This window comes from Actinacidiphila alni, assembly GCF_900112845.1.
GTDB lineage: Bacteria > Actinomycetota > Actinomycetes > Streptomycetales > Streptomycetaceae > Actinacidiphila > Actinacidiphila alni.
Map to the genome: position 1 here is coordinate 113,787 of NZ_FONG01000011.1, position 57,671 is coordinate 171,457.

At 72.5% G+C, this 57,671-nt stretch carries 47 protein-coding genes and 1 pseudogene (2 of these 48 cut by a window edge); 15 read left to right on the top strand and 33 right to left on the bottom strand.

Annotation, left to right across the window (positions count from 1 at the left end; genetic code table 11):
- From BM076_RS19680 to BM076_RS19695, 4 genes are all read right to left on the bottom strand, one after another.
- Positions 1-203, bottom strand: partial view of a MarR family winged helix-turn-helix transcriptional regulator gene (locus tag BM076_RS19680; protein WP_093714934.1) — the 5' portion only. The gene continues 271 nt to the left of window position 1, outside the view; 203 of the gene's 474 nt are visible here — the first part of the coding sequence; it begins with the start codon at positions 201-203; its stop codon lies beyond the left edge, outside the window.
- Between the two features lie 96 nt (positions 204-299).
- Positions 300-980, bottom strand: a complete 681-nt coding sequence (locus tag BM076_RS19685; RefSeq protein ID WP_093714935.1) for a response regulator — start codon at positions 978-980, stop codon at positions 300-302.
- 51 nt (positions 981-1,031) lie between these two features.
- Positions 1,032-2,303, bottom strand: coding sequence for a sensor histidine kinase (locus BM076_RS19690; protein WP_143120598.1), 1,272 nt, complete (start codon positions 2,301-2,303; stop codon positions 1,032-1,034).
- A gap of 84 nt (positions 2,304-2,387) precedes the next feature.
- The gene (locus BM076_RS19695; RefSeq protein ID WP_093714937.1) at positions 2,388-2,936 is read right to left on the bottom strand and encodes a DUF1453 family protein; all 549 of its coding nucleotides are present in this window, start codon (positions 2,934-2,936) and stop codon (positions 2,388-2,390) included.
- A gap of 294 nt (positions 2,937-3,230) precedes the next feature.
- On the opposite strand from BM076_RS19695, the gene BM076_RS19700 reads away from it, so the two are divergent.
- A complete protein-coding gene (locus tag BM076_RS19700) occupies positions 3,231-6,824 on the top strand; it encodes an alpha-N-acetylglucosaminidase TIM-barrel domain-containing protein (RefSeq protein ID WP_177246517.1) in 3,594 nt (1,197 codons plus the stop codon).
- Positions 6,825-6,895: 71 nt separating this feature from the next.
- Here BM076_RS19700 and BM076_RS19705 read toward each other — a convergent pair whose 3' ends face one another.
- A complete protein-coding gene (locus BM076_RS19705; protein WP_093714939.1) occupies positions 6,896-8,749 on the bottom strand; it encodes an arabinofuranosidase catalytic domain-containing protein in 1,854 nt (617 codons plus the stop codon).
- Between the two features lie 308 nt (positions 8,750-9,057).
- Between BM076_RS19705 and BM076_RS19710 the strand changes: the two genes are divergently transcribed.
- Both BM076_RS19710 and BM076_RS19715 read left to right on the top strand, forming a co-directional pair.
- Positions 9,058-10,038 (top strand): NAD(P)-dependent alcohol dehydrogenase, encoded by a 981-nt coding sequence (locus BM076_RS19710; protein WP_093714940.1) that lies wholly within the window; start codon positions 9,058-9,060, stop codon positions 10,036-10,038.
- A 230-nt stretch (positions 10,039-10,268) separates the two neighbouring features.
- Positions 10,269-12,287 carry an NPCBM/NEW2 domain-containing protein gene (locus tag BM076_RS19715; protein ID WP_093714941.1) on the top strand — a complete coding sequence of 673 codons (2,019 nt, stop codon included), beginning with the start codon at positions 10,269-10,271 and terminating at the stop codon, positions 12,285-12,287.
- 173 nt (positions 12,288-12,460) lie between these two features.
- Here the strand turns inward: BM076_RS19715 and BM076_RS19720 are convergent, their stop codons facing one another.
- The 17 genes and pseudogenes from BM076_RS19720 to BM076_RS19795 all read right to left on the bottom strand — a co-directional run bounded on the left by BM076_RS19720 (position 12,461) and on the right by BM076_RS19795 (position 30,626).
- Positions 12,461-13,399 (bottom strand): N-acetylglucosamine kinase, encoded by a 939-nt coding sequence (locus tag BM076_RS19720; RefSeq protein ID WP_093714942.1) that lies wholly within the window; start codon positions 13,397-13,399, stop codon positions 12,461-12,463.
- Positions 13,396-14,421: an SIS domain-containing protein gene (locus BM076_RS19725; RefSeq protein ID WP_093714943.1), complete on the bottom strand. Its 1,026-nt coding sequence runs from the start codon at positions 14,419-14,421 to the stop codon at positions 13,396-13,398. The genes BM076_RS19720 and BM076_RS19725 overlap by 4 nt, the downstream gene beginning before the upstream one ends.
- On the bottom strand, positions 14,418-15,551 hold the full coding sequence (locus BM076_RS19730; protein ID WP_245796156.1) for a Gfo/Idh/MocA family protein: 1,134 nt from the start codon (positions 15,549-15,551) through the stop codon (positions 14,418-14,420). The genes BM076_RS19725 and BM076_RS19730 overlap by 4 nt, the downstream gene beginning before the upstream one ends.
- Entirely contained in the window at positions 15,548-16,300 is a 753-nt protein-coding gene (locus BM076_RS19735; RefSeq protein WP_093714945.1) for a sugar phosphate isomerase/epimerase family protein, read from the bottom strand. The genes BM076_RS19730 and BM076_RS19735 overlap by 4 nt, the downstream gene beginning before the upstream one ends.
- Positions 16,297-18,315, bottom strand: a complete 2,019-nt coding sequence (locus BM076_RS19740) for a primary-amine oxidase (protein ID WP_093714946.1) — start codon at positions 18,313-18,315, stop codon at positions 16,297-16,299. The genes BM076_RS19735 and BM076_RS19740 overlap by 4 nt, the downstream gene beginning before the upstream one ends.
- Positions 18,316-18,373: 58 nt before the next feature.
- A complete protein-coding gene (locus tag BM076_RS19745) occupies positions 18,374-19,135 on the bottom strand; it encodes a GntR family transcriptional regulator (RefSeq protein ID WP_093714947.1) in 762 nt (253 codons plus the stop codon).
- Positions 19,132-20,193, bottom strand: a complete 1,062-nt coding sequence (locus BM076_RS19750) for a Gfo/Idh/MocA family protein (RefSeq protein ID WP_218160091.1) — start codon at positions 20,191-20,193, stop codon at positions 19,132-19,134. Before BM076_RS19750 ends, BM076_RS19745 begins: the two co-directional genes overlap by 4 nt.
- A 93-nt stretch (positions 20,194-20,286) precedes the next feature.
- Positions 20,287-21,258 carry an NAD-dependent epimerase/dehydratase family protein gene (locus tag BM076_RS19755; protein ID WP_093714949.1) on the bottom strand — a complete coding sequence of 324 codons (972 nt, stop codon included), beginning with the start codon at positions 21,256-21,258 and terminating at the stop codon, positions 20,287-20,289.
- Positions 21,255-22,076 carry a sugar phosphate isomerase/epimerase family protein gene (locus tag BM076_RS19760; protein ID WP_218160092.1) on the bottom strand — a complete coding sequence of 274 codons (822 nt, stop codon included), beginning with the start codon at positions 22,074-22,076 and terminating at the stop codon, positions 21,255-21,257. The genes BM076_RS19755 and BM076_RS19760 overlap by 4 nt, the downstream gene beginning before the upstream one ends.
- A complete protein-coding gene (locus BM076_RS19765) occupies positions 22,073-22,744 on the bottom strand; it encodes a ThuA domain-containing protein (RefSeq protein ID WP_177246518.1) in 672 nt (223 codons plus the stop codon). The genes BM076_RS19760 and BM076_RS19765 overlap by 4 nt, the downstream gene beginning before the upstream one ends.
- Before the next feature lie 134 nt (positions 22,745-22,878).
- Entirely contained in the window at positions 22,879-24,555 is a 1,677-nt protein-coding gene (locus BM076_RS19770) for an ABC transporter substrate-binding protein (RefSeq protein WP_218160093.1), read from the bottom strand.
- Positions 24,552-25,739: an ABC transporter ATP-binding protein gene (locus BM076_RS19775; RefSeq protein ID WP_093714951.1), complete on the bottom strand. Its 1,188-nt coding sequence runs from the start codon at positions 25,737-25,739 to the stop codon at positions 24,552-24,554. The genes BM076_RS19770 and BM076_RS19775 overlap by 4 nt, the downstream gene beginning before the upstream one ends.
- Complete coding sequence (locus BM076_RS37585) at positions 25,736-26,857, bottom strand: ABC transporter ATP-binding protein (protein WP_322936030.1); 1,122 nt, start codon at positions 26,855-26,857, stop codon at positions 25,736-25,738. The genes BM076_RS19775 and BM076_RS37585 overlap by 4 nt, the downstream gene beginning before the upstream one ends.
- Positions 26,858-27,001: 144 nt before the next feature.
- Positions 27,002-27,856: pseudogene (locus tag BM076_RS37590) on the bottom strand (ABC transporter permease); the annotation flags it as partial.
- Between the two features lie 3 nt (positions 27,857-27,859).
- The gene (locus BM076_RS19785; RefSeq protein ID WP_093714953.1) at positions 27,860-28,834 is read right to left on the bottom strand and encodes an ABC transporter permease; all 975 of its coding nucleotides are present in this window, start codon (positions 28,832-28,834) and stop codon (positions 27,860-27,862) included.
- A 3-nt stretch (positions 28,835-28,837) separates the two neighbouring features.
- Complete coding sequence (locus tag BM076_RS19790; RefSeq protein WP_093714954.1) at positions 28,838-29,518, bottom strand: ThuA domain-containing protein; 681 nt, start codon at positions 29,516-29,518, stop codon at positions 28,838-28,840.
- A gap of 16 nt (positions 29,519-29,534) precedes the next feature.
- The gene (locus tag BM076_RS19795; protein ID WP_093714955.1) at positions 29,535-30,626 is read right to left on the bottom strand and encodes a Gfo/Idh/MocA family protein; all 1,092 of its coding nucleotides are present in this window, start codon (positions 30,624-30,626) and stop codon (positions 29,535-29,537) included.
- 260 nt (positions 30,627-30,886) lie between these two features.
- Here BM076_RS19795 and BM076_RS19800 point away from each other — a divergent pair, with 260 nt between their 5' ends.
- Positions 30,887-31,831 (top strand): zinc-dependent alcohol dehydrogenase, encoded by a 945-nt coding sequence (locus BM076_RS19800; RefSeq protein ID WP_093714956.1) that lies wholly within the window; start codon positions 30,887-30,889, stop codon positions 31,829-31,831.
- A 165-nt stretch (positions 31,832-31,996) separates the two neighbouring features.
- On the opposite strand, the gene BM076_RS19805 is transcribed toward BM076_RS19800, so the two are convergent.
- A complete protein-coding gene (locus BM076_RS19805; protein WP_093714957.1) occupies positions 31,997-32,758 on the bottom strand; it encodes a GntR family transcriptional regulator in 762 nt (253 codons plus the stop codon).
- Between the two features lie 270 nt (positions 32,759-33,028).
- Here BM076_RS19805 and BM076_RS19810 point away from each other — a divergent pair, with 270 nt between their 5' ends.
- The 4 genes from BM076_RS19810 to BM076_RS19825 all read left to right on the top strand — a co-directional run bounded on the left by BM076_RS19810 (position 33,029) and on the right by BM076_RS19825 (position 37,895).
- Positions 33,029-33,712 (top strand): PhzF family phenazine biosynthesis protein, encoded by a 684-nt coding sequence (locus BM076_RS19810; protein ID WP_093714958.1) that lies wholly within the window; start codon positions 33,029-33,031, stop codon positions 33,710-33,712.
- Positions 33,713-33,921: 209 nt separating this feature from the next.
- Complete coding sequence (locus tag BM076_RS19815; protein WP_322936010.1) at positions 33,922-34,986, top strand: YhjD/YihY/BrkB family envelope integrity protein; 1,065 nt, start codon at positions 33,922-33,924, stop codon at positions 34,984-34,986.
- Positions 34,987-35,031: 45 nt separating this feature from the next.
- Positions 35,032-36,855, top strand: coding sequence for a glycoside hydrolase family 15 protein (locus BM076_RS19820; protein WP_093714960.1), 1,824 nt, complete (start codon positions 35,032-35,034; stop codon positions 36,853-36,855).
- Positions 36,856-36,974: 119 nt separating this feature from the next.
- Positions 36,975-37,895 carry a carbohydrate kinase family protein gene (locus BM076_RS19825; RefSeq protein ID WP_407640682.1) on the top strand — a complete coding sequence of 307 codons (921 nt, stop codon included), beginning with the start codon at positions 36,975-36,977 and terminating at the stop codon, positions 37,893-37,895.
- Between the two features lie 166 nt (positions 37,896-38,061).
- Here BM076_RS19825 and BM076_RS19830 read toward each other — a convergent pair whose 3' ends face one another.
- Positions 38,062-38,973 carry a LysR family transcriptional regulator gene (locus BM076_RS19830; RefSeq protein ID WP_093714962.1) on the bottom strand — a complete coding sequence of 304 codons (912 nt, stop codon included), beginning with the start codon at positions 38,971-38,973 and terminating at the stop codon, positions 38,062-38,064.
- A gap of 258 nt (positions 38,974-39,231) precedes the next feature.
- On the opposite strand from BM076_RS19830, the gene BM076_RS19835 reads away from it, so the two are divergent.
- On the top strand, positions 39,232-40,863 hold the full coding sequence (locus BM076_RS19835) for a hypothetical protein (RefSeq protein WP_093714963.1): 1,632 nt from the start codon (positions 39,232-39,234) through the stop codon (positions 40,861-40,863).
- A gap of 141 nt (positions 40,864-41,004) precedes the next feature.
- Positions 41,005-42,075: a LacI family DNA-binding transcriptional regulator gene (locus BM076_RS19840; protein WP_093714964.1), complete on the top strand. Its 1,071-nt coding sequence runs from the start codon at positions 41,005-41,007 to the stop codon at positions 42,073-42,075.
- On the opposite strand, the gene BM076_RS19845 is transcribed toward BM076_RS19840, so the two are convergent.
- From BM076_RS19845 to BM076_RS19860, 4 genes are all read right to left on the bottom strand, one after another.
- Positions 42,072-42,476, bottom strand: coding sequence for a VOC family protein (locus BM076_RS19845; protein ID WP_093714965.1), 405 nt, complete (start codon positions 42,474-42,476; stop codon positions 42,072-42,074). The genes BM076_RS19840 and BM076_RS19845 overlap by 4 nt on opposite strands.
- A 110-nt stretch (positions 42,477-42,586) precedes the next feature.
- Complete coding sequence (locus tag BM076_RS19850) at positions 42,587-43,027, bottom strand: SRPBCC family protein (protein ID WP_093714966.1); 441 nt, start codon at positions 43,025-43,027, stop codon at positions 42,587-42,589.
- A 34-nt stretch (positions 43,028-43,061) separates the two neighbouring features.
- Positions 43,062-44,036 carry an aminoglycoside phosphotransferase family protein gene (locus tag BM076_RS19855; protein ID WP_245796157.1) on the bottom strand — a complete coding sequence of 325 codons (975 nt, stop codon included), beginning with the start codon at positions 44,034-44,036 and terminating at the stop codon, positions 43,062-43,064.
- 295 nt (positions 44,037-44,331) lie between these two features.
- A complete protein-coding gene (locus BM076_RS19860) occupies positions 44,332-45,954 on the bottom strand; it encodes an SDR family NAD(P)-dependent oxidoreductase (RefSeq protein WP_245796158.1) in 1,623 nt (540 codons plus the stop codon).
- A gap of 337 nt (positions 45,955-46,291) precedes the next feature.
- Here BM076_RS19860 and fahA point away from each other — a divergent pair, with 337 nt between their 5' ends.
- From fahA to glpK, 3 genes are all read left to right on the top strand, one after another.
- Positions 46,292-47,533 (top strand): fumarylacetoacetase, encoded by a 1,242-nt coding sequence (gene fahA, locus BM076_RS19865; RefSeq protein ID WP_093714967.1) that lies wholly within the window; start codon positions 46,292-46,294, stop codon positions 47,531-47,533.
- A gap of 182 nt (positions 47,534-47,715) precedes the next feature.
- On the top strand, positions 47,716-48,573 hold the full coding sequence (locus BM076_RS19870; RefSeq protein ID WP_093714968.1) for an MIP/aquaporin family protein: 858 nt from the start codon (positions 47,716-47,718) through the stop codon (positions 48,571-48,573).
- Between the two features lie 76 nt (positions 48,574-48,649).
- Positions 48,650-50,167: a glycerol kinase GlpK gene (glpK, locus tag BM076_RS19875; protein WP_093714969.1), complete on the top strand. Its 1,518-nt coding sequence runs from the start codon at positions 48,650-48,652 to the stop codon at positions 50,165-50,167.
- Positions 50,168-50,231: 64 nt separating this feature from the next.
- On the opposite strand, the gene BM076_RS19880 is transcribed toward glpK, so the two are convergent.
- The 3 genes from BM076_RS19880 to BM076_RS19890 are packed head-to-tail and all read right to left on the bottom strand — an operon-like array spanning position 50,232 to position 53,106.
- Positions 50,232-50,909 carry a hypothetical protein gene (locus BM076_RS19880; protein ID WP_245796159.1) on the bottom strand — a complete coding sequence of 226 codons (678 nt, stop codon included), beginning with the start codon at positions 50,907-50,909 and terminating at the stop codon, positions 50,232-50,234.
- Positions 50,906-52,408, bottom strand: a complete 1,503-nt coding sequence (locus BM076_RS19885; RefSeq protein WP_093714970.1) for an ATP-binding protein — start codon at positions 52,406-52,408, stop codon at positions 50,906-50,908. Before BM076_RS19885 ends, BM076_RS19880 begins: the two co-directional genes overlap by 4 nt.
- Positions 52,405-53,106, bottom strand: a complete 702-nt coding sequence (locus BM076_RS19890; protein WP_093714971.1) for a response regulator transcription factor — start codon at positions 53,104-53,106, stop codon at positions 52,405-52,407. The genes BM076_RS19885 and BM076_RS19890 overlap by 4 nt, the downstream gene beginning before the upstream one ends.
- A gap of 350 nt (positions 53,107-53,456) precedes the next feature.
- Here BM076_RS19890 and BM076_RS19895 point away from each other — a divergent pair, with 350 nt between their 5' ends.
- Positions 53,457-54,206 carry a DUF3152 domain-containing protein gene (locus BM076_RS19895; protein ID WP_245796167.1) on the top strand — a complete coding sequence of 250 codons (750 nt, stop codon included), beginning with the start codon at positions 53,457-53,459 and terminating at the stop codon, positions 54,204-54,206.
- 73 nt (positions 54,207-54,279) lie between these two features.
- Here BM076_RS19895 and BM076_RS19900 read toward each other — a convergent pair whose 3' ends face one another.
- Both BM076_RS19900 and BM076_RS19905 read right to left on the bottom strand, forming a co-directional pair.
- Positions 54,280-55,545: a L,D-transpeptidase gene (locus BM076_RS19900; RefSeq protein WP_322936013.1), complete on the bottom strand. Its 1,266-nt coding sequence runs from the start codon at positions 55,543-55,545 to the stop codon at positions 54,280-54,282.
- A gap of 146 nt (positions 55,546-55,691) precedes the next feature.
- Positions 55,692-55,898 carry a helix-turn-helix domain-containing protein gene (locus BM076_RS19905; RefSeq protein ID WP_143120600.1) on the bottom strand — a complete coding sequence of 69 codons (207 nt, stop codon included), beginning with the start codon at positions 55,896-55,898 and terminating at the stop codon, positions 55,692-55,694.
- 225 nt (positions 55,899-56,123) lie between these two features.
- Between BM076_RS19905 and BM076_RS19910 the strand changes: the two genes are divergently transcribed.
- A protein-coding gene (locus BM076_RS19910; RefSeq protein WP_093714974.1) for a galactose-binding domain-containing protein crosses the window boundary here: on the top strand, positions 56,124-57,671 show its 5' portion. The gene runs 147 nt beyond the window's last position; 1,548 of the gene's 1,695 nt are visible here — the first part of the coding sequence; its start codon is at positions 56,124-56,126; the stop codon falls past the right edge of the window.

Here is a 57,671-nt window from a genome sequence, read left to right on the forward strand (position 1 = left end):
CCCATGGCCTGGGCGGTGATCTGCACGTCCCTGGCCAGCGCCGAGGAGGTGGTGGGGCCCGAACGTTCCAGGCCGGACAGGGCCGTTCGCTCGGGCATCGTCAGTCCGCCGTCGACGGGGATCTGCCGCACCCGCCGGAGCAGGACGCCGATGCTCGCCAGCAGCGCCGAGGCGACGGCCTCGGGGGCCGGGGTTTCACTCATGTACTAAAGCTACCTTATAAAGCAGCCTTAGCAAATGTCGTCGCCGCACCCGGGCACGCGTCGGGCGGGGCCCCGTACAGTCCCGGCCGGACGGTGTCAGGGGGTGTCGGCGAGGCCGTGGCGCCAGGCCCAGGCGATGAGGGCGCCGCGGTCGTCGAGGGCGAGTTTGGCGAGGACGTGGTTGAGGTGGGTCTTGACTGTGGCCTCGCTGACCACCATCTCCTTGGCGACCTGGCGGTTGTTGAGGCCCTGGGCGACCAGACGGACGACGTCGATCTCGCGGCGGGTGAGACCCTCCGCGGCGGGCGGGACGGCCGTGGTGGGGGCCGGGGCTGCCGGGGCCGGGGACGGGTCGGCGATGACCAGCTGGACCAGGCGCTGCTGGACGGCGGGGTCGAGCACCGTACGCCCGGCGGCGACGTCGCGGACGGCGGCGAGCACCGCCTCGCCCGCGGCGTCCTTGGTGAGGTAGCCCGCCGCGCCCGCGCGCAGCGCCGGAAGGACCGCCTCGTCGTCGGCGTACGTGGTGAGGATCAGCACCCGGGTGCCCAGGTCCTCCGCGGTGATCGCGGCGGTCACCCGGGCGCCGTCCAGCTCCGGCATCCGCAGGTCGACCAGCGCGACGTCCGGCCGCAGTTCACCGGCCAGCCGGACCGCCTCCCGCCCGTCACCGGCCTGGCCGACGACCTCCATGTCGTCGGCCGACGACAGCAGCAGGACGACACCGTCGCGCACCACCGCCTGGTCGTCGGCGACCAGTACCCGAATCGTCGTCACCCGTCCGCCTCTCCGCACGCACTCGCCGGACCCGTACCTGACACGGTCCGTTCACGGCTCCATCTTCGCGCCCGCGGCGCCGGGCCCCGTGCCCGCCCCCGGACCGGGCGCGCCCCCGTCCACCGGCACCCGCAGGGTGATCCGCCAGCCGGGCCCGTCGGGAGCGGGACCTGACTTGAGGGTGCCGCCGACCGCGTCGAGCCGCTCCGCCATGCTGCGCAGCCCGCTGCCGGAGCCCTTGACCCCCGAGGGGCTGCCGCCCGACGGCAGCCCGTGGTCGCGCACCGCCACCCGCAACTCCTCTTCCTCCCAGACCAGATGGACGTCGATCGCGCTGCCGGTGGCGTAGCGCGCCGCGTTCGTCATGGCTTCCTGCACCGCCCGGTACACCGCGTGTCCCGTCTCCCGCGCGAGCCGGCCTGGCCTGCCGGTGACGCGGATACGGGCCTCGCCGGGGAAGCCGGCCACCAGCGCCGGGAGGTCGTCGACACCGCGCGGCTGTGCGGCGCGCAGCGCGCCGACCGCGGCGCGCGCCTCCTGGACGCCGTCCCTGGCCAGCTGCGCCGCCCGGTCGAGCGGACCGGTCAGCGATTCGGGGGCGCCCTCGCGCGCGGCGACCGCGCGGATCGCCTGCAACTGGACGGACAGGCCCGCGAGGCTGTGCGCCAGCACGTCGTGCATCTCCCGGGCGATCCGGTTGCGTTCCTCAGTGGCGGCCGCCTCCTGCTGTGCGGCGCGGGACGCCTCCACCTCGGCCAGCAGCGCGACCGCGCGGTCGCGCTCCACCTCCAGCGCGGCGTGCTCGATGGAACGGTCGGCGATGAACCAGGCGCCGACGCCGGCCAGCAGTCCGGCGAGATTGCCGGAGATCGCCAGGATCGTGACGCCGAAGGCGACCGAGACCACGGCGACCGCGGCATTGCCGACCGGGCCGCGCGGCACATGGGCGGGCAGGATGGCGGCGCCTGCCAGGACCGGGATCTCGCCGAGGCCGTTCGGGGCGAGCAGGGTCATGGCGATGCCGCACGCGATGGTGAGCGCCACACCGACCAGGGCCAGCCGGTCGGCCAAAATCCGGCGGGCCAGCAGCATGCCCAGCTCAGCGAGCAGGCCGAGCACACCGACGGCGACCTTGACGGCGGTGCCGTGCGCGGCGATCACCGACAGCACCACGCACACCACCATCGCGGTCACGCCGACCAGCGAGCGCCGGTCGAAGCCGCGCTTCATCAGCGGGCGGCGCGACGCGGCGGGCTCACCGGTCCGCGGCATGTCGCCGGTCTCCTGCACGGGGGCCGCCACCGGCACCTTCCCTGGGGCCATCACGGGGATCTCCTGCCTCGCCGGGCACGGCACGGACCAGCGGCCGGGTCGGCCGCTGGTCCGGGTCGGTGCCGTGGTCACCGGTCACACGTAGATGTCGGGGCGGGCCGCCTGCGCCCGGGCGGGCTGCTCGCCGCGGTGGGCGCGGGTCAGCAGCTGGCCCCGGGCGACGATCGTACCGAGCCTGACCACGACTTCCGCGAACGCCATGAGGATCAGCGCCACCACCCACGCCTGCGCGCTGGTGATGTCGTGCCTGGCGGAGAAGTGGCCGACGTGCGCGGCGCCGGAGGCGTGGCTCGTCCAGACCGCGAAGCCCAGCCGGAAGCCCATGCTGACGACCCACAGGGCCGCCGCCGTCAGGCTCGCCTTGATGTACACGTGGCCCTCGGAGTAGCGCACCCGGGTGAACAGTCCGCCGAACAGTCCGAAGGCCGCGCCCACCCCGGCCCCGAGCCCCGCGAGCAGCAGATCGTTGCCCTGCGTCGGGATCTGGTCCAGATAGTTGTTGGCCGCCCATCCGATGATCGCCAGCGGGAGGACGATCGTCCTGGCGGTGAGCCGCTCCTCGCGCATCTGCCGGAAGACGATGAGGAGGAGTGCGATGTCGATGATCCAGTCGGTGGTCGTCATGCGTTCGACTATCCGCGCGACGGCCCTCAATACCTTCAACCCACGGGTGGAACGCGGGTGGAAACCGCCTCCGGCGGGCCTCCACCCCTGGGGTCACCCATAGGGTCTCCTGCCGGTGTTTGCGCAGGCCAGAGGGGCCGGGAGCGGCGGCCGGCCGTGGGGGCCGGGTGGGGGTGGGGTTCGGCGCGTCCCGAGGGGGTGGCGGGACGGGGGTGGTACCTGTTGACCGACGGTCGGATGGGGAGTTCACTGCGCGAGCTGTTTACCTGCGGTTCCCTCACACGAAGGAGATCCGTGTCCAGACGTCTCATTCCGCTCCCCCGGCCGCGGGTCCCGCGCGGCGCACCGGTGCGGGCCGCCGCACTCGTGACCGTCCTCACGACGCTGCTGTCCCTGGTGACCGGGATCGTGCTCGCCGGACCCGCCGCCGCGGCGGCGCCGGCCGACGCGACCCCGGTGTTCGACCCGTCGGCGGCCCGCGAGGCCGCCGTCCGGCTGCTCGGGCCCGACGCGGCACGGCAGCTCGACCTGGTGGCGGTCGCCGCCGCGGCCGGCGGCCAGGACCGGTACCGGATCGAGGCGGCCGACCGCCGGGTCCGGATCAGCGGCACCACGCCCGGCACGATCCTGGCGGGCCTCGGCCGGTATCTGCGGGTGGTCGCGCACGCCGACATCTCGCTCAACGGCACGCAATTACGGCTGCCCGACCGGCTGCCGCTGCCGGCCGCCCCGATCGAGCGCTCGGCCGATGTCCCGCACCGCTTCGCGCTCGACGACACCGACGAGGGCTATGCGGGCGCCTACCTGACCTGGCCGCAGTGGCAGCGCCGGATCGACGTGCTCGCGCTGAACGGCATCAACGAGATGCTCGTCTACGAGGGCCAGGAGGCCGTCTACGAGCGGACGTTCCGGCAGTTCGGCTACACCGACGACGAGATGCGGTCGTGGATCCCGCAGCCGGGCCACCAGCCGTGGTGGCTGCTGCAGAACATGTGCTGCGAGGGCGCCCCGATGAGCCGGCAGCTGCTCGACAGCCATGTGGCGCTGGGCCGCAGGATGACCGGCTATCTGCGGCAGTTGGGCCTCACCCCGGTGCTGCCGGGCTACTACGGCACCGTCCCGCCGGACTTCGCGGCGAAGAACCCGGGCGCGCACCTGGTCCCCCAGGGCACCTGGAACGGCTTCACCCGGCCGGACTGGCTGGACCCGACGACACCCCTCTTCGACCGGGTCGCGGACGCCTTCTACCGCGAGCAGAGCGCGCTGTTCGGCGACAGCTCGATGTACAAGATGGATCTGCTGCACGAAGGCGGCCGGCCCGGTGACGTGGATGTCGGCGACGCCTCACGGGCCGTGCAGAACGCCCTGGACCGGGCGCACCCGGGTGCGATCTGGGCGATCCTCGGCTGGGAGAGCAATCCGCGCAAGGAGACGCTCCAGGCCGTGGACACCTCCCGGATGCTGGTGCTCGACGGCAATTCCGACACCACCGCGGTGACCGACCGGGACACGGACTACCTCGGCACGCCGTACGCCTTCGGCACGATCTGGAATTTCGGCGGCAACACCAATGTGGGCGCGGCCATGAGCATCTGGAACACCAAGTTCCACGCGTGGCTGGACACCCCGGGCACGGCGCTGCGCGGCATCGCGATGATGCCCGAGGCGATCGACAACAATCCGGTGGCGATCGAGTTCTTCGCCGATCTGGCGTGGGAGCCGGCCGCGGTCGACATGGACGCCTGGATGGCGGCGTACGCCACCGCCCGGTACGGGGCCGCCGATCCGCACGCGACCGCCGCCTGGCAACTGCTGGGCAGGACCGCCTACTCCTGGCCCGGGGACACCGGCACCCGGCACACCAGCAGCCTGTTCTCGATCCAGCCCGGCCTGCTGGTGACCGCGGGCGCCGTCCCGTACGACCCGAAGGACGTCGAGCGCGCCTTCGGCGAACTCCTGGACGTGGCACCGCGGTTGCGCCGCAGCACGGCGTACACCTACGACATCGTCGACCTCGGAAGGCAGGTGCTGTCCAACGACACCCGCACCCTGCTGCCGGAGATCCGCCGGGCGTACGCGGCCGGGGACCTGCCGGGCTTCGACACGCTGAGCAAGCGGTGGATGAGCGAACTGCACCTGCTGGACGACCTGCTGGCCGGTGACGGTACGTCACTGCTGGGCGTCTGGCAGCAGGAGGCCGCCGCGGAGGCGACAACTCCCGCCGAAGCCGCGCGCCTTGAGATCGACGTGCGCTCGCTGGTGAGCATCTGGTCGCAGGACCACCCGATCCAGGACTACGCGGGCCGCGAGTGGAACGGTCTGGTCGGGGACTACTACGGCAGCCGCTGGCGGATGTTCTTCGCCTCGCTGCGCACGGCGCTCACCAGCGGCGGCTCACCGCGGGTCATCGACTGGCGCGCGGTCGCCGCCGACTGGGTGCACGAGAAGGCGCGCTACCGGTCCACCCCCACCGACGACGCCTATCAGCAGGCGCGGAAGGTCGCCGCCCTCACCGCGGGCGGCCTGTCGGTGGCCGCGGACCCGAAGGGCGGGGCGCCCGGCACGACCGTACGGGTCACCGCGTCCTTCACCAACGACAGCGCGCTGCGGGCCACCGGACCCGCCGTCTTCCGGCTCACCGCGCCCGAGGGTTACGGTGTGCGCGCGGCCGGCGCCGCTCCCCCGTCGTCGGTGCCGCCGGGCGCGACGGTCACCGCCGCCTGGGACGTGGCGATACCCGGTGACGCCGTCCCGGCCGCTCTGGCGCCGCTGACGGCGACGGTCCGCTGGTCGTCCGCCGATCCCGACGGGCAGTCCGGCGAAGGCCGTTCGGATTCCGCGACGGACACCACCGACATCCTGGTCACCGGCCCGGTGGCCGACCCGTATCTGACCGCCTCCTCGGTGCCGGGCGGCGGATCGCCGGTGCTGTTCGGGCAGGACGGCGACACCTTCGGCATGGCGGGCGGCGGCGCCGACGTGGGCGCGGGCCGGGACGAGTACGGCACGGTCTACCGCCCGCGGTTGCTGACGACGGGGCAGGCGGTCGGCACGCGGGTGCTCGACCAGGAGGACAGCGGCCCGTACGCGCGCGCCGGGCTCGTCGTGCGCGCCGATCTCGCGCGGCCGGGCAGCGCCGGTTACGCGAATCTCGCCGTCACCCCGGAGCACGGCTGCGTCTTCATGTGGGACGCGGACGGCAACGGCACCCTCGAACACAATGTGTCGAGCGGCGGTTTCACCGGCCCGGTCCAGCTGCGGATCAGCCGCGACGGCGACACCTTCACCGGCTGGTGCAGCCAGGACGGCAGCGACTGGGCGCGGGTGGGGTCGGCGACGCTGCCCGGCGCGACGCCGGCCGAGGACGCGGGTCTGCTGTTCACCGCGGTGGACGCCGCCACCCACCGGCAGGGCGCCGCCCGCTTCGAGGGCCTGACCGTGGCGCCCTTCACGCCCCGCGACACCTCGGGCGACACCGTGCTGAGCGTGGGCAGGCCGACCGACGCCATGTCCTCGGAGGCCGGCAGCCCGCCGTCGGCGGCGGTCGACGGCGACCGCAGCAACAAGGCGTACTGGGCGAGCACGATGAACAACGGCGCCACCTGGTGGCAGGTGGATCTCGGTGCCGTCAGCGACCTGTCGTCGGTCAATGTCCGCAATTACGTGGACGGCAAGCGGGCCTACACCTACACGCTGACGGGCAGCACGGACGGGGTCCACTGGTTCGTGCTCGGCGGCAAGGACACCGCGGCCGCGGCCACCGACGCGGGCGACACGTATCGACTGGCGGCCTCGGCCCGCTATGTGCGGGTCCACGGCCTCGGCAACTCCGCCAACACCTCCTTCCATCTGACGGAGGTGACGGTGGGCGGCGCGACGGCCGCCTGACCCGGGGCCGCGCATACGCGGACGGTGGCGCGGGAGCGATCGCTCCCGCGCCACCGTCGGTCGAGGGGACGTCAGTTGAGGGCGAACTTCTGGGCGGCGCTGCCGTTGCAGTCGTAGATCTGGAGCCGGGTGCCGTTGGCGGAGGCGCCGCTCGGCGAGTCCAGGCACCGGCCGGACTGCGGATTGCGCAGGGTGCCGTCGGCCTGCTGCTGCCACACCTGGCCGCCGACGCCGTTGCAGTCGTACAGCTCGACGGGGGTGTTGTTGGCGGTGCCGTTGCCGTTGATGTCCAGGCAGCGGCCCAGCGTGCTCAGCGAGCCGTTGGAGTTGAGGTACCAGTGCTGGTCGACCGCCCAGGACTGGCAGTCCCACAGCTGGACGGCGGCGAGATTGCCGCCGCTGTCGTCGGCGGCGACGTCCACGCACTTGCCGCCGGGCCCGGGGATCGGGGAACCGCCGTGGACGGCGAATTTCTGCGCGGCGCTGCCGTTGCAGTCGTAGATCTGGAGCCGGGTGCCGTTGCCGGTGGCGCCGCTCGGCGAGTCCAGGCACCGGCCCGACTGCGGGTTGAACAGCGAACCGTCCGAGCGCTGCACCCACTTCTGGCCGCCGACACCGTTGCAGTCGTACAGCTCGACCGGGGTGTTGTTGGCGGTGCCGTTGCCGTTGATGTCCAGGCAACGGCCGATCGTCCGCAGGGAGTTGTCGCCGAAGTGCGACCAGTGCTGGTCCTCGGCGTACGTCTGGCAGTCCCACAGCTGGACGGCCGCGCCGTTGACGCCGGTGTCGTCGGCGGCGACGTCCACGCACTTGCCGCCGGGACCGGTGATGGTGCCCTGCGGGCCGTTGGGCACATTGGTCTGGCCGGAGTAGCCGACCGAGACGATGTTGGCCTGGACGGCGTTCTCGGCGGCGTCGGTCGGATAGCCGGAGACCATGACGCCCTCGAAGAAGGTGCCCATGTTGCGGTTGCTGTTGTCACCGCCGGTGCCCAGGATGATGCCGCCCTCCTGGTGCATCGGCCGGTAGCCGCCGCGTGTTGGCAGTCCCCCGTTCCACCAGGTCGACAGCGCCCCCGATTGGGAGTTGCCGCCCTTGATGGCGTACGTCGTCTGCCCGTCGTTCTTCAGCATGGCTGTGACGTAAGGGGTGTTGTTGCCCTTGTTGGCGGTGTTGGAGCCGTTGTCGCCCTGGAACATGCCGTTCTCCATGTCGGCCTCGACCCAGGGTCCCGAGCCGGAACACGGCGCGAAGTAGCAGGTGGTGGCGATGGAGACGGCGTCCATGTGGCCGTTGCCGGTGTCGGCGGGGGTGCTCTCGGCGTTGCCGTAGTCGAAGCAGCAGTCGGAGCCGACATGGGTGCCGCTGGCGACCATGTAGACGCCCTCCGGCTGGCCGTTGACGGCGACGCCGGGCGCCACGCCGACGTAGCGGTAGCCGACGCCGGGCGAGATCCAGATGCCGTAGACCTTGTGGCCGCCTGCCGTCACCGCGATCTCACTGGCGTCCGCGCCGCGGTCCGCGGCGCCCGCGGTGCCGGCCGGGCTGATGGCCAGGTCGCTGTGGTGCGGGCTCTGGTCGTACACCTTCGTGATGCGGCAGGTGGTGTTGGCACAGAAGGTGTCCTGCGCCTGGGCGTTGGCGTAGCCGCCGGGTGCGAGCAGGCCGATGTCGGTCCTGGCGCCGTCGGAGGCGCGGGTGACCTGGTACAGCGGGCCGTTGTACGCGCCGTACAGGGCGCGGACCGTGCTGTGCGCGGCCACGCACTGGGTGCCGGCCGCGCCGTAGATGTCGCAGGGCAGCGACGCGGCGGCCTGCGCCGGTGCCGGCAGGGCGATGAAGGCGCCGAGGACGAGGCCGAGGGTGGCCACCGCCGACAGCAGCGCCTTCCGGGCCCAGGTGACGGTGAATCTCCTTCTGCGCATGCGGTGCTCCTTGAGGTGGGGGGTGGAGCCGGGTCCTGCGGGGTGGAGCGGGCCGACGCCGTGGGGGTGCGCGTCCGGTGCTGAAGCGTCAACTCGGCCGGAAAGTACGCTTGTTGTTCGACCGCGTCAATATTTGTTGCTTTCTTTGGCGTCCGCCCCGCGAATCGCTGTCCGAATCTGTGGCTTCCGTACGGTCCGCCGGACCTCCGTACCGGCGGCCGACGAACACGGCGCCATGGCGCGGAGGTTCGGCTACCGTCATGGGTGTCGGCCCCGCCGCACCGGGGCGCGTGCGTTACGGAGGACCGATGAGGGCCGTCGTCCAGGACCGGTACGGAGACCCCGGCACGCTGTCCCTCGGCAGCGCCGCCAAGCCCGAACCCGGCCCGGACGAGGTGCTGATCCGGGTGCACGCCGCCGCCGTGAACGCCTACGACTGGCACCTGATGCGCGGCGACCCGTATCTGGCCCGGCCGGCCTTCGGGGTGCGCCGGCCGAGGACGCGGGTCCGCGGCCGGGACTTCGCCGGCCAGGTGGTCGGCACCGGCCCGGGCGTCACGCGGTACCGGCCCGGCGACCAGGTGTTCGGCGAGGCGGACGGGGCCTTCGCGGAGTACGTGTCGGCCGGCCAGGACGTGCTGGCCACGATCCCGGACGGGCTGACCTTCGAACAGGCCGCCGCCCTGCCGCTCGCGGGCAACACCGCGCTGATGGCGCTGCGCGACGCGGGCCGGGTGCGGGCCGGTCAGCACGTGCTGATCAACGGCGCGTCGGGTGGCGTCGGCACCTTCGCCGTACAGATCGGCAAGGCGTTCGGCGCGCGGGTCACCGCGGTGTGCGGCGCCCGCAACGCCGATCTGGCGCGGTCGATCGGCGCCGACCACGTCGTGGACTACGCGACCGAGGACTTCACCCGGGGCGGGGAGCGCGCCGACGTCGTCCTCGACCTCGTCGGCAATCACCGACTGGCCGCGCTGCGCCGCGCAGTGACGCCCGGCGGCACGCTCGTGCTCTCCGGCGGCGGGGCGTCCGAGGGCGGCAGCCTGTTCGGACCGATGGCGCTGCTGCTGCGGGCGCGGGCCACCGCCCGCTTCGCCCGCGGGCAGCGGCTGACGGTACTCACCGCCACGCCGAGCGGCGCGAATCTGGCCGCGCTCGCGGACCTCGCGAGCCGGGGGCGGCTCACCCCGGTCGTCGACCGGACCTACCCGCTGGCCGAAGTGCCCGACGCCATCCGGTACATGGAGACCGAGCACGCGCGCGGCAAGGTCGTCATCACGGTCCGCTAGCACCTGTCGCGGCCGACCCCGGCAGGCGACTCCGGCGGCCGACTCCGACCGAAGTCTTGTCATGGACCCGTGTGCCTCCTAACGTGTCGCCGCGAAGAAAATTGCTCGACTCTGTTCAGTTCCGTTGATTCAACGCGTCGAAAAGTCGTCAATCCGCACACGATCAGTCCCACGGCGCAGTTCCACGGGCTCCGGCCCGCCTCGCCAACACCGCGAGCAGAGGAATCTCCATGCCACGACTCGTCCGCAGGCTGCTCGCCTGCGCAACCGCCGCCACTTTGTGGGGCGGTGCCCTGGCCGGCGCGGCCGTCACCGCCGGCGCGGTGGTCACCGCCACCCCGGCCGCCGCGCTCGACAACGGCCTCGCCCTCACGCCCCCGATGGGCTTCAACGACTGGAACGCCTTCGGCTGCGACGTCAGCGAGCAGTTGATCGAGCAGACCGCCGACTACTTCGTCAGCTCCGGGCTCAAGGACGCCGGTTACACCTACGTCAACATCGACGACTGCTGGATGACGCACACCCGCGACGCGGACGGCCGGCTGGTCCCCGACCCGGTGAAGTTCCCCGACGGCATCAAGGGCACCGCCGACTACGTGCACAGCAAGGGCCTCAAGCTCGGCATCTACGAGGACGCGGGCACGGCGACCTGCGCCGGCTACCCGGGCAGCCTCGGCCACGAGACCACCGACGCGCAGACCTTCGCGGACTGGGGCATCGACTACCTCAAGTACGACAACTGCAACAACAACAGCGACGGCACCCGCGAGGACTACGTCAGGCGCTACACCGCGATGCGCGACGCGCTGGCCGCCACCGGCCGGCCGATCGTGTACTCGCTGTGCGAGTGGGGCGTCAACGAACCCTGGGAGTGGGCCGGTGACGTCGGCAACTCGTGGCGCACCACGGGCGACATCAACGACAGCTGGAACAGCATGCTGTCCATCGCCAAGGCCAACATGCCGCTCGCCTCGGCGGCCGGACCCGGCCGCTGGAACGACCCGGACATGCTGGAGGTCGGCAACGGCGGCATGACCGACACCGAGTACCGCACCCACTTCTCGCTGTGGTCGATGATGAACTCGCCGCTGCTGATCGGCACCGATCTGCGCAAGGCGACGCCCGAGACGCTGGCGATCCTCGGCAACAAGGACGTCATCGCGCTCGACCAGGACAAGCTCGGCGCCCAGGCCACCGTGCTCTCCTCCGACGGCGACGCGTACGTCCTCACCAAGAAGCTCGCGAACGGCGAGCGCGCGGTCGCGCTGTTCAACGCGGGCGACCAGGCGCGGCGGATCGCCACCACCGCGCGGGCCGCGGGGCTGCCCAAGCGCGGCAGCTACTCGGTGCGCGATCTGTGGTCGCACACCGACTACGAGAGCGCGGGCGGCCTGTCCGCGACCGTGCCCGCGCACGGCACCGTCCTGCTGCGGGTCGGCACCAACCCGGCGGCGGTGCTCAAGGCACCGCTGTTCGACACCGGTGTGACAGGACCCGACCACATCGAGCCGGGCCACAGCGCGAGCATCAGCACGTACGCCACCGACCTCGGCACCCTGCCGGCCGCCGAGGTCAAGGTGAAGCTGACCGCGCCCGACGGCTGGAGCCTGCGCGCCAAGGGCGGCACCGGCACGCTGCTGCTGCCGGGCGGCAGGACCTTCAGCACCCCGTGGACGGTCGGTGTGCCGGCCGACGCGCAGCCCGGCTCGTACCCGGTGTCGGGGACGGTCAGCTACCGTTCGCTGACCAGCGGAAAGAAGCTGACGGTGCCGCTGATCGGCAGTGTCACCGTCAAGGTGCCGCCGCCGTCCGGGACCAGCTATCTCAGTGATCTGCCGTGGACGTCGTCCACCAACGGGTGGGGGCCGGTCGAGCGGGACCGCAGCAATGGTGAGACCGGTGCGAGCGACGGCAATCCGATCACGCTCGGCGGCACCGTCCACACCAAGGGTCTCGGTGTCCACGCGCCGAGCAGCATCAGCTACTACCTCGGCGGGAAGTGCTCCACGGTGACCGCGACGGTCGGCGTGGACGACGAGAAGAACGGCAAGGGCAGCGTGGAGTTCACCGTCACCACGGACGGCACCACCGTCGCGGACAGCGGTGTGGTCACCAACCCGATGGGCGGCAAGCCGATCACGGCCGACGTGACGGGCGCGCAGAATGTGACGCTCGCCGTGAGCGACGGCGGCGACGGCAACGACAGCGACCACGCGGACTGGGCGGACGCGAAGCTCACCTGCTCGTGAGCCGTCGGCCGACCGTGCCGCGGCACGGTCGCTGACCCGGGGCCGGACAGGCCCCTGGGCACGGCCGCGCGGTCCGGGACCCCGATCGCGCGGCCGGGCCCGCGCATGCCGACGGCGGCGGTGCGTTCCTCTCCCACGCGCCGCCGCCGTCGGTGTCCCGGGGCCTGCTTCGTTCAGGACGTACGCAGCCGTGCCCTGGCCAGTGCCAGGGCGCCCGCGACCGGCGGCACGTCCAGCAGACGCAGCGTCAACCGCGGCTGCGTGGCGGCGAGTCGGGCGCGGAAGGCGTCGGCGAGCCGCGACTGTCGTACGACGACGCTGCCCGCCGCGACCACGGTGTCCCCGACCGCTCCCCGCCCGACCAGCCGGCCGACCAGCATCTCCAACTCCCGTGCGGCGCCTTCGATCACGCCGGCGGCGAGCGCGGAACCCGCGTCGGCTGCGCGGAAGACGGCGGGCGCGGCCGGGCCCCAATTGCCCGGCGTGGGCTCGTCGTTGACGATACGGGCCAGGGTCTGCGGGTCCGGTGCGGCGAAGTGGCCCAGCAGCGCCGCGAGCAGCCCGTCGTCGGCGGACCCGGCGTCGTAGGCCGCGAGCGCGGCCCGTACGGCGTCCCGGACGATCGCGGGCGCGCCGCCCTCGTCGCCCAGCACCCAGCCCCAGCCGCCCGCGAAGAGCACGTCGCCCCCGGCGTCGGCGGCGACCGCGATCGAACCGGTGCCCGCGACGACGCCGATACCGGTGTCGAGGCCGGCCGCGGGCACCAGCAGCGCCGCGTCGTTGACCACCACGGCGGGCACCCCGGACTTCTCGACGGCCGCGGCCAGTTCGGCGCAGTGGTGCTGGGTGTCGCAGCCCTGCGCGCCGATCCCGACCGCCGCGATCTCGGCGCCCTCCGGCACCACCCGGGCCAGCCGTTCCAGCAGCCACCCCGCCGCGGTGTCGACCGGGGACGCCTCCCAGCCGTCGGCGGCGAGCAGATGATCGGTGTACTCCGGGTCCTGATCACCGGCCTGCCCCGTGCCCGGCTCGACACCCGGCCGCGCGCCCAGCGGCGCCACCCGCACGGCGAGCTTGGTGCCGCCGACGTCGGCGCCGACCACGACCCTCATACGCCCGGCCGTTCGGCGGCGACCTTGATGTCGGAGTTGTGGAACACGAATTCCTCCACCTCCACTCCCCTGACCTCGGCGACCGCCGCCACGAGGATCTGCGTGACCAGGATCTCGATGATCGCACGCTGCGCCGCGGGCAGCCGGGGCACCGTCACCGGGTGCAGCAGCGGTCCGGCCGCGACCGGTTCGCTGGTCACCAGGATCACCCGGTGGCCTGCGCCGGCCAGGGTCTCGGCGACGTCCAGTTCGCGGGTGTCGCCGAAGATGACGTGCACGCCGCCGCCGGCCGACTCCATCGAGCCGTGCAGATACTGCCGGGTGCTCATCCCGGTCGACGGGATGCGCGCCACCTCGCGGAAGAGCAGGGCGCTCGCCTCGGCCGAGCCGACCGCGGGCCCGGTGCCGACGAAGTCGGCGTGCGTCGCACCCTCGAACAGCGGCGCCAACGCCCGTACGCGCGGGGTCAGTTCGCTCTCGACCGCGGCGAAGACGGCGGCCAGCCGGGGCCAGCCCTCGTCGATCCGGCCGCCGTCCCAGGCGTCGGCGAGGATGCCGAGCGCGGCGACGGTCGCGGTGTAGCCGATGGTGGAGGCGTAGCTGTCGGGGATGCTGCCGAGACCGAGCACCCCACCGGTGGCTACGGTCGCGATCGGCGACGGCACCACATTGACCACGGCGAAGCGCCGCGCCGGGTCGACGGAGTCCAGGACGGCGAGCGTCTCGGCGCTGCGCCCGCTCTGCGACACCCCGAAGACGGGGTGGGCGGCGGCCGGGAAGGGCAGCGGGTGGTCGCCCGCGCCGAGCCGCCAGGAGTGGATGCCGCGTCCGCGCAGCGCCCAGACCGGCGCGCAGGCGGCGGCCAGGCTGGCGCCGATGCCGACGAAGACCGGTCCTGGACCGGACAGCGTGCCCTCGGCGGCCGACGCGGTGACCGCCCCGGTCAGCCGGGTGATCGCCGCGCCGAGCGCCTGCGCCTGGGTGGCGCGGGCCGCCTCGTAGGCGATGTAGCCGTCGGTCATGTCTGCTCCGATCCTTGGAACGTCCGGGTGGTCGGATCCCAGTGCGGCGGGATCGGTGGCACGGGCGGTGCGGTGCTCTCGACCGGTACGGGCACGCCGCCGCCGGCGGACTCCTCGATCGCGAGCATGACGTCGAGGACGTGCAGGGCCAGTTCGCCGCTCGCGCGCGGCCGCTGCCCGGCCCGGATCGCCCGGGCCATCTCCAGTACGCCGACCCCGCGGCTCGCGTGCGCGCCCGCTGCGGGCACGGTGCGCCAGGGGGTGTCGGGGGCGGGCGCCGCGCCGGACAGCACCCGGCTCGCGCCGTCGAAGCCGCTGACCGGGACGTCGAGCACCCCGTCGGCGCCGGTGACTTCGAACAGCTGGCGGCGGGCCGGCGAGTCGAAGCTGTAGACGGAGGTGCCGACCACCCCGGAGGCGAAGGTGCTGACCACGCTGACGTGGGTGAAGACCTCGACCGGGAAGCGGCTGCCCGCGTCCGGTCCGGAGCCGACGGTGCGGTGGGTGCGCGGGCTCTGCCCGGTGGCGGTCACCGACACGATCGGGCCGAGCAGTTGGACGAGCGTGGTGAGGTAGTAGGGGCCGATGTCGAACAGCGGTCCCGCGCCCTTGGCGAACAGGAACTGCGGCCTGGGGTGCCAGGCGTCCGGGCCCGGTCCCTGCATCAGCGTCAGTACGGTCCGCGGGGTGCCGACCGCGCCGTCCGCGAGCAGCCGGGCGGCGGTCTGGATGCCGGGGCCGAGGATGGTGTCGGGGGCGTTCCCTACGGTGACCCCGGCGGTGCGGGCCGCGTCCAGGACGGCCCTGGCGGTGCTCCGGTCGGGGGTGAGCGGCTTCTCGCCCCATACGTGCTTGCCCGCGGCGATCGCGGCGAGCGCGACGTCGGCGTGCGCGGCCGGGACGGTCAGATTGACCACCAGGTCGACGTCGTCGCGGCGCAGCACCTCCTGTGTCGTGCCGGACACCGGGACGCCGTACGCGTCGGCCTGCGCGCGGGCCCGCGCGGTGTCCAGGTCGGCGACGGCGGTGACGGTGAGGTCCGGGTAGGAGGTCAGCGAGCGCAGATATTCGTCGGAGATGTTGCCCGCCCCGACGACGGCCACCCGGGTCGGTCCCTGTGCGGCGGTCACGCGCTCACCAGCTCGCGGAAGTAGGCGGCGTTGCGTTCCACCAGCGGCCATACGTCGCTGTGGTGGGCGACGACCTCGACCACCGGCAGTTCGAGCGCGGGTCCGGCGAGCGCGACGACCTCGGCCATCCGGTCGGTGGCGTCGACGCCGAGCACCGGCCGGTCGTTGCCCGGCTCCCGGTCGCGCACCACGTGCAGCAGCCGGACCCGGTCGCCGAGCCGCGGCAGCAGCTCGAACACATCGGCGCCGCCGACCCCGGCCCAGTAGACGTCCAGTTCCAGGACGACGGCGGGGTCGAGGAGTTCGGCCAGCAGTTCGTAGGCGGGGACGCCGTCCACGGCTTGCGCGAATTCGAAGTCGTGGTTGTGGTAGCCGATCCGGATGCCGCGTTCCGCCGCTTGCCGCGCGGCCGTGTTGAGCGTGTCGGCCAGGTGTTGGACGCCCGCGCGGTCGGCGATGCTGTCCGGTGCGACCCAGGGGGTGATGACGGTGCCGACGCCCACTTCCTGCGCGGCGTCCAGGAGTTCGGCCGTCTCGTGGCGGAGGACCGAGGCGTGCGCGGTCGCCGCGTGCAGGCTGCTGTCGCGCAGCGCGGCGGCCAGCGCGCGCGGGTCGCTGACGATGTCGTACGGCTCGGCGTGCGTGAAGCCCAGCGCCGCGAGGCGGGCGAGCGTGCCGCCGAGCCGGTCGGGCCCGATGTCGTCACGCACGCTGTAGAGCTGGATGCCCAGGGGGTGCTGTGCCGTCATGCGCCGGCCTTTCCGTGGTCGTGGTGGTCGTGGTGATCGGGGCCGCCGCAGTGGTGGTCGTGGTGAGGGTCCGGGGTCCCGGCCGGGTGGCAGTGGTCGCCGCCCGACGGCGGGATGTCGAGCGTCGGATTGCGGCCGAAGAAGCCGTACGGCTTGAGGACGAAGCCGGCCGAGTCGACCGGCATGACCGGCCAGTCCTCGGGGCGCGGGAAGTGGGTGAGACCGAAGGTGTGCCAGAGCACGATGTCGGTGTTGTCCACGTCCCGGTCGGCGGCGGTCCAGGCGGGCAGGCCCGCGCCGCCGGTGTGCATGTTCACCAGGTCGCCCGCCGGGTAGTTCTCGTCCGGCGCGTAGGGCGTCACCCACAGGTGCTTGGTGGCGTACGTGGCCCGCCGGTGGATGTCGGACTCCTCGTCGGCCAGCAGGACGGGGCGGCCCTCGGGGTGCAGCATCCAGCCGACGGGGGCGCCGAGCCGGTTGGTCACCGAGGGGTTGGTGATCAGCCAGGAGCGGTTGCGGGTGTTGTCGGCCAGGCGCTGCGCGCCGGATTCGGTGCGCAGCCGGGTGACGGTCTGGGTGAAGCCGGTGCCGGTGGGGTTGGCGGGCCCGCGCGGTACGAGGGCGGCCTCGACCTCGTCCACCGCGTTGTCGGTGCCGTCGACCATCATGTCCAGGCGGGCGCCGAACAGATGCTGGTGGTAGGGGGCGCCCAGGCCCGGGGCGAGTTCGGAGGCGTAGGCGTAACCGGGTCCGGGGTGGGCGGAGGTGAAGACGACGCCGGTCGCCTTGACCTCCAGTTCTATCGCGCCGTCGAGCGAGAAGTACCAGTAGAAGCCGTAGTCGTAATTGCCGACGGTGACGAAGAAGGACACCACCAGGCGGCGGTTGCGGCGCGAGTCGGAGGAGCCGGTCCAGTTGTCGTAGTGCTTCCAGAGGATGCCGGTGTCCTCCTCGTGGATGCAGATCGCCTGCGGGATGACGCGGACCTCGCCCGCGCTGTCGGCGAGGACGGCGTCCAGGTAGGTGATGTCGCCGACGCAGTCGCAGCCCAGTTCCAGGGAGTTGGCGAAGCCGCCGAGCAGATATTCGCCGCAGTCGAAGAAGTTCTGGAACCAGCGCTGCGGGCTGGGGTCGCCGTAGGGCACCATCATCTCCGCGACGGAGGCGCGGTAGAGCACCGGACGCGGTACGCCCGCGTCGTCGATGGTGATGTTGTGCAGGACGAGGCCCTCGCGCTGGTCGAACCCGATCTGCAGGGTCCAGCCGAGCCAGTGCAGGACGCCGTCGTCGTCGACGGTGAAGCTCGGGCCCTCGGGCTGTGTGATCTCGATCGGCCTGAGTCCGGCGCGCGGCGGCTCGCCGCCCCAGGCGGGGTCGTGGAAATTGCCGTCCTCCTGCGGCACCGGCAGGTCCACGAGGTCCAGTACGTCGAGGACTTCCCGGGTGACGACATCCACGATCACCGTGACGCCGTCCACCGGGTGGGCCCAGCCGAGGTCGTCGGGGGTCTTCTGGACGAAGGTGAAGCAGCGCTGGAGGCGCCGGCCGCTCTCGCCGTCGCCGGGCACGCCGGCCGACAGCGGGTTGACCCGCAGTTGGGTGAGGTCGGTCAGGCCGCGCTTGCGCATGGCGGCGAGCCAGCGCTCGTCGCGGTGCACGATCTCCTCCACCAGCGGGAATTCGGCGAGCACGACGGGGACATGGCCGTCGGTGGCCACGTCGATCTCCCGGGCGTCGACCACCCGGTCCTGCTCGGGGCAGACCACGGCGTCGTGGGAGACGCCCGAGCGCATGTCGATCAGCAGGGCGCGGAAGCGGCGGGGGGCGACGTCGCCGGCCAGCAGTTCGCGCTTGTCCTGCTCGGCCAGGCCGAAGTACGAGATGTGGGTGTCGGGGCCGAGCAGTCCCTCGCGGCGCAGCAGGGCGGTGGCCGCGGTGATCTCGGCGGGCCGCGGCGAGGCGAGGGCGGCGGCCAGGACGGCGGGGTCCGGGGCGGCCGGGGTGGTCGGGGTCACGAGGGCTCCGCATCTGTGAGCGACTGTGAGGCAACGGGAGGGGGGAGCGGGCGGCGGGTCATGTCGGATTGCCCCGGGTGAAGGACGTCCGCAGCCGGTAGCGGTCGCCCGCGTACCGGATCGCCGAGGACAGCAGCGGGCGCTGTGCCCGGTCGCGGACGATCTGCCGCATCTCCAGGACCGGGGTGCCGGCCGCGATGGCGAGGTGTCCGGCGAGGACGCTGTCGGCCGGGCGGGCCTCGATCGTGGTGTCGGCCCGGTCGAGCTGGAAGCCGAGTTCGGCGATGGTGTCGTAGAGCGAGCGGCTGGTGAAGTCGACCCGGTCGAAGCCGGCGGCGATGTCGGCGGGGACGAAGGACTCGTCCACCGCGATCGGCACCCCGTCGAGCATCCGGACGCGGTCGACCCGGAACAGCGGGGTGCCGGGCGCGATCTGGAACGCCTCGGCCTCGTCGAAGGTCGAGGTGCCCAGCTCGCGGCGGAGCACCCGGGAGGTCGGCACCAGGCCCATCCGGTGGGCGGTCTCGGTGAACGACTCCAGTGTGTTGGGCCACTCCTTGCGCTCGGGAGCGGCCACGTACCAGCCGCGGCCGTGCGCCGGGCGCAGCACGCCCTCCTCGACCAGTGCGGTGAGCGCCTTGCGCAGCGTCACCCGGGAGATGGCGAGCATCTGGCACAGTTCGCGCTCGGGCGGCAGCCGCGAGCCGGGCTTGACCTCGCCGGCCGCGATCCGTTCGCGCAGCGCGGTCTTGGCCTGGAGCCACAGCGGCTCCGGGTATGCGGTGGTGAGCGCCGGCGGCGCCGTCTGGTCGGTGCTCATGCCGGGACCTGGACCTTCTCCCATGTACCCGAGCGCATGGAGGTGTAGGCGGCGTCCAGCACGCGGTTGACGATCACGCCGTCCTCGAAGGTCTCCAGCGGGGTCTCGCCGCGCGCGAAGCAGTCCACGAAGTGCCGCATCTCCTGGCTGAAGCCGTAGGCGCGGGCCTCTTCGGGCACCGGGTAGACCCAGCCGGTGTCGGCGTCGGCCTTCTCCACCAGGTAGCCGGCCGGGTGCTCGATGAAGCCCCAGACGGGGGTGGCGGAGGTGTCGGTGACCAGCCGGCCGGCGCTGCCGACCAGTTCGTGCCGCAGTTGCATGCCGCCCTTCTCGATCCAGGACGACTCGACGGTGGCGAGTTGGCCGCCGGCGAATTTCAGCAGCGCGATCGCGGTGTCCTCGCCGGTGGTCCGGTCGGCGTGCGCGAGGGTGGCGCCCCAGGCGAACACCTCGGTGATCGGGTTGTCCTTGCCGAAGAAGTGCCGGGCGGACTCCACGGTGTGGCAGCCCATGTCGAGCAGGGCGCCGCCGCCGGCGGTCTGCGCGTCCCAGAAGTGCGGGGCGTGCGGTCCGGAGTGCGCCTCGCGGGCCCGCATGGTGAGCAGGTCGCCGATGGCGCCGGCGGTGACCATCTCGTGGGCCTTGGCGATGTTGGGCGAGAAGACCGAACTCTCCGCGTAGCCGTGCCAGACCCCGGCGTCGCGGACCACCTTGAGGATCTCGGCCGCCTCGTCGCCGGTACGGGCCAGCGGCTTGGTGCAGACCACGCCCTTACCGGCCACGGCGGCGACGCGTACCGCGTCCAGGTGGGCCTCGTTGGGGACGGCGATCACCACGAGGTCGACGGCCGGGTCCGCGCAGAGCGCCGCCATGTCGTCGTAACAGGCCGCTTCCGGCGCCCACTTGGCGGTCAGCGTCCGGGCCCGTGCGAGATCGCGGGAGCAGGCGGCGACCAGCGCCGCGTTCCGTACGTCCTGGAGCGCGTCCGCGTAGGTGTCGCTGATGAATCCGGAACCTATGAGCCCGACGCCGATCACGCGTTCCTCTTCCCTCGTCATTCTCGCCCCATGATAGCAAAGTGGTGTTGCATTGGTCTTATAAAGGTAAGTCATATAAAGACCACCAGGGACCACTTCGGAGGTTGATCTGCATCACGCCTCCAGCAGCGCGTCGAAAGCGCGGTCCAACGTGGCGTCCACCGACCGCAGTTCGGGGTGGGCGTCGTAGTGCGCGAGCACCTCGCGGGCGCCCTCGGAGAAGGAGACCTCCGGCGCGAAACCGGGGACCAGCGCGCGCAGTTTCGCGGTGTCGAAGAGCATCGAGTGCCGGAAGTCGTGCTCCAGCACGTCCCGCCAGCCCGGCACGTGCTCCGCGATCGACTCGCTGGAGCGGTGCCGCAGCAGCGGCGCGCGCACGCCCGCCGCGGCGGCCAGCGCCAGATGGATCTGGTCCCAGGTGAGGATCGCGCCGCTGACGACATTGACGCTCTCGCCGATCGCCTGCCCGTTGCCGAGCAGCGGTACGAAGGCGCGCGCGAAGTCGCGGGAGTGCATCAGTGTCCACAGCGAGGTGCCGTCGCCGTGCACGACCACCGGCCGGCCGGTGCGCATCCGCTCGATCGCAGTCCAGCCCGCGAGCACCGGGATCACCGTGCGGTCGTAGGTGTGGAAGGGCCGCACGATCGTCAGCGGGAAGCCGGAGGTGCGGTACGCGTCCTCCAGCAGCAGTTCGCAGGCGATCTTGTCGCGCGGGTAGCCGAAGTCGGGCTGTCGGCGCGGACTGGACTCGGTGATCGGGAGCAGCGGCACCGGCCGGCCGTAGACCGAGCAGGTGCTGATGAAGACGTACTGCCCGGCCGTCGCCGCGAACAGCTCCTGGTGGCCGCGCAGATCGTCGGGCGTGAAGCCGACCCAGTTGACGACGACGTCGAACTCGGCGCCGCCCAGCGCCACTTTGAGCGCGGCCGGGTCGCGGACGTCGGCGCGCAGCGTGCGCACGCCGTCGGCCGGGGTACGGGCGGGCTCGCCGCGCGTCACGATCGTCACGTCGGCTCCGCGCGCGACGGCCTCGGCCGCCGCCGCGGAGCCGATCATCCCGGCACCGCCGAGGAACAGCACCCTCATGCCTGCTCCTCGGCCGGTGTCGGGACGTTCGGTGCGGCCGTGGCAGCGGTCGCGGGCACGGTGCCGCGGGACAGGCCGCGGCCGACCAGATGGCCGTAGGAGCGGCGCAGCGCCTCGAAGGTGTCGATGTGCAGCCGCTCCAGTTCGACGATGTGCCACTGGAGTCCCGAGGGGGTGCGCAGGGTGCGTGCCCAGTCGATGGTCCCCTCGCCGATCGGCACCATCACGTCGTCCTCGTAGCTGACGGCCGGGCCGTCCTTGACGTGCACCAGGCGCACCCGGTCACCGAGCCGCGCCAGCACCTCGGCCGGGTCGGCGCCGCCCATCTGCGCCCAGTAGGCGTCGAGTTCGACCAGGACGCGGTCGTCCAGCAGCTCCAGCAGCAGGTCGTACGCCTGCCGCCCGTCGAAGGCCTGGGAGAATTCGGCGAAGTGGTTGTGGTAGGCGATCCGCATGCCGCGCGCCGCGGCGCGTTCCGCGGCCTCGTTGACCCGCTCCACGCCGCGCGCGATCGCCCCGGGCGAGTCGAATTCCTCCCGTTCCATGCTCCAGACCAGGATTGTGGCGCCCAACTCCTCATTGGTGTCGAGCAGTTCCTCGGCGCCCGGGCCTGCGGGGAACGGGGTGTGGGCGCTGGTCAGTGCGAGCCCGGCGGACGCGATGGCGTCCCTGACCCGGGCGGGTCCGTACTGCTCCACCAGGCCGTAGGTCTCCACGCCCGCGTAGCCGAGCGCGGCCAGCCGGGCGAGTGTGCCCTCCAGGTCGGTGCGCGCCTGGTCGAGCACGGTGTACGTCATCACCCCGAGTGCGGCGGTCACTTGGCGCCCTCCCCGGTCCCGTGCTCCAGGCCCGCCGCCCACAGCAGGGACTGCCGGACCAGGGCGCGTACCGGCGGCTCGCCCCAGGACCGCATGTCGTGGCCGAGCGCCAGATAGAGCACCCGGCCCGCGCCCGCCTCGCGGGCGTAGAGCACCGGGATGACCTCGCCGTCGGCGCGGTGCCGCTGGGCGAGCACCGTCACGTCGTCGTCGGCGAGTTCGAACTCGTAGTACTCGTCGAAGAGTTCGAAGTCGGTCAGGCCGCGGGTGACCGGGTGGTCGGCGACGATCTCGATGGTGTGCCGGCCCTCGTGGTGGCCGGGGCCGTGCGAGAGGTAGCGGTTGCCGAGCAGTTCGAACAGCGGGCGGTCGGCGGGGTCGAGCCCGTCGCCCTGCCACCCCATGATGTTGGCGCCGTGCACGCCCACCAGACCCTTGCCGGCCCGTACCGCGTCGGCGAGCGCCTGCTGCTGCTCCGTCGCGAAGTGACCGCCCGCGGTGTACAAGAGGTAGACGTCCGCCTCGGCGGTCTCCGGCCGCGGGTCGGTGAAGCGGCTGGTGCCCATCGCCTTGCGGGTGGCGAATCCGGCCTCGGTGCCGAGCTGCTGGAAGACGTCGGCCGCGCTCAGCAGGTCGTGGTGGATGTCGTCGCCGTTCACGATGACCATGGCTCTCGGGGTCGAGAGGTGTGGCATGCGGTTCCTCACAGAGGTCGTGTGGTGGTGCGTCGGTACGTGCCGGGCCGGTCCCCGTCCGCCGCGCCGCCCGGCGGGCGGAGGTGCGGCGGACGGGGACGGCGGGGTCACACGGGCTTGAGCCGCAGCGCGACGACGGGGTTGGGCACCGGGCTGAAGTAGGGGTTGTCCGGCGAGGGGAAGCCGGTCGCCTTGGCGGTGCTCCAGTTGCCGTAACTGCCCCAGTAGAACATCGGGATCCAGGGCAGTTCCTCGACGAAGATCGTCTCGATCTTGTCGAGGATCTGCTGCCGCTGCGCGTCCGTCGTCGCCTTCGGGTACTCGGTGAACAGCGCCTTGGCCTCGGCGTTCTGGAACCGCTCGATGTTCTGGTAGGTCGGTGTCGCCTTGCCGATCGGGTAGTACAGATTCGGGTTGATGGTGTCGTAGTAGTACGAGAAGGCCCGCGGCGCGGAGTTGACCGGGTAGCCCATCGTGGAGTCGAAGTTGCCCTTGGCCGTGATGGTGTTGATGTCGTTCACGGTGGTCGTGTCGACGGTGAGCTTGATGCCGATGTCCTTGAGCTGGGAGACCAGCACCTGCACCCGGGAGGCGATGTCGGTGTACGCGGAGGGGAAGCTGATCGAGAATTCGACCCGCTTTCCGCCCTTGTGGTAGTAGCCGTCGCCGCCCTTGGTGTAGCCCGCGTCGGTCAGCGTCTTCTCGGCCTTGGCGGTGTCCTCCTCGAAGTTCACGCCCTTGTACTGGGCGGAGACCTGCGAGGTGTAGGCGGGCATCGGCAGCCCGGTGACGCTGGTGGCCGGCGGCGAGCCGGTCGCCGCGCCGACCTGCTTGCGCTTGACGCCGAGGCTGATGGCCCGGCGCACCGCGATGTCGCTGAGCGGCCAGCGCTCCAGGTTGGGGATGATGCCGTCGGTGCCGGCCAGCGGCGCCCAGTAGTTGTTGTGCTTGCTGCGGCTGAGATACGTCTTGTCGGCGTCGGCGATGTACGTGCCGCCCCAGTCGGCGAGGCCCTGGACCAGGGCGTTGGTCATGCTCTGGTTGTCCTTGTACGCCACGAAGCGCAGCGCGGTGATCTCCGCCTTCGGCTGCCAGTAGTCCTCGTTGCGCACCAGCAGGAAGCTCTGCGCGGAGAAGGTGGACAGCTTGAACGGGCCGGTGCCGACCGGATTCTTGTCCGTGTACGTCGTCGGGTTCTTGACCTTCGACCAGATGTGCTTGGGCACGATCGGCACCGACACGACCTCGGTGAACAACTGCTCGGAGGGCACGTCGAAGGTGAAGACGATCTGCGCGGGGCCCGGCGCGGTGACGGTGGCGAAGGCGACACCGCCCAGGTTGAGTCCGGCGTTCTGCTTCAGCATGGTGTAGGTGAACACCACGTCGTCGGCGGAGAAGGCGGTGCCGTCGGTCCACTTCACACCGGTCTGGAGTTCCAGCGTCAGCGTCTTGTTGCCGTCCGACCAGCGCCAGCTCTTCGCCAGCCAGGGCAGGTCGTGACCGATGTCGACGGTGTTGATCTGGACCAGCGGCTCGTAGATGAAGCCGCCCGAGCCCGGGCTGGTGTACGTCAGGCCCTGCGCGGTGTTCTCCAGGAACGGGTTGAAGACCTGGGTGAGGTTGTCGGACTGGCCGGCCACGGTCAGGGTGCCCTTGCCCCCCGAGGTGCCGCCCGAGTTGCCGGAACACCCGTAGAGGGCGAGAGTGCCCGCCGTGGCGGCGGCGCCTGCGAGAAGACCGCGTCTCGTCATTCCTGACGCGATCGACGACTGCGTTGTGGTCACGGTGCGTCTGCTCCTTCGGAGGTGGTGACAGCGGTGTCGGGGGAGGTTTCGGTGGAGAGGTCGGTGGGGCCCGCGGGATCGGCGGGGCCGGTCCCGACGGCGCGCGCGTTGTCGGCCCGCCGTTCGCGGGCCTCCGCGTCGTCGGCGTACAGCCAGCAGCGGGCGGTGTGGCCGCCGGTCAGGTCGAAGGACGGCGGGGCCTGGCTGCCGCACCGCTCCATCGCGAACGGGCAGCGAGGGTGGAAGCGGCAGCCGGCCGGCGGGTCGATGAGGCTGGGCGGCTGCCCGATGTCCCTGACCCGGCCGGAGCCGTCGCGCGCGGGGTCGGGCGCGGAGTCGATCAGCAGTTGGGTGTACGGGTGTGCCGCCTGCTGCGTGACCGCCTCGGACGGGCCGGTCTCGACGACCTCGCCCGCGTACATCACCGCGGTGTCGGCCGCGAAGTACCGGGCGGACGCGATGTCGTGGGTGACGTAGAGCATCGCCGCGTTGCGTTCCTCGGTGAGCCGGCGCAGCAGGTTGAGGATGCCGAGCCGGATGGAGACGTCGAGGCTGGAGACCGGCTCGTCGGCGAGGAACACCTCGGGGGAGGCCGCGAGCGCCCGGGCGATGGAGATCCGCTGGAGCTGGCCGCCGGACAGTTCGTGCGGGTACTTCTCGGTGAACTGCCGTGCGGGCACCAGATTGATCTGCTGGAGCAGGTCGTCGATGACGGCCGCCTGGTCCTTGCCGCGCTTGCCCGGCTGGTGGATCGCGACCGCGCGCTTGAGCGTGCTCGCGATGGTGGCCACCGGGTTGAAGGAGGCGAAGGGGTCCTGGAGGATCAGCTGGACCTTGCGGACGTGGTCGCGGAAGGCCCGGCCGCGCTGCGAGTGCACGGCCTGGCCGTGCAGCCGCACCTCACCGCTGGTCAGCGGGTACAGCTGCGCGAGCAGCCGGGCCAGCGTCGACTTGCCGGAGCCCGACTCGCCGACCAGCGCGGTGATCCGCCCCGCGTACAGGCTCAGGCTGACGTTCTCCACCGCGTGCACCACGCGGGGCGCCGCACCGCGGCGCAGCCGGACGCCGCGGACCGGGAAGTGCTTGGTCACGTCGACCGCTTCGAGCACCGGCCGGGCGCCGCCGCCGGCGGGGGCGGCCGGGGTGGCGGCCGTCCCCGGCTCCTTCGTCAGGTCGCCGCTCATCGCATCTCACCTGTCGCAAGCTCGTTCGTGGTCGTGGTGTCCGGACCGTCCGTGGCGTCCGGACCGTTCGGGGCGGCGCTCTTGGGCGCGCCCTCCGCGTGCAGCAGGCAGGCGGCCCGCGAGGTGCCGCCGTCCGGGCCCGTCACCTGGTAGAGCCGCGGGATCTCGGCGGCGCAGGCGTCGAAGGCCAGCGGGCAGCGCGGCCGGAAGGCGCAGCCGCTGGGCAGCCGGCGCAGGTCGGGCGGCGAGCCGACGATGCCGGTCAGCTCCCGCTTGGGGCCGCCGAGCGTCGGGAAGGACGCCAGCAGACCGCGGCTGTACGGGTGCTGCGGGCGGCGGTAGAAGTCGTCGGCCGCGGCGGTCTCGACGATCTTGCCGCCGTACATCACGGCGATCGTGTCGGAGAGTTCGATCAGCAGCGACAGGTCGTGGGTGATGAAGACGACCGAGAAGCCGAGCCGGTCCTTCAGCTCCATGATCTTCTCGATGATCTGCCGCTGGATGACCACGTCGAGCGCGGTGGTCGGCTCGTCCATGACGATGATCTCCGGGTCGAGCGCGAGCCCGACGGCGATCATCGCGCGCTGCCGCATGCCTCCGGACAGCTCGTGCGGGTACGAACCCGCGCGGTCGGCGGGGATGCCGACGATGCCGAGGAGTTCGACCACCCGGGCGGCCCGCTCCTGGCGGGTCATCCGCGGCCGGTGGGCGATGATCACGTCCTCGATCTGCTCGCCGACCCGCATGATCGGGTTGAGCGCGTGCATCGCCGACTGGAAGACGATCGACAGTTCCTCCCAGCGGAAGTCCCGCAGTTCGTCCTCGTCCATGCCGAGCACGTCGACGGTGCCGCCGTCGGCCTTGGTGTAGACGATCTCGCCCTGGGAGATCTCGGCCGGCGGCTTGTGCAGCCGGGTGATCGCGTACGCCAGGGTGGACTTGCCGGAGCCCGACTCCCCCGCGATGCCGAGCACTTCGCCGCGCCGCAGGGTGAAGGAGACGTCGCTGACCGCGGGGGTCCGGCTGCCGTCGCTGACGTAGTCCACCTTCAGATCGCGGACGTCGAGGATCACATCGGTGCTGTCGGGGGTGAACGGCGCCCCCGCGGGCCGCGCCACGACCGGGCCGCGCTGCTTGACCCGCTTGGTGCGGCGCTTGACGACCTGCGCCCGCTGCGCCTTCTTGGTGCCGATGCCGGCCTGCCGCAGCCGCGGGTTGATGAATTCGTCGATGCCGAAGTTCACCAGCGACAGGGCGGTGCCGAGCACCGCGATGGCCAGGCCCGCGGGGACGAACCACCACCAGGCCCCGGTCAGCAGCGCGCTGCTGACCTGCGCCCAGTACAGGATCGTGCCCCACGACCACTGCGTGACGTCGGTCAGGCCGAGGAAGGCCAGGCTGGCCTGGGTGAGGATGGCGCCGGTGACGGTGCCGAGGAAGGCGGCGGCGATGACCGCGACCTGGTTGGGCAGGATGTCCTTGAGGATGATCCGCCAGGTCTTCTCACCGGTGGCGCGGGCCGCCTCCACGAAGTCCCGCTTGCGCAGGCTCAGCGTCTGGGCCCGCAGCACCCTGGCGCCCCACGCCCAGCCGGTCACCGAGATCACCAGGATGATGCCGAGCGAGCCGCTGTGCGGCAGGTACGCGGCCAGGATGATCGTCAGCGGCAGGCTCGGCAGGACGAGGAAGACGTTCGCCAGCAGCGACAGCGCCTCGTCGCCGAGGCCGCCGACGTAACCGGCCGTCACGCCGACCAGGACCGAGAGCACCGTGGTGACCACGGCCGCGCCCAGGCCCACGACCATCGAGGCGCGGGCCCCGTAGAGCATCTGGGACAGGATGTCCTGCCCGTTCTGGGTGGTGCCCAGCAGGTGCGAGGCGGACGGCGCGGCGCTGGCCGCGTCGCTGACGGCCGACGGGTCGTACGGCGAGATCCACGGGCCGATGACCGCGAGGAACAGGAAGACCAGGGTGATCAGGACGCCGGTCAGCGTCAGGGGGGCGCGCAGCACGCGCAGCCAGACCCGGGCGGGCCCCTGGGACGTGGTGGCCTCCCCCGCGGGGTCGGCGGCGGCGCCGGACTCCGACTCGGCGAGGGCAGCGGATTGCAGGGCCATGGATCAGCTCTCCCTTGTCCTCGGGTCGAGGAACACGTACGCGATGTCCGCGATCAGATTGGCGATCAGCACCAGCACGGTGATGAGCAGGAAGATGGCCGACATCAGCGGGTAGTCGGCCGCCTGGGCGGCCTTGAAGAGCACCGAGCCGATGCCGGGGTAGTTGAAGACGACCTCGGTCACGATGGAGCCGCCGATGACGAATCCCAGCGACATCGCGAATCCGGAGAAGGACGGCAGCATCGCGTTGCGGGCGGCGTAGGCGTACATCACCCGGCGCTTGGGGAGACCTTTCGCCTCCGCGAGCCGGACGTAGTCCTCGCTCAGGGTGGTGACCATCATGTTGCGCATGCCGATCAGCCAGCCGCCGACGGAGGCGACGACGATCGTGAGGGCCGGCAGCACCGCGTAGTTGATGGCGCTGCCGATGAATCCGCCGTTGAGTCCGATGGTCTCGGTGACCGCGTAACCGCCGGACAGCGGGAACCACTTGAGCGTGATGGCGAAGACGTACACGACCATGATCGCGAACCAGAAGTACGGGATCGACGACAGGAAGGTGGTGGCCGGCACGAGCGAGTCGAGCCAGGTCCCGCGTTTCCAGCCCGCGAGCATGCCGAGCGCGGTGCCGATGACGAAGCCGAGCACCGTGCAGACGGTGATCAGGGTGAGCGTCCAGAACATGCTCTGCCCGAGCACATCGCTGACCTGCGACGGGTAATAGGCGTAGGAGGTGCCGAAGTCCCCGGTGAAGACGCTGTGCCAGTAACTGACGTACTGCTGCCAGAGATTCTTGTCCGATTCGCCGAACAGCACCCGCAGCGCCTTCACGGCGGACGGGCTGAGCTTTCCGTGGAACTGGTTGATCAGGTTGTCCGCGGGATTTCCCGGCATGATGCGGGGAATGACGAAGTTGAGGCTGATCGCCGCCCAGGCCGTGAGCAGATAGAAACAGATCTTTCTGAAAAGTATTCGCATCGGTCAGTTCCCTCTGGCATCGAGGCGGCTTGCCCAGCGGGCCGCCCGCCGGACGAGGAGGCGCACGGCGGGCTCTCCCCAGGCCCGCATGTCGTGGCCCAACTGGAGGTAGCAGACACGTCCGTCCCCGAATTCGCGGACGTGCAGCAGGGGTTCGGTGCCGTCGCGGGTCGCGCGGCGGGCGAGGACGCGCACGCCGGGTGCCGTCGCCACGTGGTAGTGCTCGTGGGTCAGCTCGAACGGGTCGATCCCGGCGGTCAGTTCGTGGTCGCCGTCGAGCGTGACGGTGAACCGGCTCTCGTGCGGCGGCGGCCCGTGCGAGACGTAGCGGCTGCCGATCAGGTCGAACAGGGCCGCGTCCACGGTGGTGGAGTGCAGCGCGACCAGTCCGGCGCCGCGGCGTACGGCGTCGGCGAGCGCCGCCCGCTGATCGGCGGTGAAGCGGCCCGCCGCGGTGTAGAGCACGATCAACGCGGCGCCGTGCCCGGTCTCCAGCCGGCCGGTGCCGAGGGCGGTTCGGGTCACGAAGCCCTCGTCGGTCAGCAGCGCCCGCAGCTCGGACGCGGCGGTGAACAGGTCTTCGTACACGTCGTCGCCGCCGAGGACGACGAGCGCGGTCGGGCGGGTGGCGTCGGTACGCCCGGCGGGGCGCTCGGGTCGTACGGGGGTGTCCGGTGTCCGCATCGCGGGGCCGCTCGTTTCAGTAGGTGGAGCGCAGTTCTCCCGCAGGGCTCCAGAAGCCCTGCGCACGCCCGCTGAGCAGGGCGTTGTCCATCCGGTCCAGGGGCAGTGGCACGCGCCGCCGGGACCGGCTGCTCTCGTAGGTCGCGAAGACCAGTTCGGCGCCGCGCAGTCCGTGGCGCGCGGCAAGGGCGGGTTCGCGGCCGGTGTGCAGGCTGTCGACGACGTCCTGGATCGCGTCGCGGGTGCCGGCCACGATCGCCGGGTCGACCCCCCGGTCCCAGGTGCGGGAGTCGGTGTCGAACGGGGAGTCGTGCGCCAGGTCGGCCTTGCCGAAGCGCCGGATCAGGCAGCGGGCGCCGCGGATGTCGGCCCGCCCCTTGGTGCCCTGGAGGATCAGCCCCAGGTTGTTCTGGAGGTTGAGCACCGGGGTGTGCGGTTCGCGTCCGGTGCTGACGGTGGCGCGCACGCCGTCCGGCCAGCCGATCTGGGTGACGGAGGCGGTCTCGACGAAGGCGCCGTAGACATAGCGGTCGAGGGTCACGTCCAGCTGCCCGAAGACCCATTCCGGGGCCGCGTCGCCGCGGTGGAAGAGGATCAGGTCGAGGATGTGGGTGCCCCAGTCGAAGAGATTCGGGCAGTACCCCTCGATCGTCACGACCTCGCCGATCTCGCCGCCTGCGACGCTCTCGCGGGCGAAGCGCTGCACGGCCTCGAAGCGGCGCTGGAGGTTGAAGGTGAGCTGCATGCCCGCGTCGGCCGCGGTCCGCACCATGTCCACGGCCTCGCCGTACGAGAGCGCGACCGGCTTCTCGCAGTGCACGGCGCGGACGCCGGCCGCCGCGGCGGCCCGGACGATCTCCGGGTGCAGGACGGGCGGGGTGCAGACGCTGACCACGTCGGGCCGTTCCACCACGAGCAGTTCGCGGTAGTCGCGGTACACCCGTGGTACACCCAGCTCGTCGGCCAGGCCGCGCGCGGCGGCGGTGTCGACGTCCGCGACGGCGACGAGCGCCGTGCCCGGCACGGCTTGGAGGGCGAGGCCGTGCACGCGGCCCTGCGAGCCCGTGCCGACGACCGCGGCGCCGAGTCCCGTACCGAGAGCCGTCATCCGTCCTCCTCGCATGTGCCGCGCATCGGGTGTGCCAAAGCCATACCACTTGCCGACATCGTAATACGAATGCCGGTCCTGTCTAGAGGGTGAAGCGGACCGAAACTCCGCCGAAACCGGGCACGTTCCGCACTTTTCAGCCACGAATGGCGACAAACCGGCCGTGGGATCGGCGCGATTCGTAGGACACCACTACTGACCACATAGGACCACTTCACTACACTGGTCCACTGTCGTCACCGAGCCTCCAGGAGTTCCCCATGAAGATCAGCCAGCTCGTCGGGCCCCGTACCTCGGAGGTCGTCGCCGCCGAGGACCCGGTCCCCGGCCCCGCCCAGGTGCTGGTCGAAGTGCTGGCCAGCGGTGTCTGCACCTCCGACATCGGGCCGTGGCTCGGGCACGATCCGGCCGCGGAGCCGCTGCGGCTCGGCCACGAGATCGTCGGCCGGGTGGTCGACTCCGGGCGGGACGCGGGCCGTTGGAAGCCCGGCGACCTGGTGACCGGGCTCGGCGGCGAGGGCTTCGCGACGCTCGCGGCGATGGACGCGCACGCCGTTCTGCCGGTGCCGGCCGGCATCGAGCCCGCACACGCGCTCGGCGAACCGGTCGCCGACCTCGAAGAGGCGCTGTCGCGTACGGGGATCCGCGCGGGCGACCGGGTCGCCGTCGTCGGCCTCGGCTTCATGGGCCTCGGCCTCGTCCAGCTCGCCAAGCGGCACGCCCCCGGGCTGCTGGTCGGCGTGGACCCCGACCCGGCCCGCCGCGAGCGCGCCCTGCGGCTCGGCGCCGACCTGGTCTTCGCGCCCGACGAACTTCCCGAGGAGTACCGGACGCAGACCACCCGGGCCGGCGACGCGCGGCTCGCGGTCGTGCTGGAGGCGACCGGCACGACCGGCGGGCTCCGTACGGCCGGCAGTCTGGTGCGGCCCTTCGGCACGCTGTGCGTGGTCGGCTACCACCACACCGGCGACGCGATGATGGACATGGACCTCTGGTACAAGGCCGTCACCGTCGTCAACGGCTTCTGCCCCGACCGCACCCGGCTGATGGCCGCGATGCGCGACGCGATCGGCCTGATCGCCGAACGCCGCTTCAGCTACGAGCCGTTGATCACCCACCGGTTCGGCCTGGACGGCGTGGACGACGCCTTCCGCACCATGACGGAGGCGGGTCCCGACTTCGTCAAGGGCGTGCTGGTGCTCTGAGCCGGTCCAATGCTGCGAGCCGGTTCGGCGTGCTGAGCCGGTCCAATGCTGCGAGCCGGTTCGGCGTGCTGAGCCGGTCCATTGCTGTGAGCCGGTTCGGTGTGCTGAGCCGGTCCGGCCGCGGCGCCGTCAACCGCTTGCGAACGGCGCCGTACGGAAGGCCCGTCAGCCGTGCGAGCGGGCGAAGGACGTCCGCAGCCGGTAGCGCTCGCCCGCGTACTGGATCGTGGAGACGAACAGCGGCTCCTCGTCGGCGCCCACCGCGAGCTGGTGCATGACCAGCAGCGGGTCGCCGGGCGCCACGTCGAGCCGGGCGGCGGCGCTGTCGTCGGCCTTGGTGGCCTCGATCGTGCTGTCCGCGCGGGCGGGCTCCACGCCGGCCGCCGACAGCGTCGCGTACAGCGAGCGGTCGGCGAAGTCGACGTCCTCGATCCCGGGCACCAGGGCCAGCGGGATACGGGTCAGGTCCAGCGCTATCGGGACGCCGTCCAGCAGCCGTACCCGCTCCAGCCGGAACAGCGGTGTGCCGGGCGCGATCGCCAGCCGCTCCGCCTCGTCGATGCTGGCCGGGCTGGCCTGGGCCGTGAACACCTTGGAGTGCGGCTTGAGTCCCATGCGCGCGGCGGTCTCGCTGAAGGACTCCAGGCTGTTGGGCCACTCCTTCTTCGGCGCCGCCTGCGTCACGTACCAGCCCCGGCCGTGCGAGGCGCTGAGCACGCCCTCCTCGACCAGGTGCCCCAGCGCCTTGCGCAGCGTGACCCGGCTGATGCCCAGCTGGCGGCAGAGTTCCCGCTCGGGCGCGAGACGCGAGCCGGGGCGCAGCTCGCCGCGGTCGATCTCGCCGCGGATCAGGTTGACCGCCTGGATCCACAGGGGTTCGGGATAGCCCGGCAGGATCACGCCCGCGACCTCGCGAGAGTCGTTCATACGTGAGGCCCCCATTGTGACCGGCATGGCCGGCATGACCGGCATTGCCGATGTGACGGATGCCGTACCCGATGTCACCGGACGTAACCGGGTGAACGGCGGAGCCAAGGATAGCTTTCCGCCGGCCGGTCTGACCAGGACCCCGGTCCGCGGTGGCGGGCCCCGGGGGGACGGCCGCCGCCGGGGCCGGCGGGCGGGGCGCCGTACCGTCGCCGTAAAGGTGGGCGGGACCGGGCCCGCGCCCGCGTCCGGCGGTGCTTGAATGCCCGGGTGAAGACTCCTTCCGGCGGCATCGACGTCCTGCGGGTGTTCTCCGGTCCCGACCGGCGGCACGGCAACGCGCTCGGCGTGGTGCGCGACGGCGCGCGCTTCCCCGGCCGTACGGCACGGCAGGCGCTGGCGGCCGAACTCGGCTTCAGCGAGACGGTGTTCGTGGACGACCCGGAGCGCGGCACGGTGGACATCTACACCCCGGGGCTGCGGCTGCCGTTCGCCGGGCACCCGCTGGTCGGGGTGGCGTGGCTGCTGGACGTGGAGGTGCTGGAGCCGGAGGTCGGTGAGGTGTTCGTACGCGACGACGGCGAATTCACCTGGATCACCGTGCGCGCCGAGTGGGCGCCGCCGCGCAGCCTGCGCGAATACGCGCTGCCCGCCGAGGTGGACGCGCTGGAGGTGCCGGAGCCGGGCGAGTGGGTGTACGCCTGGGCGTGGCAGGACGAGGCCGCGGGCCGGATCAGGGCGCGCGCCTTCCCCGGCCGCGGCGACGGCATCGAGGAGGACGAGGCGACCGGGGCCGCCGCGCTGCTGCTCACCCAGCGCCTCGGCCGCGCCCTGCACATCACCCAGGGCCGGGGCTCGCAGATCCTCACCGCGCCGGGCCCGGACGGCACCGTCGAGATCGGCGGCCGGGTGCATCTGGAGGCGGTACTCGACGCTCCGGCGCCGGCCCGCTGACCGACGCCGGAGGGCACACGGCGGCCTCTCCCCCGTGCCCGGGACCGTGCCCGAGCCTGCGCCCGGGACCATGCCCGGCGCCCCGTACCGCCCTGCGGACGGGCTAGCCGCCGCCGTCACGAGTCGCGCGATCCGCGCCCACCGCCTTGACTGAGGAGCAGTGTCCGACTGACGGGCGGTGTCCGCCCGGTCCGCAGGGGAGGTCGCGTATGGCCACCGCTCCTTCGGGTCCTCCCGGCGACGCGTCCGGTCCCGGCGGGGTCCGCCCAGGGCGCCGCGGCGGACGGGCCGGGCGGGCGGCGCACCGGATGGGCGAGCGCGCGGCGCAGTGGAAGCGGCGGGCGCTGTGGCTGCGCCGCGAGGCGGAACGCCGCTTCCCGGTGATCACCGAGCTGACCGCCCGGCTGCTGTCGGTGAATCTGCTGGACGCCGGCACCCGGCTGGCGGCCCAGGTCTTCCTCACCGCCGTCCCGCTGCTGTTCGTCGTGGCGGCCTTCGCCCCGCAGGGCGTACGGGACCAGCTGGTGAGCACCGCGCGCAATGTCTTCGGGCTGACCGGCGCGTCCGACGAGCAGCTCAAGCAGGTGTACGGCTCGAACGGCGGCGATCTGCGGCAGACCACCGGGGTGATCGGCGTCCTGATGGCGCTGCTGTCGGCGACCGCGTGCAGCCGGGCGATGGCCCGGGTGTGCGAGCGGGCGTGGCGGCTGCCGCGGGCGGCGGTCCGCGTGGCGCTGTGGCGCTGGGTGGCGTGGATCTCCGCGTGGATGGTGGCGCTGGTGCTGCAGGGGCCGCTGCGCGACGGCTTCGGCCACGGGCTGTGGCTCGGTCTGCCGCTGACCTTCCTCGCGGACGTCGGGGTGTGGTGGTGGACGCAGCGGCTGCTGCTGAGCAAGCGGGTGCCGTGGCTGCCGCTGCTGCCCGGGGCGATCCTCACCTCGCTGGCCATGACGGCGCTGTCGGTGACCGCGCGCCTGTACATGCCGACCGCCCTCAACCGCAGCCTGGCCAACTTCGGCTCGCTCGGCTCGGTCTTCACGATGCTGTCCTGGCTGATCGCGATCTGCGCGGTGCTCACCTTCACCATCACCGCGGGCGCCGTCCTGGCGTCGGAACCGCCGCTGGCGACTCTGCTGTCCGGCGCCGGGCCGGACGGCAGCACGGGCGGGGGCGACAACGGAAGCCCCCAGGGGGCCCCGGGCGGGACCGCCGACACGACCCCGGCACCGGACCGGGAGCCGCGCCGGAATGCCGGTGACGACGGTCTCCTCTAGCGTGGAAAGGGAGCGGGGGAACCGGCGACGGCGAAAGGTGCCCCCATGCGTCGCTACCCGCCGATCGCCGACCACGGCCTGATCGGGGACCTCCAGACCGCGGCACTGGTCTCCGCCGAGGGGGTCGTCGACTGGTTCTGCGCCCCGCGCTTCGACTCGCCGAGCATCTTCGCGGCGCTGCTCGACCACGACCGCGGCGGCCACTTCTCGATCACCGCGGCGGGCACGGACACGACCGTACGGCAGCTGTACCTCCCGGACACGGCGGCCCTGGTCACCCGCTTCATGACGCCCGACGGTGTCGGCGAGGTCATCGACTTCATGCCGGTCGACCATCCGGAAACGGCCACCGACCGGCACCGCATGGTGCGCGCGATGCGGGTGGTGCGCGGCACCGTGACCTTCGATCTCGAGTGCCGGCCGCGGTTCGACTACGGCCGCTGCGACCACCGGCTGCACCTCGCCGACGGTGCGGCCCGCTTCGCCTGCCCGCGGGCGTGGGCGTTCCTCCAGCCGGTCGGCCCGGTGGAGCTGGTGCGCGACGAGGAGGACGTCCGCGCCACCGTCACGCTGCGGCAGGGCCAGCTCGCGGGCGTGGTGCTGACGGTGTGCGCGGCGCACGGCGACGCGCCGCGGCCACCGACCGAGGGATCACTGCGGGCGGAATTCGACGGCGTACGCCGCTTCTGGCACGGCTGGATACGGCAGTGCCGCTACCGGGGCCGCTGGCAGCAGGCGGTGAACCGGTCCGCGATCACCCTCAAGCTGCTCACGTACGCGCCCAGCGGCGCCCCGGTCGCCGCCGCCACGATGGGCCTGCCCGAGCAGGTGGGCGGCGAGCGCAACTGGGACTACCGCTACACCTGGATCAGGGACGCCTCGCTGTCGGTGAACGCGCTGGTCGACCTCGGCTTCACCGAGGAGGCGGACGCCTTCCGCCGCTGGCTCGGCGCGCGGCTGCGCGCGGGCGGCACGGTCACCGGCGAGCCGTTGCAGATCATGTACCGGGTGGACGGCGACCCCGAACTGCCCGAGGAGATCCTGGACCACCTGGCGGGCTACCGCGGCTCCGCCCCGGTCCGGCTCGGCAACGGCGCCGCCGACCAACTCCAGCTCGACATCTACGGCGAGGCCGTCCGCGCGCTGTCCCGGTCCCGGGACGTCGCCCAGCTCGCCGGCTACGACGGCTGGCAGGTCTTCGCCGGGCTGCTGGACTGGCTGGCCGACCACTGGGACCGCCCCGACGAGGGCATCTGGGAGACCCGCGGCGGGCGCAAGGACTTCACGTACAGCCGGCTGATGTGCTGGTCGGCCTTCGACCGCGGCATCCGCGCGGCCGCCGAACTCGCCCGCCCCGCGGACCTGGAGAGCTGGACGGCGGCCCGCGACGCGATCATGCGGCAGGTCATGGAGCGCGGCTGGAGCGAGCGGCGGCAGGCGTTCGTCCAGCACTACGGCGGCGAGGTGCTGGACGCGTCCCTGCTGCTGATGCCGGAGGTCGGTTTCGTGGCGCCGAAGGAGCCGCGCTGGCTGTCGACGCTGGACGCGATGGACGGCGAACTCGTCTCCGACAGCCTGGTCTACCGCTACGACCCCGGCGCCTCCCCCGACGGGCTGCGCGGCAGCGAGGGCACCTTCTCGCTGTGCAGCTTCCTGTACGTCGGCGCCCTGGCCCGCTCCGGCCGCCTCGCCCCCGCCCGTTACGCCTTCGACAAGATGCTCACCTACGCCAACCATGTCGGGCTCTTCGCCGAGGAGATCGGCCCCACGGGCGAGCAACTCGGCAATTTCCCGCAGGCGTTCACCCATCTGTCGCTGATCACGGCGGCCATGGCCCTGGACGAGGAGCTGGACGGGTCCGGCGCCTGACGCCCCTGCCCAGGGCCGACCCGGCGGTCCCGGACGGCTCCCGGCGGTGCGGGCCCTTGGTCCCGCGCCGGTCGGAGCGGGCTCGCCGGGGCGGCGGGCGATGCGGCAGCATGTGGGGCATGAGCGACTTTCTGGTGATCGGCGAGTGTGTGGCGGACATCGTGCGGACCCCCGGGGAGCCCGATGTGCCGCACCCCGGCGGCAGTCCCGCGAACGTGGCGTACGGTCTGGCCCGGCTCGGCCGGGACACGGCGCTGCTCACCCAGCTCGGGGACGATCCGTCGGGGAAGCTGATCGGCGACCACCTGCGGTCGGCGGGCGTGGCCCTGCTGGCCGACGCGCAGCACGACGTACGGACCCCGACCGCCGTGGTGACGCTCGACGGACAGGGCGCCGCCCGCTACGACTTCGACATCACGTGGACGCTGGAGGAGGTCGAACCGCCCGCCGGGGTGCGGCATGTGCACCTCGGGTCGATCGCCGCCGTCACCGAGCCGGGCGCCACAGGCACGGTGGCCGTCGTGGAGCGGCTGCGGGCGGCGGCGACCGTCAGCTACGACCCCAATGTGCGGCCCGAGCTGATGGGCGCGCACGCGGAGGGTCTGGCCGCCGTCGAGCGGTGCGTGGCGCTCAGCGATGTGGTCAAGGCCAGCGACGAGGACATCGCGTGGCTCCATCCCGGTCAGCCGCTCGCCGCGGTGGCCGCGCGCTGGCTGGCGGCGGGCCCGGCCGTGGTGTTCGTGACGATGGGCGCCCAGGGCGCGGCGGCCTTCACCGCCGGCGGCCAGGTGACGGGCACCCCGGTACCGGCCGAGGTGGTCGACACGGTGGGCGCCGGCGACTCCTTCATGTCCGCCGTCCTGGACGCCCTGACGGAGCTGGGCCTGACCGGCGCGGCGAACCGTACGGCGCTGGCAGCGCTGGACACGGACACGCTCGCCGGGATCCTGCGCCACGCGGGCACCGCCGCCGCGATCACGGTCTCCCGCGCCGGCGCCAACCCGCCCACCACGGACGAGTTGCACGCGGCCCTCGGCTGAGCAGGCCGTCGCGCAGGCCGAGCCGCACGGCTCTTCGCTGAGCGGGGCGGCCCATCATTCAGCGGCCGGTCGGGCCGACCGGCACGCGGTGCTCGGCTGAGCAGGGGCCGCCGGTCTCCCGGGCGGCTGCCCGGCCGCCGTGCGGGCCGAGCTGCCGCAACGCCCGTCATTCCGGGCGGCGTTCAGCCCCGTGCGGCCCCAGCACCGCCTCGGCGCAGGCGCGGAAGGCCGTTACGAGTCGGCCGCGGTCGCCGGCGCGGGTCGCGAGCACGACATGGCTCGGCTCGACGCCGCGCAGCGGCACCGAGACGACGTCGGGCCGCAGCTCGGAGAAGGGCAGCCCGGCCGGCATGATCGACAACGCCTCGCCGGACGCGACGAGTTCGAGCTTGTCCTCGACGGCCGCGAGCAGCGGCCCGTCCGGCGCGCGGCTGCCGTCCGGGCGCGGGTCGATCCGCCAGAAGGCGTTCCACTCCTCGTCGGGCACCCGCGGCAGCGGCTCGTCGGCGAAGTCGTCCACCGTGACGGACTCCCGCTCCGCCAGCCGGTGCCCGGCCGGCACCAGCAGCACCCGGGGCTCGTCGTAGAGGACGGTGACGCGCAGGCCGTCGGTGCGCAGCGGGAGCCGGGTCAGTACCGCGTCCACCCGGTGGTCGAGCAGGGCGGCGCGCACCTGGTCCCACGGCAGGTGCACGGTGCGCACATCGGCGTCGGCGTGCCGGCGCCGCAGTTCGCGCACCGCCGGGGTGACGACGAGATTGACGGTCCAGCCGATGGTGATCCCGCTGGGCCGGGCGGCGGCCCTGGCCAGGCCCGCGGCCTCCTCGGCCGCGCGCAGCAGCGCCCGGGCCCGCGGCAGGAACGCCGTACCCGCCTCGGTGAGCCGGGTGCCCCGCGGCGTACGGTCCAGCAGCCGCGCGCCGACCTGCTGTTCGAGGCGGCGGATCTGCCGGCTCAGCGACGGCTGGGCGACGCGCAGCGCGGTCGCGGCGCGGCCGAAGTGGAGTTCGTCGGCGACGACGGTGAAGTAGCGCACCAGCCGCAGGTCGAGGTCCACCGGGGGCGACGCGTCGGGCATACGACCACTGTAGTCACTCCGCTCCCACCGGCCGGGCCCGTGCCGCCCCTTCGGGCGATGCCCCCGGCGGCCGTCCGCGGATGTGGCCGAATTCACTGCGGGCCGTGTGCGGCATCCGTGCGGCGTTCCTGTCACGGCAGGAGCGCTGCCGGCGCCGCGTACCGGTCCCCGGCGGACACCGCGCCCCCTATCACCGTGACACCGCGCTCTTCTAGCCTCCCCCTTGATGATCGATCGGCACACCGAGGGGGGACTTCCGTGGACGCTTCCGCGTACCGCATGGTCGTGTGCACCGAACAGGACTACGTCACGGTCGCGGCGACGACCGACCGGCTGGTGGTGGAGTGGCTGGCCGGCGCCAGGCACTATCCGGTCGTCTCGCTGCGGGACGGCCGCAATGAGATCGCCGAGCACGTGACGCTCGACCGCGACTCCGACTCCGGTCAGGCCGGCGCCCACACCCGGTGGCGGCTGCGCGAGAGCCCGCCGACGGCCAGGGGCGCCTGGCAGACGCTGCTGATCATCCGCACCGACGCCGCCGATCCGGGCCGCACCTGGATCCAGCTCGATGTCGAACACCGCCCGGACTCACCGGACATCCCGCAGATCAGGGCCTCCAAGCCGCGGCTGGCCGACGCGCTGCTCGACGCCCTCGACACCCACAGCGGCCTCGCCGAGATCCGGGCCCGCGCCAGCTTCGTCCACCCCGGCGACGTCAAGGAGGTGATCGAGGAACTCACCGACCGGGAGCGGCGGTTGCCCATCGTGGTGGCCAGCGTGCCGTACGGGATCGACGCCGACCGCTGGCTGGACAAGGTCGTCGACCGGGCCTTCTCCCAACTCGTGGGCCGCGCCGTGCTGTACGTGCTGACGCGCGAGGCGCAGGCGGCGTTCAACAAGGCGCTGGAGCACCATCCGGTCTTCGGCGGCGGCATCCGCACGTACATGCCGGGCGTGGACCCGGGCTGGCCGGCCGACGGCCAGCGGCATCCGGTGATGTCCCGCGCCACCGTCGAGGCCGATCCCGTACGGGCGGCGAGCGTGCTGACCGCGCTGCCGCGCAATCAGGCGTCCACCCTGCCGCTGCCGCAGCCGCTGGCGGCGCTGCACGGCACGAGCCCGCGGGCGCCGTCCACCGCCCAGGGCGACGAGATCGCCCGGCTCAAGGCCGACCACGAGTCCCTGATCGCGCTGCTGGACGAGGCCGCGGAGGCGGAGGCCGCCCGCTACAAGCAGGTGCGCGAACTCCAGCACGACCTGGCGGACGCCAACTGGCTGGCCGAGGAATTCCACGCCGAGCGCCGCGCCGCCCAACAGCAGGTCCGCGCGCTGCAGTTACGGCTCCAGCAAGTCGGCGCGTACGAGGCCGCGTTCGCCCCGGTGGACGAGGACGAGAGCGAGGCGCTGCCCGGCAGTTTCACCGAACTCCACTCCCGGCTCGGCCAGTTCCCGACCCTGATGTTCACCGGCGACGCGAAGGTACTCACCGGTCTCGACGACCGGTCCAAGCCGAACTGGGTCAATGTCTGCTGGGAGGCCCTCCAGGCGCTGGAGGACTTCGCCGCCGCGGCGGTGGCAGGGCGCGCCCGCGGCGACTTCCGCGCCTGGTGCCAGGACCTGCCCTCGGGCTGTCATCCCTTCCCGGCGGGCAAGGTGCTGATGAAGGAGTCCGACACCGTCCGGCGCAATCTGTCCTGGCGCAAGGAACGCATGCTGCCCGTCCCCCGCGAGGTGGACCCGTCGGGCAGCGTCTACATGGAGGCCCATCTGCGCATCGGCGGCGGCAGCACCATCTCGCCGCGCCTGCACTTCTTCGACGACACCGCGGGCACCGGCCGCCTCTACATCGGCCACATAGGCCCCCACCTGACCAACACCCGCACCTCCTAGCGGCGCGATTCCGGGGAGGCGCCCGCGCGGGTCGGGACCGTTTTCGCGATAGTTTTCGCCATCGGTGAGCCGGCCGGCCGAAGGGGCCGCCGGAGGGTGCGCGCGGGGCGCGTGCGCGGGCGAACAGCGGGAGAGCGGACGATGGCGGGGTCGGAGCCGGAGCCGGAGAGCGGGGCCGCCGCGGGGACCGGCGGCACGACGCTGGCGGAGATCGCGCGGCAGGCCGGGGTGTCGGTGTCGACGGTGTCCAAGGTGCTGCACGACCGCTCGGACGTGGCGTCGCGGACCCGGGCGAAGGTGCAGCGGCTGCTGGAGCAGCACGGCTATCTCGCGCGGCACCGGCCGCCCGCCACCGGGCTCGCGCCGGGCGGACTGATCGACCTGGTGATGAACGAACTGGCCAGTCCCTGGGCGGGCGAGCTGATCCGCGGCGCCGAGGAGGCGCTGCACGCCGAGGGCATGGGCATGGTGGTGTCGGCGACGCACGGCAGCGGGCGGCTGACCCGGCAGTGGCTGGACTCGCTGGCGACGCGCCGCACGCGGGGCGCCGTCCTGGTGCTGCCGGAGCTGATGCCGGCCCAGCACGAGGAATTGCGCCGGCTCGGGCTGCCCTTCGCGCTGATCGCACCGGCCGACGAGCCCGCGCCGGGCGTGCCGTGGGTCGGCGTGACCAACTGGCCCGGCGGTCTCGCCGCGACCCGGCACCTGGTCGGTCTCGGCCACCGCAGGATCGCGGTGATCAGCGGCCCGCCGGAGCGGCTGGCGTCCCGGGCCCGGGTCGACGGCTACCGCTCGGCGCTTGACGAGGCCGGGCTGCCGTACGACCCGGCCCTGGTCCGCTACGGCGACTTCACCAACGGGCCCGCCTTCCGGCACGCCCTGGACCTGCTGCGGCTGCCGGAGCCGCCGACCGCGGTCTTCGCGGGCAACGATCAACAGGCGCTGAGCACCTACCGGGCCGCCGCCACCCTCGGCATCCGCGTCCCCGACGAGCTGAGCGTCGTCGGCTTCGACGACCTGCCGTTCGCCGACTGGGTCACACCGCGGCTGACCACCGTACGGACCCCGCTGGCCGACATGGCGGCGGTCGCCGCGCGGATGGTGCTGCAACTCGTCGGCGGGGAGCGGCCCGCCTCGACCCGGGTCGAGGTCGCGGGCGAGCTGATCGTCCGGGAGAGCAGCGGGCCGCCGCCGGGGCCCGCCAGGGGCTAGCCCTGGGCCATGGCCGGGTCCAGCCAGAACAGCTCCCAGTGGTGGCCGTCGAGGTCGTGGAAGCTGCGGGTGTACATCGGGCTCTCGTGCGCGGTCTTCTGCGCGTCCGAGCCACCGCCCGCCAGGGCCGCGTCGGCGATCCGGTCGACGTCCGCCTTGTCGTCCAGGCCGAGGGCGACGATGGCCGCGGTAGTACGCGTGGTGTCCGCGATCTCCTTGTCGGTGAAGGTGCGGAAGAACGGCTCGACGAGCAGCATCGCGAAGATGTCCTCGCTGACCACCAGGCAGGCCGCGTTGTCGTCGGAGAACTGCTCGTTGAAGGTGAAGCCCGCGGCGGCGAAGAAGGCCCGGGACGCGGGGAGGTCCTTCACCGGCAGATTGACGAAGATCTTCGTGGACATGGGTGCCTGCCTCCGGGTGCGTGATTCGCTGTGTCCTTCACCGGGGTAGACCCGTGCCCGGCGCGGAACTCATCGGTACCCGGCGCACCGGTTCGCCTCACGCCCCCGTCTCATGACCCGCGCAGCAGGGTGTCGACGGCGCGGCCGAAGACCAGCCGCCCGGTCCTGGCGGTGACCGCGTCCAGCGCCCGCGGCAGCTTCGCCACCCGCAACTCCTCGCGCCAGCGCACGAGCGAGCCCGTACCGTCCGGCCGTACCTCGATCTCGGCCCAGCCGGTGACGATCCGGCCGGTCTTCTCCAGCCGGCACCGTCCCGTACCGCCGTCGCAGCCCGGCGGCTCCCAGCGCACGACCCGCATCGGGTCGTCGAAGCCGGCCCGGCCGAGCCCCGTACGCGCCACGAAGACGGTGCCCACGCCGTCCGGCGGCGGTGTCCGCACCTCGATGCGGGTCAACGGCACGGTGGCGGTGTGCCGTTCCCAGTCCGTCATCCGCCGCCACGCCTCGGCGACCGGCAGCGGGCTGTGGCGCTCGACGACGAAGGGCGGCATACGGGCAGGGTAGGTCAGGGCCGGCCAGTACGGGTCAGGACAGGCCGGTACGGGTCCGCAGCCAGTCGAGCGCGACGACGCCCTGGGCGTACTGGAAGGCGCGCAGCGTCGGCAGGCCGGGCGGGGCGGGCCGCCGGGCGTGGCCCAGCATGAAGCCCGCGACGGCCGCCACCACCGCGGTGACCCCGGCCGGGTCGGCGCCCGCGGCCACCGGGTGCCGGTCGAAGATCTCGGCGGGGTGCGGGCCGCCCTGCATGGCGACGCTGGGCAGCATCAGCAGCAGGTCGAACCACGGCGCCGCGACGCACGCCCACGGCCAGTCCACGACCATCACCCGGCCGTCGGCGGTCAGCAGCAGATTGTCGGCGCGCAGGTCTGCGTGGGCCAAGGTGTCGCCGCGCGCGGCGTCCGCCCAGCCGGACTCCAGCGCGGCCAGCTCCGCCAGACGGCGTACGGCCCAGGGGTCGAGGCTCGTCAGGTCGTCGGTGCCCGCGGCATGCTCGGCGGCGAGCGTGCGCCAGCCGCTGAACATCTCGGCTTTCGCCGCGACCGGTGGGGCGGCGACCGGGGACGGCGTCAGCAGTGTCGCCAGGTCCGCGACGGCCGCGAGCACGCGGGTCAGCTCGGCCGGGGCCCAGGGCTGGGCCGGTGGCCGGCCCTCGACGTCGTCGAACAGGAGCAGCACCCAGCCGTCGGACTCGAACGAGGTGTGCAGGCGGGGTGCCGGGACCTGGGGCGGCAGGGCGGCCGCCACCTTCGCCTCCGTGCGGTGGATACCGGGGCTGTCCGGGTTCGCCGCGGCCGACACCGCCTTCACGAAGGCGCGGCGGCCGTCCGCCAGCCGCAGCCGGGCGGCGACGCCCGGGGAGAATCCGCCGCGCTGCGTCCGGGCCTCCACGACGGTGCCGCCGAGATACGTCTCGACCTCCCGCCGCAGCCCCTCGGGCACGTCCCCCCAGGCCGCCCGTACCCCGGCCGCCTCCACCACCACGTCCCCACTCCCGCTCACGCCCCCATGCTCCCGGCCCTGCCGTGCGGGGAGCCACCGCTTTTCGGGTGCGCGCGGGCGGGGGGACGCTCATAGCCGCTGGGCCTGGTCCTCAATCGCCGGACGGGCTGAATATGGCTCCTGGTACGCCGGGACCCGACCCTGTCCTCAAGCGCCGGACGGGCTGAAATACGGACCCTGGTGCGCCCGGACCGGCGCGCTCGGAGGGACGAGAACCGAAAATCAGCCCGTCCGGCGCTTGAGGACCAGCCGTAGCGGCGATGAGCGGCCCGCACCGCGCCCCCCCGAGCCATGCTCACCAGGGGGACGGGGCGTAGTCCTTGAGGAAGCAGCCGAAGAGGTCTTCGCCGTGTTCGCCGCGGACGATGGGGTCGTAGACGCGGGCGGCGCCGTCGACGAGGTCGAGGGGAGCGTGGAAGCCCTCGGCGGCGAGCCGGATCTTGTCGGGGTGGGGCCGCTCGTCGGTGATCCAGCCGGTGTCGACGGCGGTCATGAGAATGCCGTCGGTGTCGAGCATCTCCTGGGCGCTGGTGCGCGTGAGCATGTTGAGCGCGGCCTTGGCCATATTGGTGTGCGGGTGCCCCGGCCCCTTGTAGCCGCGGCTGAACTGCCCTTCCATGGCCGAGACGTTGACGACGTACTTACGGCGCGCGGCCGCCGCCGCCATGGCCGGCCGCAGTCGGCTGACGAGCACGAACGGCGCCGTGACATTGCACAGCTGAACTTCGAGCAGCTCGACCGGATCGACCTCCCCGACCGTCTGCACCCAGGTGTTCGACGCGTCGAGATCGGGCACGAGACCGCCCGCGTCGATGGCGGTGCCCGCCTCGATCCGGGCGAGCGAGGCGGAGCCGCTGACCAGGGCGAGGTCGGTGACGTCCTGCGCGGTCAGGCCGTCGCGGCGCGGCCCGGGCAGCGCCGCGGCGGTCTGCGCGCCGCTGCCGAAGGCGCCGAAGACCTCGGTGGCGGGGAGTTCGCCCGCGGGCAGCGGCGCGGCCTCGGCGCTGATCAGCTCGCGGTAGGCGGCGGGCGAGCGCCGTACGGTCTGGGCGGCGTTGTTGATCAGGATGTCGAGCGGGCCCGCCGCGGCGACGGAGTCGGCGAGCGCGACGACCTGCGCGGGGTCCCGCAGGTCGATGCCGACGATCTTCAGCCGGTGCATCCAGTCGGCGCTGTCCGGCATGGCCTTGAAGCGGCGCACCGCGTCATTGGGGAAGCGGGTCGTGATCGTGGTGTGCGCGCCGTCGCGGAGCAGCCGCAGCGCGATGTACATGCCGATCTTGGCGCGCCCGCCGGTGAGCAGCGCGCGGCGCCCGGTGAGGTCGGTGCGGGCGTCGCGGCGGGACCGGTTCTCGGCCGCGCAGGACGGGCAGAGCTGGTGGTAGAAGGCGTCGACCTCGACGTAGCGGGTCTTGCAGACGTAGCAGGAGCGGGGCCGCTCCAGGATGCCCGCGATCTCCGTGGAGACGGAGGTGGTCAGCTGGATGCCCAGCGTCTCGTCGTCGATGCGGTCGGCGGCGCCGGTCGCGGTGGCCTCGGTGACGGCCTTGTCGTTGGCGGTCTTGGCGGCCCGCCGCTCCTGGCGGCGGCGCTGCTTGACCGTGCGGTAGATGCCGGCGGTCGCGCGGCGTACGGCGATGGCGTCGGGGTGGTCGACCGGCAGCGTGTCCAGCTCGCCGAGCACGGCGAGGCAGAGCGCGAGCCGCTCGGGGTCGATGCCGGGCCCGTACGCGGCCGTATCGTGGTCGGCGGCCCCGTCGTCGGCGGACCCGGCGTCGGCGTACACCTCGTCCGGGGACACCGCGTCCGGGGACACCGCGTCGGCGGCCGGCTCCCCGGGCACACCGGCGTCGCCGAGGTCCGTGACCGGTTCCCCGCCGGGCCCGTGGCCGTCCAGGTCCTGTGTTGTCGCCGTCATCCCGCCGCTGCTCTCTGCCGTGTTCCGTGCCGTGCCGTGCCGTGTGCCCTGCCGTACGCGCTGCCCCGCGCGGTGCCGTAAGCCGTGCCCTCCGCAGGTGCGGTACGCAGGTGCCGTGCACCGCCGTGCACCGCCGCGCGCCGTCCGTCGTGCCCCGCCCCGGGCCGAACTTTACGTTCGCGCCGGTGGCAGCTCCAAACCCGTTCCGCACCCGGCCGCGCGCCCGGCCCCGTATCCGCGCCCGTATCCACCGCCGGACCCGGCGGTACTCTCGGGTCGTTTCCGACCGTGCCGGCGCGGTGCACCAGGCCGTCGCCGGAGCCGCCCTGGAGGTCCGTTGAGCAGCGCCAGCAGCCCGCTCGCCGTCCCGCACGACGCGCCCTACGGGGTGCGCAATCTGCCGTACGGCGTGTTCAGCACCGCGGGCGGGCCCGCCGCACGGCGGGTCGGAGTCGCGTACGGCGATCATGTGCTGGACGCGGGGGCGGCGGCGCGGGCCACCGGCGCGCCCGCCGACGTGGCCGCCGCACTCGCCGCGCCGTCGCTGAATCCGTTGCTGGCGGGCGGCCCTGCGCTGTGGGACAGGACACGGGCGGCGCTCACCGCGTGGCTGACCGAGGACGCCCACCGCGCCGCCGTCGCACCGTGTCTGCTCCCCCGCGCGGACGTGACCCTGCACCTGCCGTTCGAGGTCGCGGATTATGTCGACTTCTACGCCTCGGAGCACCACGCCGCGAACATCGGCCGGATCTTCCGGCCCGGCTCCGAGCCGCTGACCCCGAACTGGAAGCACCTGCCGATCGGCTACCACGGCCGCGCGGGCACGATCGTGGTCTCCGGCACCCCGGTGGTCAGGCCGTGCGGCCAGCGAAAGGCGGCGGCCGATCCGGCGCCGGACTTCGGTCCTTCGCGCAGGCTCGACATCGAGGCGGAGCTGGGCTTCGTGGTCGGTACGCCCTCGCCGCTGGGCGGCCGGGTGGCGCTGGCCGACGCCGACGCGCACGTGTTCGGGGTGTGCCTGGTCAACGACTGGTCGGCGCGCGACCTCCAGTCCTGGGAGTACGTGCCGCTCGGCCCGTTCCTCGGCAAGTCCTTCGCCACCTCGGTGTCGCCGTGGGTGGTGCCGCTGGCCGCGCTCGCCGACGCCCGTACCGCGCCGCCGGTCCGGGACACCGAGCCGCTGCCGTATCTCGACGACCGCGCCGCGCACCCGCCGTACGGTCTGGACATCGCCCTGGAGGTGCGGCTCAACGGCCATGTGGTCGCCCGGCCGCCGTTCGCCGCCATGTACTGGACGTACGCGCAGATGCTGGCGCACCTGACGGTGAACGGGGCGAGCCTGCGGACCGGGGACTTCTTCGCGTCCGGCACGATCAGCGGCCCGGAGCGGGAGAGCAGGGGCGCGCTGATCGAGCTGTCGTGGAACGGCGAGCAGCCGCTGGAGCTGCCGGACGGCACCCGCCGGTCCTTCCTGGAGGACGGCGACGAGGTGGTGATCTCCGCGACGGCGCCGGGCCCCGACGGGACGCGCATCGGGCTCGGCGAGGTCAGCGGCCGGATCGCGCCCGCGCGCCGCTGACCGCCGGGCGCCCGGAATCCCGGCTTCCGCCCGCCCGGCACTCGTACGGCGCAATCACATCCCGCGCAGCAGGTTCACACGTGCTTCGGTGTGAAGGAGCATGCGAGGAGCACAAGAGCGCATGAGCAAGAGCGGGACGAGCGACAGCCGGCCCATGTGATGCCGGCGGGAAGCGGGAATCCATGGCGACACGTGCACGCGGCTCGGGACTTCTGGGTGAATTGTCGGCCGAGTTCGTCGGGACGATGATCCTCATTCTGATCGGTGTCGGTGTGGTGGCGCAGGTCGCCGCCGGCGGCGACCTGACCGATCCGAAGGGCGGACTCGGCGGCCACGACAGCATCGCCTGGGCCTGGGGCCTCGGTGTCACCCTCGGCGTGTACGTCGCCGCGCGGCTCAGCGGCGCCCACCTCAATCCGGCGGTGACGCTGACGCTCGCGGTCTTCAAGGGCTTCTCCTGGAAGAAGGTGCTGCCCTACTCCATCGCCCAGACCCTGGGGGCGTTCGTCGCCGCGCTGGTGGTCCGCTGGAACTACAGCGAGATCCTCGGCCACGCCGACCCCGGCCACACCATCAAGACGCAGACGGTCTTCTCCACCCTGCCGGGCAACGGCTCGCTGACCGCGGGCGTGCACGAGTGGGGCGCCTTCCGCGACCAGGTCATCGGCACCGCGATCCTGCTGATCCTGATCCTGGCCATCACCGATGTGCTCAACACCGCGCCGGGCGCGAATCTCGGCCCGTTCATCGTCGGTCTGATCGTGGTCGCGATCGGCATGGCGTACGGCGCCAACGCCGGTTACGCCATCAACCCGGCGCGTGACCTGGGCCCGCGGCTGGCGAGCTATCTGACCGGGTACGGCTCGGCGTGGCGCGATCAATGGGGGAATCTCTACTTCTGGGTGCCGATCGTCGGCCCGCTGGTCGGCGGCGTGCTCGGCGGTGTGCTCTACAAGTACCTGATCAGCCGTTTCCTGCCCGGCGCCGAGCCGGAGCCGCCGGGACGGGTGCCCGCCTCCGAGACCGCGTCCGAGGTCTGAGCCCCGCGCGCCGGGACCCCGACGGGTCCCGGCGGTCCGGCCCGACCCGTACTTCCACGAAAGGCAGGAAACAACCATGGCGGACTTCGTCGGCGCGGTGGACCAGGGAACCACCAGCAGCCGCTTCATGATCTTCGACCACGACGGGAACGAAGTGGCCAAGCACCAGTTGGAGCACACCCAGTACCTGCCCAAGCCGGGCTGGGTGGAGCACGACCCGGTGGAGATCTGGGAGCGGACCAACGTCGCCATACAGAACGCGGTGCGGTCGGCCGGCATCTCGGCCTCCGACCTCGCGGCGATCGGCATCACCAACCAGCGCGAGACCACCGTGGTGTGGGACCCGCGCAACGGCCGCCCGTACGGCAACGCCATCGTGTGGCAGGACACCCGCACCGACTCGATCGCCAAGGCGCTGGAGCGGGACGGCCACGGCGACCTGATCCGGCAGCGGGCGGGCCTGCCGCCGGCCACGTACTTCGCCGGCGGCAAGATCAAGTGGATCCTGGAGAACGTGGACGGAGTGCGCGAGGCCGCCGAGCAGGGGCACGCGCTGTTCGGCACCACGGACTCCTGGGTGCTGTGGAATCTGACCGGCGGCCCCAACGGGGGTATCCACGCCACCGACGTCACCAACGCCAGCCGCACCATGCTGATGGACCTGGAGACGCTCGACTGGGACGACGAGCTGCTCGGGATCTTCAACATCCCGCGCGCGATGCTCCCGACGATCAACCCGTCCTCGCACGCCGAGGCGTTCGGCACCACCCGCACCTCGCGCCCGCTGAGCGCCCCCGTACCGATCACGGGTGTGCTCGGCGACCAGCAGGCGGCGACCGTCGGCCAGGTCTGCTTCGCGCCGGGCGAGGCCAAGAACACCTACGGCACCGGTAACTTCCTGCTGCTCAACACCGGTACGGAGGCGGTGCGTTCGGAGCACGGGCTGCTGACGACGGTGGCGTACAAGTTCGGTGACGCGCCGGCCGTCTACGCGCTGGAGGGCTCCATCGCGGTGACGGGGTCCGCGGTGCAGTGGCTGCGCGACCAGATGCATGTGATCAACGAGGCGGCGGAGAGCGAGCGGCTGGCCAAGACCGTGCAGGGCAGTGACGGCATCTACTTCGTGCCGGCCTTCTCCGGTCTGTTCGCGCCGTACTGGCGGTCCGACGCGCGCGGCGCCATCGTGGGCCTGGCCCGCTACCACACCAACGGTCACCTGGCCCGGGCCACGCTGGAGTCGATGTGCTACCAGAGCCGTGACGTGGTCGAGGCGATGGAGCAGGACTCCGGTGTGCACCTGGACGTGCTGAAGGTCGACGGCGGTGTCACCGCCAACGACCTGTGCATGCAGACCCAGGCGGACGTGCTCGGTGTGCCGGTGAGCCGCCCGGTGGTCGCCGAGACCACCGCGCTGGGCGCGGCCTACGCGGCGGGCCTGGCCACCGGTTTCTGGCGCGACACCGACGAACTGCGGGAGAACTGGCACGAGTCGAAGCGCTGGGAGCCCAAGTGGAGCGACGAGGAGCGCGCCACGGGCTACAAGGGCTGGAAGAAGGCGGTGGAGCGGACGCTGGACTGGGTGGACGTCGAGTAGCCGTTCCCGCCCGCGTGAACGCGGGGCGCCCCGCCGGTCGGAGGACCGGCGGGGCGCCCCCCGTTCACGGGCAGTCGTCGGTGGTCCGTGACACGCTCCAGCCGTCGCCGGTGACGCGGACCTCCGCGACCGCGCCGCCCGGGTCCTGGGTGGTGGGGACGTGCGGCGACGCCGCTCCGTTCGAGGCCGGGGGGACCGCGGGGGCCTGGCCGCCGGGCCGGGTGGGGACCGGATCGGCCGCGGACGGCCGTCCCTGCAACGGGTTGGCCGCCACCGTGCACGCGAGCTGCCCGGTGGCCAGCGGGGTGAGTCGGGCGACACCCGGCGGCAGGCCGACGACGACGGTGGCGCCGTGCACCGCGACCGTCGGCGCACCGGACAGCCGGGGCAGTTCGGTGCCGAGCGTCGTCGTCCCGGATGCGGCCGGCCCGTCGAACAGGATGCGCAGCGCCGTCCGCAGACCCGCGTCGGCGGGCGCCGTACGCGGTACGGCCCGCAGTTCGCCGTCGGACACGAAGTACACGCTGACGCCCGGCCGCATCCCCATCGCGGGCTCCCCCGCCTGGATGACGCCGGAGGTCGGCACACCGCACGCGGTGAGGAGCGCCGCGCCGGCCACGAGGCAGAGCGGCGGGCCGGTGGCACGGCCCTTGCTCCGGCGGTTCCGGCGCGCGGCGCGGGGCGTCGGTTCACCGGCCGCAGGGCGGGCGGGCCGGAGCGCGCCGAAGGCGCGACGCTTCATGCGGACTCCCCCGGGCCGTCGGCCGCGCCGTGGCGGTGCAGCGGCAGTTCCACGGTGAGGACCGCGCCGCCGCCGGCGGCATTGCGGGCGCTGATCCGGCCGCCGTGCAGCGCCACGTTCTCGGCGGTGATCGCCAGCCCGAGGCCGCTGCTCTCGCTGCGGGTGCGGGAGGTGTCCGCCTTGTAGAAGCGCTCGAAGACGTGCGGGAGCGCGCCCGGCGGGATGCCGGGCCCCGCGTCCCGCACCTCGATCACCGCCCGCGCCCCGGCGAGCGCGCCGCCCGTCGCGTGCAGCGAGACCACCACGGGCGGCGCGCCGTGCCGCAGCGCGTTGCCGACGAGATTGGCGACCACCACATCGAGGCGGCGCGGGTCGACCCGGGCGCGCAGCGCGCCCGGCGCGGGGAGCCGGGTGTGGACGCGGTCGAGCCAGCCGCGCGAGGCGAGGGTGCGCCGTACGGATTCGGCGAGGTCGATCTCGTCCAGGCTGAGTTTCGCGGCGCCCGCGTCGAAGCGGGACACCTCCATCAGGTCCTCCACCAGCCGGGCGAGGCGTACGGTCTCCTCGCTGATCAGGCCGACCGCGGTGGCGGTCTCCGGGTCGAGCCGCCCGGCGCCCTCGTCGAGCACGTCGGTGACCGAGGACATCGCGGCCAGCGGGGTGCGCAGCTCGTGCGAGACATCGGCGACGAAGCGGCGGGCCTGCGCCTCCAGGCGCCGCAGTTCGGTGACCGACCGCTCCAGGGCGGCGGCGGTGTCGTTGAAGGAGCGGGACAGGTCGGCCAGTTCGTCGGAGCCGTTGACGGCGAGGCGTACGTCGAGGTGGCCCTCGGCCATCCGCCGGGTGGCCCGGCGCAGGGCGCGTACCGGGCGCAGCACCCCGCGGGCGGCGAAGAGCGCCAGGACGACCGCGAGGCCCACGGCCCACAGCGCCGCGTCCTTGATCGCGGTGATCATCGCCTTGACGTACGCCTGCTCGGTGTCCTGCGGGACGACGAGGTACATGACCAGGCCGGACAGGGCGGGCGGGCCGCCGCGCCCGTTGCCGTAGGCGACCGGGAGGCCGACGACGAGGACGGGGCCGCCGCCCGCGCTCACCCGCTGGAAGACGGCCGAGGGCTGGTCCCGGACCGACGCGAGCAGTTCGGGCGACAGCCGGTCGAAGGCGTCCCGCGCGCCGGAACTGGCCCTGCGCCGCCCGTACGTGGCCAGCACCTGCCAGCGCTGCGACTGGTTGGCCCGCGCGACCTGCCCGACCAGGGCGTCCATCGCCTGCTGGTCGGGCTCCGTGGGAATCCCGGGGGCGACGGCGTCGACACTGTCGCGGAACTGCCGGATCACCGCGTCCTGGCTCTGCTGGAGCACGCCGGTACGGGCCTCCCGGAAGGCGAGCGCGCCGGTGCTGAGCGCGCTGACCACCGCGACCAGTACGAAGGCCACCACCAGGCGGGTGCGCAGCCCGCGCAGCGCGAGCAGGGCGCGGGCGACGACGGACGTCACGGCGTACGGAAGCGGTAGCCGAAGCCCCGCACGGTCTCGATGCAGCTGCCGGTACCGGCACCCGTCGCCGCATTGGTGCCGAGCTTGCCGCGCAGCCGCTTGACGCAGGCGTCCACCAGTCGGATGTCGCCGTGGTAGCTGTGCTCCCAGACCGCTTCCAGGAGCTGCTGGCGGCTGAGCACCTGGCCCGGCGCGGCGGACAGGGTCAGCAGCAGGCGCAGTTCGGACGGGGCGAGCGGCACCGGCTCGCCGTACAGGTACACCAGCAGCCCGGACCGGTCGATGGTGAGGTCGCCGTGCGTCTCCGGGCGCGGCCGGGTGTCCTCCGGGCCCGGTGCGCCGATCCGCCGCAGCACCGCGCGGATCCGGGCCTCCAGTACCCGGGCCCGTACCGGCTTGACGACGTAGTCGTCCGCGCCCGCCTCCAGGCCGACGACCACGTCCAGGTCGTCGCCGCGAGCGGTCACGATGATGATCGGCACCTGGTCGTGCTCGCGGATCCGGCGGCAGACGTCGAGCCCGCCGATACCGGGCAGCATGAGGTCGAGCACGACGACGTCGGGCCGGAAGGTGCGGAGCCGGTCGAGTCCCTCCTCGCCGGTCGCGACGGCGAGGACGTCGTGTCCCTGGTGGCGCAGCGCCAGCTCGACGCCCTTGCGGACCGCGTGGTCGTCTTCGACGAGTAGGACGCGGGGCATGCAGGTCAGTATGCGTGAGACCCGGTGGCGCGCGGCCCACGCGGGCCTTTCGCCGGGCAGCTGTTACAGAGGGGTCATACAGCGCCCACGGTTACGCTTTGGTCATCGTCCGGGCCGAGGGCCATCACACGCGGGCCGCAGTGTGAACGGTCATGCACCAGGAAACGAGCCGGACACCGGCGGCGGCCCCGATCCCGGCCGATGCTCATGCCCGTGCCCGTGCCCATACCCATGCCGACGTTCATGACCGCGTCCGTGCCCCGGCCGCCCGTCGCGGTGCGCCGACGCGGCGCTCCCGCGCGCAGGGCAGACGCCGGCGCAGGCGCCGTACGACCTGGGCGCTCGGCACTCTGGCGGTGGCGGGGGTCGCGGGGGCCGTGCTGGCGGCGGCGCACGGCGGGTCGGCGGACAGCGGTGCCGACGGGGCGGGCGGGCCGGGCGGGTCCTCGGTGCCCGTCTCCACCGCCCGGTCCGCGGCGCCGCCGGCCGGCGCCCCCTCGCACCGGCCTCCCGGCGCCTCGCGCACCACGTCCTCGGTGACCGCGGGCAACGGCGTCTTCGACACCGCGAAGGCGTCCGGCGGCTCCGTCGGCCACGGCACGCTCCGGCGCTACAAGGTCCAGGTCGAGCAGGGTACGGGCGTCTCGGCCGCCGATGCCGCGCGTGAGATCGAGGGCATCCTCGGCGACCCGCGGAGCTGGACCGCCGACGGGCACGACGCGTTCCAGCTCGTCTCGGGCGGCGCGTACGACTTCGAGGTGAAGATCGCGAGCCCGGACACCGTGGACCGGATCTGCGGCGCGGCCGGGCTGCACACGCACGGCGAGGTCAACTGCGACGTCGGGGACCAGGTGGTGGTGAACCTCAAGCGCTGGCAGACGGGTTCACCGGAATTCCCCGGCCCGCTGCACGACTACCGCGCGCTGATCATCAACCACGAGGTGGGCCACCGGATCGGCCACGGCCACGAGGGCTGCCCGGGCCCCGGACTGCCCGCGCCGGCGATGATGCAGCAGATCGACGGGCTGCACGGCTGCGTGGCCAACGCGTGGCCGTACGACGCGCACGGCCGCTATCTGGCGGGCCCGCCGGTGCCGTGATCCCGTGGGCGCACACGCCGCGGCCCCGGAACGCCGAGGCGTTCCGGGGCCGCGAACCGCCGTGGGAACGGGCCTAGTTGGCGACCCAGGTGGTCCAGGACATGTTCCAGCCGTTGAGGCCGTTGCTCGGGTCGATGACCTTGTCGGGCGAGTGCACGACCTCGACGACGTCACCGATCAGCGAGTGGCTGTAGAACCAGGCCGCGGGCGTGTTCGGGTCGCCGCCGCCCTTGACGTCGTGCAGGCCGACGCAGCCGTGGCTGGTGTTCACGTGGCCGAAGACCGAGGTCGGGCGCCAGTAGTTGCCGTGCGCGAAGGTCCCGGAGTCCGAAAGCCGCATGCCGTGCGGCACGTCCTTGATGTGGTACGAGTTGCCCAGACCGACGGTGCGGGAGTCCATGTCCACCACCGGGTCCTTCTCCTCGATCACCATCTTGCCGTTGTACGTGGTGTGTTCGGGGTCGCCGAGGCTGGCCGGATACTCCTTGTAGAACTTCCCGTCACGGTAGATCTTCAGCGTCTTGGCGGTGTTGTCCGCCACCGACGTCTGCGAGCGGCCGATGGTGAAGGTCACGTCCTTCGCCTGCTGGCCGTACACACCGGGCGACATCTGCACGCCGTTCAGCTTCAGGTGCAGGGTGACCTTGGTGCCCGGCGCCCAGTACCGCTCGGGCCGGAAGTCGATCCGCTGGTTGCCGAACCAGTGCCCCTTGACGTCCACGGCCGGGGTCGACGTCACGGTGATGCCCTTGTGGGTGGCGGCCTGGTCGGCGACCGGCTTGTTGAAGCGGATCGACACCTCCATGCCCACGCCGTACGTCGCGCCCGGATCCACGTTGAAGACGCCGTAGTTGACGGCCTTCGGGGTCAGGGTGATGAATGACGACTGCTGGACGGTGCTGCGCCCCGCCGAGTCCGTCGCCGTGGCCGAGACGCTGTACTTCGTCGCGGTGTGCAGCGTGCCCGACGGCGTCCAACTGCCGCCGTCCGCCGATATGGTGCCGTCCACCGGGTCGCCCCCGGACGTGGTCACCGTGACCTTGGTCAGTTTGCCCTTGGCCGCGGACACCTTGAGCGCGCCCGTGGTGTCCACGCCGGTCGCGCCGTCCTTCGGTGCGATCGCCACCGCGGCCTGCGCCGCGGGCGTGGTCGTCGCACCGCCCGCGACCGAGCCCTTCCCGCCCTTGCCGTCGTCCTTGCCGGTCGACGCTCCGGCGCTTCCGCTGCAAGCGCTCGCCCCCAGCAGCACCGCGCCGAGCGCCAGCGCGAGCAGCCCCTTGGCCGCCCGCCGCCCGCGCCTGTCCTGAGCGGCGGTGTCAGCCGCCGTTGCCGTGATCAATCGAGTCTCCCCATCTCGCCGGTCGCACTATAGGAGAGTACGACCGAGCAGGCGGTTCCCGTTGCCACAGAACTGATACCCGGCCGTCACCGCGGTACGTCGGCCCCGCCGTCCCGTACAGCGGCCTCACCCGTCCCGTACGGCGGTCAGGGGCACGGCCGTACGGCGAGCGCGTCCAGGAAGGCGCGGGTGAAGGCCGCCTCGGTGCGCAGGACCCGGTCGTACGCCGCCACGACGTCGGCGGACACCGGCCGGTTGCCGTTCTCGACGTTCCGCAGATACGCCTCGGCGAAGCCGGCCTCGCGTGCGAAGACCCGCCAGCCCAGTCCTGATTCCCGCCGCGCTCGCCTCATGTCCTGACGGATCCGATCGAACGTCACCAACGCGCCGCACCCCCTGCCCACTTGTGGCCTGTTCGTTTTTCCGTCAGATTACAAGCTTCTTGCACATTTTGATTTGTGTATTGCGGCGATGTAATCGACTGGTTACGCTCCCCCGCATCGGGACTCCCGCGCGTCGCACGGCCACCGACTGCCGTGCGGGGCACGGGAGTTGACGGCGATCGAAGGAGATCCCTGATGGGTGTGTCCCGTCGTACGTTCCTGACCGCGGCAGCGGGCGGCTCGGCCGCCGCCGGACTCGCCGCAATCGGCATGACCGCGGCGGCGACGACCGCTTCGGCCGCGAGCGGTCCCGGGGATGTGGTCGGCAAGGTGACGGTCGGCTATCAGGGCTGGTTCGCCTGTATCGGCGACGGCGCCCCGATCAACGCCTGGTGGCACTACTCCGCGAACAACAGCCAGCCGCCGTCACCGTCCAACACCTCGATCGTGGCGTGGCCGGACGTCCGCGACTTCACGCACACCTACCGGAGCGCGTACGGCAATCTGGGCAATGGTCAGCCGGCGACGCTGTTCTCGTCGTACGACCAGCAGACGGTGGACACGCATTTCCTGTGGATGCAGCAGAACGGCATCGACACCGCCGCTCTCCAGCGGTTCAACCCGACGGGTGGGGAGGGTCCGACGCGGGATGCGATGGCGGTGAAGGTGCGGAGCGCGGCGGAGTCGCACGGCCGGAAGTTCTACGTCATGTACGACGTCTCGGACTGGACGAACATGCAGTCGGAGATCAAGGCCGACTGGACGAACAAGATGAGGGCGCACACCGCGTCGTCGGCGTATGCGGTGCAGAACGGCAAGCCGGTGGTGTGCATCTGGGGGTTCGGTTTCGCCGACAACCAGCGGCCGTTCGACGCGGCCTCGTGTCTGGATGTCGTGAACTGGTTCAAGGGGCAGGGGTGTTACGTGATCGGGGGTGTGCCGACGTGGTGGCGCACCGGTGACCGTGATTCACGGCCGGGGTTCGGGGATGTCTACCACGCCTTCGACATGCTCTCGCCGTGGATGGTGGGCCGGATCGGGAACGTCGGGGACGCCGACAACTTCTACAACGTGGCGACCGTCCCGGACCTGGCCGAATGCGCCGCGCACGGCATCGACTACCAGCCCTGCGTGCTGCCCGGGGCCGTCTCGCTGCGGCAGCGGGCGCACGGGGACTTCATGTGGCGGCAGTTCTACAACATGAAACGCGCCGGCGTCGCCTCCGTCTACATCTCGATGTTCGACGAGTACAACGAGGGCAACCAGATCGCCAAAACCGCCGAATCCACCGCCTGGCTCCCCGCCAACTCCGGCATGCTCGCCCTCGACGAAGACGGCACCGCCTGCTCCTCGGACTATTACCTACGGCTGACCGGCGACGGCGGCCGCATGCTCAAGGGGCAGATCGCCCTCACCGCCACCCGCCCGACGCAGCCGGTGATCGGCAACCCCGGCGGCGGCACACCGCCCTCCGGCAATCTCGCCCTCGGCAAACCGACCTCGGAGAGCAGTCACACCCAGGTCTACGGCTCCGCCAACACCACCGACGGCAACGCCGACACCTACTGGGAGAGCGCCAACAACGCCTTCCCGCAATGGCTCCAGGTCGACCTCGGCGCCACCACCACCGTCACACGCCTCGTCCTCAAACTCCCGCCCCCCACCGCCTGGGCCACCCGCACCCAGACCATCTCCGTCCAGGCCGGCACCAGCATCCCCCTGACCACCCAACTCCCCGCCCAG

What these genes read in the sequence shown, in the direction of transcription:
- BM076_RS19725 (WP_093714943.1), bottom strand. Translation starts at nt 14,421, where the DNA reads ATGACCGACGGCTACATCGCCTACGAGGCGGCCCGCGCCACCCAGGCG.
- BM076_RS19695 (WP_093714937.1), bottom strand. Translation starts at nt 2,936, where the DNA reads ATGACGACCACCGACTGGATCATCGACATCGCACTCCTCCTCATCGTC.
- BM076_RS19755 (WP_093714949.1), bottom strand. Translation starts at nt 21,258, where the DNA reads ATGAGGGTGCTGTTCCTCGGCGGTGCCGGGATGATCGGCTCCGCGGCG.
- BM076_RS19790 (WP_093714954.1), bottom strand. Translation starts at nt 29,518, where the DNA reads ATGCGGACACCGGACACCCCCGTACGACCCGAGCGCCCCGCCGGGCGT.
- BM076_RS19715 (WP_093714941.1), top strand. Translation starts at nt 10,269, where the DNA reads ATGCCACGACTCGTCCGCAGGCTGCTCGCCTGCGCAACCGCCGCCACT.
- BM076_RS19745 (WP_093714947.1), bottom strand. Translation starts at nt 19,135, where the DNA reads ATGAGCACCGACCAGACGGCGCCGCCGGCGCTCACCACCGCATACCCG.
- BM076_RS19800 (WP_093714956.1), top strand. Translation starts at nt 30,887, where the DNA reads ATGAAGATCAGCCAGCTCGTCGGGCCCCGTACCTCGGAGGTCGTCGCC.
- BM076_RS19765 (WP_177246518.1), bottom strand. Translation starts at nt 22,744, where the DNA reads ATGGTCATCGTGAACGGCGACGACATCCACCACGACCTGCTGAGCGCG.
- BM076_RS19820 (WP_093714960.1), top strand. Translation starts at nt 35,032, where the DNA reads ATGCGTCGCTACCCGCCGATCGCCGACCACGGCCTGATCGGGGACCTC.
- BM076_RS19860 (WP_245796158.1), bottom strand. Translation starts at nt 45,954, where the DNA reads ATGACGGCGACAACACAGGACCTGGACGGCCACGGGCCCGGCGGGGAA.
- BM076_RS19890 (WP_093714971.1), bottom strand. Translation starts at nt 53,106, where the DNA reads ATGCCCCGCGTCCTACTCGTCGAAGACGACCACGCGGTCCGCAAGGGC.
- BM076_RS19845 (WP_093714965.1), bottom strand. Translation starts at nt 42,476, where the DNA reads ATGTCCACGAAGATCTTCGTCAATCTGCCGGTGAAGGACCTCCCCGCG.
- BM076_RS19905 (WP_143120600.1), bottom strand. Translation starts at nt 55,898, where the DNA reads ATGAGGCGAGCGCGGCGGGAATCAGGACTGGGCTGGCGGGTCTTCGCA.
- BM076_RS19880 (WP_245796159.1), bottom strand. Translation starts at nt 50,909, where the DNA reads ATGAAGCGTCGCGCCTTCGGCGCGCTCCGGCCCGCCCGCCCTGCGGCC.
- BM076_RS19815 (WP_322936010.1), top strand. Translation starts at nt 33,922, where the DNA reads ATGGCCACCGCTCCTTCGGGTCCTCCCGGCGACGCGTCCGGTCCCGGC.
- BM076_RS19805 (WP_093714957.1), bottom strand. Translation starts at nt 32,758, where the DNA reads ATGAACGACTCTCGCGAGGTCGCGGGCGTGATCCTGCCGGGCTATCCC.
- BM076_RS19785 (WP_093714953.1), bottom strand. Translation starts at nt 28,834, where the DNA reads ATGCGAATACTTTTCAGAAAGATCTGTTTCTATCTGCTCACGGCCTGG.
- BM076_RS19735 (WP_093714945.1), bottom strand. Translation starts at nt 16,300, where the DNA reads ATGACGGCACAGCACCCCCTGGGCATCCAGCTCTACAGCGTGCGTGAC.
- BM076_RS19840 (WP_093714964.1), top strand. Translation starts at nt 41,005, where the DNA reads ATGGCGGGGTCGGAGCCGGAGCCGGAGAGCGGGGCCGCCGCGGGGACC.
- BM076_RS19710 (WP_093714940.1), top strand. Translation starts at nt 9,058, where the DNA reads ATGAGGGCCGTCGTCCAGGACCGGTACGGAGACCCCGGCACGCTGTCC.
- BM076_RS19705 (WP_093714939.1), bottom strand. Translation starts at nt 8,749, where the DNA reads ATGCGCAGAAGGAGATTCACCGTCACCTGGGCCCGGAAGGCGCTGCTG.
- BM076_RS19870 (WP_093714968.1), top strand. Translation starts at nt 47,716, where the DNA reads ATGGCGACACGTGCACGCGGCTCGGGACTTCTGGGTGAATTGTCGGCC.
- BM076_RS19750 (WP_218160091.1), bottom strand. Translation starts at nt 20,193, where the DNA reads ATGACGAGGGAAGAGGAACGCGTGATCGGCGTCGGGCTCATAGGTTCC.
- BM076_RS19795 (WP_093714955.1), bottom strand. Translation starts at nt 30,626, where the DNA reads ATGACGGCTCTCGGTACGGGACTCGGCGCCGCGGTCGTCGGCACGGGC.
- BM076_RS19775 (WP_093714951.1), bottom strand. Translation starts at nt 25,739, where the DNA reads ATGAGCGGCGACCTGACGAAGGAGCCGGGGACGGCCGCCACCCCGGCC.
- BM076_RS19825 (WP_407640682.1), top strand. Translation starts at nt 36,975, where the DNA reads ATGAGCGACTTTCTGGTGATCGGCGAGTGTGTGGCGGACATCGTGCGG.
- BM076_RS19690 (WP_143120598.1), bottom strand. Translation starts at nt 2,303, where the DNA reads ATGGCCCCAGGGAAGGTGCCGGTGGCGGCCCCCGTGCAGGAGACCGGC.
- BM076_RS19830 (WP_093714962.1), bottom strand. Translation starts at nt 38,973, where the DNA reads ATGCCCGACGCGTCGCCCCCGGTGGACCTCGACCTGCGGCTGGTGCGC.
- BM076_RS19720 (WP_093714942.1), bottom strand. Translation starts at nt 13,399, where the DNA reads ATGAGGGTCGTGGTCGGCGCCGACGTCGGCGGCACCAAGCTCGCCGTG.
- glpK (WP_093714969.1), top strand. Translation starts at nt 48,650, where the DNA reads ATGGCGGACTTCGTCGGCGCGGTGGACCAGGGAACCACCAGCAGCCGC.
- BM076_RS19850 (WP_093714966.1), bottom strand. Translation starts at nt 43,027, where the DNA reads ATGCCGCCCTTCGTCGTCGAGCGCCACAGCCCGCTGCCGGTCGCCGAG.